Source organism: Amphritea pacifica, assembly GCF_016924145.1.
Classification (GTDB): Bacteria; Pseudomonadota; Gammaproteobacteria; order Pseudomonadales; family Balneatricaceae; genus Amphritea; species Amphritea pacifica.
The window spans coordinates 1-57671 of sequence record NZ_JAFFZO010000030.1; the positions used below are offsets into that span (position 1 = coordinate 1).

Below are 57671 nucleotides of genomic sequence, written 5' to 3' on the forward strand. Positions count from 1 at the left end.
GAACATATAAGTTAATGGCATTGATAACGGAGACGCCTTCCAATGCCATCAGACGCTCACAATCAGGGTGTAGTTTTACTGCTTGAGCCAAACACTCATCGTAGGCTTTAATACGATTAATCGTTAGAAGACAGGCTTGCCAGGTGGCATGAAGCGCATCTCTAAAGGGCATACTAAAGCCATTGTCGGCATCTTCTAATGTACGTTGAACGGCACCGCTCAAGCCGCCTCTACCTTTGGCAGACGATCCGTGAATATTAAATTCAGCAAGGAGTGCGCGAACCTGATTCTGTAGGGCAACTTTCTGTTTAACGGCTAATTCACGCATTCTTAATAGAGATTGGAGCTCTTGTTGAGCGACGGACTTGCCGCTGATAAATTGAACATCCACGAGCTGACTGGCCTGAACGATTGCCAGTGCATCATTGGCATCAGTCTTCTGCGTTTGGCGGATATTCGAAACGAGCTTGGCAGAAATGAGCTTAGCTTCGTGTCCATGCTTCTCAGCAGTCTGTTTCCAATAATTAGAGGTTGCACAGGCCTCAAAGACAACGGTCATGGGTTTTGACTTGGCTAACCATTCTTCAAACTGGCTAGGTGTCATCTCTTTATTTGAGAGCACGGTATTGCGTTTAACAACGCAAATCTGAATGACCTTTTTTGCCAAATCAACGCCAGCAATGCTAATGTTCATATTACGGACTCCAGTTGGTTGTGTGAGAACTGTCAGCGTACCTCGCATCCTGTTCAGGGGCGAGGGGAGTCCAATTATCTAGAACGCGCTTCGCGCTTGCTAGACGTCACTTCGTGACTTGCTAGTGGCGAGGAAAAGCGTTGCTCGTGGCTCGAAAAAGCAAAGAAAGAACGGCGATAAATATTCCTGTAATCCTTTGATTTAAATGAGTTTTAAGGCTAAATATAGACAGATTAAAGGGCTTTGACCCCTTTAATCTGGGTATAGCCCAACCTAATGTCTCTCAAATTGAAAAGCGCCCTGATACACTGGTCAGCACACTGGCGTCCTACGTTGAAGCCCTGGGCGGAACGCTCGAAATCCATGCGAAATTTCCAGATGGGCAAGATGTCGAGATCACCCAGTTCAAACAAGCTTAAAAGCCGTAGCTCGCCGCTCGAACGTCACAAAAAGCGTGACTTGCTCGAAAGAGAAGAGGCTGATTTATTCACTAAGCTATTTAAGCGATAAAAAATAAATCTGTCCCCTTTTCTGCTCAGGTAGTGCGATGCTACCTAGGGTTTTCACGTGATTACGACCCCCTTCAGGCCATATGGTAATTTCATGATTTCGTTTATCTCGCTCCTCTACAGCCCTTGCACGGCAGATGCTATTTAAATGCTGACGGAGATAAGTGCAAGAGACTCGACCCAGAGAATCTACAGTCCCTCTGCCATGCATGCCACAACACCAAGACAGCTGAAGAACGCAGAAAGCAACTGAAAAGTAGGATTTAACTTACTAAAGTGATAATTTGATCAATGAGTGTTTTTTAACGGCAGGGAGAAGCGATTGAACACTGAAATTGTTATTTGGAGCTTTTTGATTCTAGCTCTTGTCCTGTTTGTCCTTTTCTGGATTGTTAAAGCTCTATCTACCGTTAGCATTGTCTTTGTTGCATTCATGCTGTCATTGCCAACGATCATTATGCTGATTGTTTTCGTAGTTTTTCCACCAACACTACTTCTTTTTCTAATTGGTTGGTTAGCACTGATCTATGAGGGGTACAGCACAGCTAAGAGAAAAAATCGAAAGTGGAAACTCTTTGAAACTGAAGAAGAGATGATCAAAAGACAGCGGAAAGAATTGGGTTACGACGTCGATGACGATTGATCAACAGCTATTAATCAGGCGATCACCAAGGAATAGGTTTTGAAAGTAATTAAGAAAGTTTTAATTTTGATAATAGCACTAGCCCGGATTTTTCATGAAGTTTTTGGGCGAGCGTTTGTATTGGGTTCTGGACGTGTAACGCGCCGCATAATCTTGGATAAGTAGTCGTATAGTTTTGGACAGCATTTAATCTGCATATCTCACATAAAACCAGACACTAATTAAAGTGAGGTGCAATGCTATTGCAACCGCATTGCAAGGGCTTAGAACAGCCCTTGCTGCCATCTTTCAGTTAGCATCTAGTTTCAGCTTTCTTCTGCTTAAAAATAAATCCGTCCCTTTTGTCCCTTTTCTATACTGTCACCGGTTTAATTAATATGTTAGAGAGCCAAGCGAAGCTTGGTGCGTCTTGCGAGGTGGAAGTCCTTGCCCGGCAAAGCCTAACCAGCAGCCGGTATCGAGTGTTGCGCCGGAGGCGGAGCGGGGGGATCGTGAACTCTTTCCTATCGCCCATAGATGGTCGATGACCCCGCGAACAAATCAGGTGAAGCGTACACAGAGAACTGTATAGGCCATAGGGAATGACCGCATTTCTGAAGCGCTGGAATCGCCCCGAAAATAAATTCCCGATTGGCGAGATGTGTAACATTATATACCCCCAATAAAGAGGACAGATTTATTTTCCGGTGGAATTACCACCGTACCAAAGGCTATATCGGAGGGCTGTATAATCGCCGCGAGGGCGCGCCTCCTACAGTATTGTTCTCTATCGCAGTTACCCATAACCCAAAAAGCCCAGCATCACTGCCGGGCTTTTTGCTTTTCGGTAATTTTCTAGCCACTTTTATAGCTACTCGCCGTAGTCTTCGGCTATGTGCTTGTCCTTCAACTTCACATAATTCCCCGCGGTATAGGTAAAGAACTCCATCTCTTTTTCCGTGAGCGCCCTAACCTCTTTGACCGGGCGGCCGACGTACAGATGGCCGCTTTTCAGGGTTTTCCCCGGAGGCACCAGACTGCCGGCACCGATGATGACATCGTTTTCTACCACCGCACCATCCATCACCATTGCGCCCATACCGACGAGTATACGGCTGCCGAGGGTGCAGCCGTGCAGCATCGCCTGGTGGCCGATGGTGACGTCATCGCCGATGGTTAGCGGGAAGCCGTCGGGGTTGAAGGGGCCTGCATGGGTGATATGCAATACCGAGCCATCCTGAACGCTGGTGCGGTTGCCGATGCGGATACGGTGCATATCGCCGCGGATCACCGTTAATGGCCACACCGAGACATCATCGCCCAGTTCCACATCGCCGATGACCACGGCGGTGGGGTCGATAAAGGTTGCGTTGCCCAGTTTTGGTGTGATGCCCTGATAGCTGCGGATGGTCATATCGTTTCCTGGTCTGATACTTTGTTGAAGAGTCTATAATAAACTCTGTCAAGCGATTGAAAACAGTACGGGGTTACCCCATTTAGTAAATAGTATCGTTATTTATATCCCGGTTCAGGAGTTTTCATGTCTAATCCATTGCTACAAGACCATCTGCTGCCCCCCTTTTCTGAAATTAAACCTGAACAGGTCGAACCAGCCATTGACCAGTTGCTGGCCGAGTGTCGCGCTGTGGTTGAGAAAGTGCTGGATGGCAATGAGACGCCTGACTGGGATAATCTGGTGGTGCCACTGGAGCAGAGCCACGACCGTCTGGCGAAGGCCTGGTCGCCGGTTTCCCATATGAACTCGGTGGTTAACAGTGATGCGATGCGTGACGCTTATAACGCTTGTCTGCCGAAACTGTCGCAGTTCTGGACCGAGATGGGCCAGCATCAGGGGCTGTTTGAGGCTTATGAAAAACTCGCCAACAGCGAGGTATACAATGGCCTTGATGAGACTCAGCGCAAGGTTATCGATAATACCCTGCGGGATTTCCGCCTGTCGGGTATCGCCCTGGCTGATGCAGATAAAAAGCGCTATGGCGAACTGCAGCAGAAGCTTTCAGAGCTGACCACGAAGTTTTCTGAAAATGTGATGGATGCCACCGATGGCTGGAGCAAGCTGATCACCGATGAAGCGGAACTGGCCGGATTGCCTCAGAGCGCGTTGGCTGCAGCTAAGCAGCTGGCCCATGCGAAAGGTGAAGAGGGCTGGCTGGTGACGCTGGACTTCCCTTCCTATTTTGCGGTGATCACCTATGCGGATAACCGCGAGTTGCGCCGTGAGCTTTATGAGGCGTTTGCCACCCGGGCTTCCGATCAGGGACCGCACGCCGGTCAGTGGGACAACAGCGCCATCATGACTGAGATCCTGACGTTGCGGGCTGAACTGGCACAGCTGCTGGGTTTTGAAAACTATGCTGCTTACAGTCTGGCGACCAAGATGGCAGAAACCCCTGAACAGGTGGTGAGCTTCCTTAATGATCTGGCGGGCATGAGCCGCCCCCAGGCAGAGAAAGAGTATCAGGAGCTGCAGGACTTTGCGCTGGAAGAGTTCAGTGAGCCGGAGCTGCAGTCCTGGGATATCTCCTATTACAGTGAGAAGCTGAAGCAGGCCCGTTATGCGATCTCGCAGGAGGAGCTGCGCCCCTACTTTCCGATGACTAAAGTCCTTGATGGGATGTTCAAAATCACCGGCAAACTGTTTTCGATTGAGATCGAAGAGGTTGCTGAGTTTGATCGCTGGCATAAGGATGCCCGGCTGTTCAATGTCAGCCGGGATGGTGAACTGATCGCCCGCTTCTTCCTCGACCCCTATGCCCGGGCGAAAAAACGCGGCGGTGCCTGGATGGACGACTGTCGGGTGCGGCGTATAAATAATGGCGTGTTGCAGCTGCCGGTTGCCTATCTGGTGTGTAACTTTAACCCGCCACTTGGCGATAAGCCGGCGCTGCTGACCCATAACGAAGTGACGACACTGTTCCACGAGTTTGGTCATGGTCTGCATCATATGCTGACGAAGATTGAGTATGCAGATGTCAGCGGTATCAACGGGGTCGCCTGGGATGCGGTGGAGTTGCCCAGCCAGTTCCTGGAAAACTGGTGTTATGAAGCGGACGCGCTGGCGCTGATCTCGGGCCATTACGAAACTGGCGAAACCCTGCCTCTGGAACTGCTGGAAAAGATGCAGGCGGCAAAAAACTTCCAGTCCGGCATGATGATGGTGCGCCAGTTGGAATTGTCGCTGTTCGATTTTCAGTTGCACCGGGAATATAAACCCGGCAGCACCAATGTTCAGGCGGTGCTGGACCGGATTCGCAAAGAGGTGGCGGTGATCAAGCCGCCAGCGTTTAATCGCTTTCAGCACAGCTTCAGCCATATTTTTGCCGGCGGCTATGCGGCAGGGTATTACAGCTATAAGTGGGCTGAGGTGCTCTCTGCCGATGCCTTCTCTCGCTTTGAAGAGGAGGGCGTATTCAATACCGACACCGGCCGCTCCTTCCGTGAGAATATTCTCGAGATGGGCGGTTCCAAAGAGCCGATGGAGTTGTTTGTTGCTTTCCGGGGGCGTGAGCCCAGCGTTGAAGCGCTGCTGCGTCATTCCGGTATTACTGCCTAGGCCAACAGGCACATTTCTGGGGTATAATTCTGCAGGCACTGAGGCTCTGGTCTCTTTGCCTGTTTTTAACGTCAACGGTTGAAAAAGTTATGACAATTGTTAAGCGGTTTATCGCCGGAGCAGTGTGCCCCCGCTGTGGCGAGATGGATACCCTGAAAATGTACCGGGATGAGAGTCGGGAGTACCGCGAATGTGTGCGCTGCGATTTCAGTGATTCGATGGCGCTGGACGGTTCTGATCAGCCGGAAGGCGAGCTGGATACCCGGGTTAACCGGGGTGGCAAAGTGGAACTTGAACCGGCGCAACCACTGAACTTTGTGGCTAATCCCGGCTCGACAAAACATTAACCCCACCTCATCTGAGGAATCTCTATGTGTCATCGCTGTGCCTGGGCAACGGCTACCGGGCTTGAACAACAGTACCATGATGAGGTCTGGGGTGTGCCCCAGACCAATGATCAGCAACTGTTTGAATATCTGATTCTGGAAGGCGCCCAGGCGGGCCTGAGCTGGCGCACAATACTGCAAAAGCGTGACGGCTATAGCCGTCTGTATGAGGGCTTTGATCCGGCGACGGTTGCCGCTTTTACCCCTGAGAAAATTGAGCAGATGCTGCAGGATCCCGGCATTGTCCGTAATCGCCTGAAAGTGAATGCCTCCGTCAAAGCTGCCAATATCTTCCTTGATCTGGCGGCGCAGCATGGCAGTTTTGCCAACTATATCTGGCAGTTTGTTGAGGGTAGGCCGATACAGAATGGCTGGCAAAGCCTCCGTGAGGTTCCGGCTGAAACGGTTGAGTCACAGGCGATGAGTAAAGCGCTGAAAAAAGCGGGAATGACCTTTGTTGGCCCGACTATCTGTTATGCCTTTATGCAGGCTACCGGTATGGTGAATGATCATGAGGTGGACTGTCTTCGTTATCAGCCCTGCCGCGAGCTGGGTGAGTCTTTCGTGCTTTAATCCCGGTTGCGACTCTGATAACCAGCCCGATAAGTGACCCGATAGATCAGCCCTGCCCGGTCATCGGAGATCAGCAGGCTGCCGTCCCGGTCGGTGACAATATCCACCGGCCTGCCCCAGGCGCTCTTCCCCTGAAGCCATCCCTCAATGAAGACTTTGTAAGTGACGGGCGTCGTTGAGGTGTCCACCCGTATCACCCGATAGCCCACTTTGCTGGAACGGTTCCAGGAGCCGTGCTCGGCGATAAACAGACTGTTGTTATTGCTGTCTGGAAACTGTTGTCCGGTATAGAACGTCAGTCCCAGCGGGGCAACATGCGCTCCCAGCTTGAGCATGGGTGGCTGGAAGTCGCTGAACGGCTGACCCTGATAAAGTTCCGGGTCGGCAATATTCCCGGCATGTACAAAGGGATAGCCAAAGTGCTGGCCCGGCTGTGTCAGCCGGTTAAGTTCATCATCGGGACGATCATCCCCCAGATTATCCCGACCATTATCGGTAAACCAGAGTTCACCGGTCAGTGGGTGCCAGGTAAAGCCAACAGAGTTGCGTACACCCTGGGCCACCACTGCTTGTTGACCCGTTTGCAGATTGAGTTTCATGATTGAGGCAAAGCGGGGATCTTCACTGAGGCAGATATTGCAGGGGGCGCCGAGATTAAAGTAGAGATCGCCGTCGGGACCGAATTTAAGGTATTTCCAACCGTGGTGAGAGATATTGGGCAACTGGTCGGTGATCAGCTGAACCTGGGCAGCTTGTGTTCTGACACTATCGGCGCTGGCAACTTTGAGAATACGGTCCACTGCCGCGATATAGAGATCGCCATCACGCCAGGCGATGCCAGTGGGCATATTCAGCCCTTGTAACAGCACATCCCGTTGTTCATAGATACCATCGCGGTTTTCATCCTTGAGGCGGTATACCCTGCCCTCCCGACGGCTGCCGACAAACAGGGTGCCCGGCTCACCCAGTGTCATCTGCCGTGCGTTCGCTGCTTCAGCGACTATGGTTATGTGGTAGCCCTTCGGGAGTCTCAGCGATGCCAGAGATGGCTCTGCCAGGGTGGTTTGTGGCAGACTCAGTAGTGCTGCAAGTATCAGGTTTATCCGTTTCATAACAGGCTTCGGTCGTGAGTAGTGTTGATATTCATGCCAGCGTAACCGGAATCGGTTAAACTCTGTCAAACATAGCTGATGATCTGCTGGTCTGCACCTGCCTGCGTCTGCCTGGAGCTATCTTAAGCGATCCGATCTCTTTCATGACGACACGCCGCTTTTTACGACGAATACGCTTATTACGATAAATATTATGCTGCAACGGATACAGAACATCCCGCTGGGATTACGCTTTATGCTGCTCTCATCGATGGGCTTTGCGCTGATGGGGGCCACGGTTAAAACAGTCAGTCAGTATGGTATTCCACTGATGGAGATCGTCATCGCCCGGGCGCTGGTGTCCCTGATCATCAGTTATGCTGACGTCAGGCGTAAACGGATTCCGGTCTGGGGGCACAATAAGTTGCTGCTCAGTGCCCGGGGTATTGTCGGCGCGGCTGCGCTGGTCTGTGTCTACTACTCCGTCACCACTCTGCCGCTGGCTGAGGCGACTATTCTGCAGTATATGCATCCGGTCTTTACCGCACTGCTGGCCTTTTTGTTGCTGGGTGAGCGGGTCCAGTTTTCCACCATGGTCTGTATCGTGCTGAGTATTACCGGGCTGGTGGTGATGGTGAAACCGGATCTTTTCTTTGCTGCCGAGATCGATTTGCCGCTGTTTAGCATTATGATGGCGTTGCTGGGGGCGTTTGGCAGTGCAGTTGCCTATGTGATTGTCAGACGGCTGAGTCAGACCGAAGACAGTTCGGTGATCATTCTCTATTTTCCGCTGATCGCGCTGCCAGCCGCTATCCTGTTGTCGGGTGGTGAACTGGTGGCTCCGGATGGTTATGCCCTGATGTTGCTGATTCTGGTGGGGGTCTTTACGCAAGTCGGTCAGGTGGGGTTAACCAAGGCGATGCAGCATGAGGCGGCCAGTAAAGCGACCGCCTTTTCCTATATCCAGGTGGTTTTTTCGATTCTGCTGGGCTGGTTTATCTTCAGCGAACTCCCCTCACTCTGGACCCTCATCGGTGGTGGACTGATTGTCTCCGGCGCATTGGTGAATGTGCTCTGGAAACGCTGAGTCAGGCGACCTTGCGGAAAGGCAGGCTGTACAGCAGCAGGAACTGAAGCAGCGCAGCAACCACCACCGAGGGGCCGGCGGGAGTATCAAACTGCATCGAAGCAAATAGTCCGAGAAGTACCGCGATAACCCCCAGAAAGCTGGCAATCACCGCCATCTGCTCTGGCGAGTTTGCCAGCCGGCGGGCGCTGGCGGCGGGAATGATGAGCAACGAAGTGATCAGCAGAATACCGACCACTTTCATGGCGATAGCGATCACCACGCCAATCAGCAGCATTAGTGCCAGTCGTATCCGGGCCACCGGTACGCCCTCTACCTGTGCCAGTTCCTCATTGATGGTGACGGCCAGCAGTGGATTCCAGAGTTTCCAGATCAGTAGCATGACGATGCCTCCGCCGCCGTAGATCCAGAACAGATCGGCGGGCGTGATCGCCAGCAGATCACCAAACAGGTACTCCATCAGGTCGACCCTGACGTCATCCAGCAGGGCAACGGCTACCAGACCCAGCGACAGGCTGCTGTGGGCCATAATTCCGAGCAGGGTATCGGTGGCCACCAGACGCTGTCGTTGCAGGCTGACCAGGATCAGCGCGAGGATGACGCAGCAGCTCACCACCGCCAGGTTGAAATTGATATCGAACAGCACGCCGACGGCTATCCCCAGCAACGCTGAATGGGCCAGGGTGTCACCAAAATATGCCATCCTCCGCCAGACGACAAAGGAGCCCAGTGGACCGGCCACCAGTGCTACGCCGATACCACCGAGCAGGGCCAGTAGCAGAAATTCAGGCATCAGTGGTGTCCTCCGCACGCGGTGTGGTCGCTTTCCTGTTTGTCAGGCAGTGGCAGGATATCGCCATGATTATCATGGCGGTGGTTGTGGTGATGGCTATACAGCGCAAGATCTTCTGCGCCGGGTATGCCAAACAGTTCAATATAGGATGGGTCTGTACTGACCTGCTCGGGATGGCCGGAGCAACAGATATGATGATTCAGACAGATCACCTGATCGGTGGCCGCCATCACCAGATGCAGATCGTGAGAGATCATCAGTACCGCGCAGTTGTATTTATCCCGGATGCTGGCGATCAGTTTATACAGCTCGGTCTGACCATTGATATCCACCCCCTGGGCCGGTTCATCCAGTACCAGCAGCTCAGGCTTTCGCAGCAGGGCGCGTGCCAGCAGAACCCGCTGCATCTCCCCACCCGATAAGCTGTGGACCGATTGCTTCAGCAGGTTTTCGGCGCGCACCGACTGGAGCGCCTGGTGCCGGTCTGCTGTACTGGCAAAGGCTGCAGTTTTCAGAAACCGTTCCACTGTCAGGGGAAAGGTGGTATCGATGTGCAGCTTTTGCGGCATATAGCCGATACGCAGTGTGGCTGACCGTTGAATAACCCCTTCAGTGGGTGTCAGAAGCCCCAGAACCGCTTTCACCAGGGTGGTTTTGCCAGCCCCGTTGGGACCGATCAGAGTGGTAATTTCACCCTGCTTCAGGGCCATGGAGATATTGTCAATAACGGTGTTGTTACCAAAGCTGACGCTCAGACCGGATATCTCGACCAGGTTTGCCGGGTTCATAGCTGCTCCTGACAGTTGGGGCAGCGCCCCAGAATTTCGATACTTTCCTGATCCACCGAGAATCCGGCATCGCTGGCGACGCTTTGTATGCTGTCGTGCAGCTCGCTGGACTCCAGTTCAGCGGTAGTGCCACAACTCTGACAGATGAGGAAATAGCCTGAGTGGTTATGGTCCGGGTGGCTGCAACCGATAAAGGCATTCAGGGTGGCCAGCCGGTGTACCAGCCCCTGCTCCTGCAGGAAGTCCAGTGCCCGGTAGACGGTTGGTGGTGCCGAGTTAAATCCTGCTTTGGCAATGGCGGGCAGCAGATCATACGCGCCCAGCGGTTTATGACTTTGCCAGATAAGTTTAAGCACCAGCTCGCGGATTTTGGTGAGCCGCTGACCGTTGGTCTGACACAGTGTTTGTGCTTGCTGCAAGGCCGTTTTAATGCAGCGGCTGTGGTCATGATCGGGCTGGTGGGCGATATTGCTGACGGATTCAGGAGCCATAATAAAACCGGTTGATATATTAATTGTTATATTATAACTTTACGGCACTTCAATTAACAGTGGCTTCCTTCGATGTTTTCCAGAATACCCGCAACATTTGTTCTTTTTTTGCTCAGTTTCTGTGCCATGAGCCTGCAGACCGCTAATGCCGGGCAGGTCCGGGTACTGGCCAGTATCAAGCCAATTCAACTGATTGCACAGGATATGCTTGGCGGTCTGGCGCAGATCGGTGTGCTGCTGCCGCCGGGCAGTTCGCCCCATCATTACTCCCTTAAACCCTCTTCGATTGCGCAGATGCACGATGCGGATCTGTTTATCTGGGGCGGGCCGGAGCTTGAGTTGTTTCTGACGAAGACGGTGAGTCAGCTGGAGCACCCTGCCCTGGCGCTGCTTGAAGGGGGAGAGGCGCACCATCACGCAGAGGCGCAAACCGCTGACACTGAAGCGGACACTCACCATGATCATGACCATGGCGGCAGCGATCCCCATTTCTGGATGGCGCCTGAGCGGGCGCTGGCGGCTGCTGATCTGATTAAAGACCGGCTGGTGGACCGCTATCCGGAGAATGCGGCGCTTTATGAGCAGGCCTATAATGACTTTGCTGCCCGGCTTGCAGTGACCGATCAACAGTTACAGCAACAGTTGAAAGCGGTGGGTGATACCGGTTTTTATGTGTTTCACGATGCTTTTGGCAGCTTCGTTACCCATTATCAGTTGAATCAGTTGGGCTATTTTACCGTTGATCCGGGACGCAAGCCGGGTGCCCGGCGGCTGAGTGAAATACGCACAGCGCTGGAAACTAACCAGGCCCGCTGTGTGTTTGTTGAGCCTCAGTTCAAAGCCCCGGTTGTGGACAGTCTGATTCGTGGTCTGGATATCCGGGTTGGACGGCTTGATCCCCTTGCAGTTGCCATCGATGTGGGCCCTGACGGATACAGCAATTATCTGCAATCACTGGCCGAGAGTTTCACTAATTGTCTCTCCGGTGAATAAAAACGAAAAAAAGTAGTGGCGGACACTTCACAAATGAAAAGGTCGTCTTTATAATGCGCTCCTCTTTCGGAGCAGATGTGGTGGAATTGGTAGACACGCTAGCTTCAGGTGCTAGTGCCTTCACGGGCGTGGGAGTTCGAGTCTCCCCATCTGCACCAATCGCTAATGGCGGTTGAGCTTCGAAAGAAAACGCTATTTTCATAGCAGGGGGACGCTCCTAAACGTAAAAGTTGATACGCAGATGTGGTGGAATTGGTAGACACGCTAGCTTCAGGTGCTAGTGCCTTCACGGGCGTGGGAGTTCGAGTCTCCCCATCTGCACCAACTTTATTTTCTCCGGTTTTATCGCTGTCCTGTTTCCCCTGAATGATTCATATTTCTTACAATCCAGACTTCAGCTCTCTGTTATAAGCATTTTTATGCGGTTTTTGTCTCGTGATGTCGCTCGCGTGTGTTTTAGGTATCGACTTTAAGCTCACTAAGTGGCATCGCAGGGTGTCCGGCTGTGTATCCGGCTGTGTATCCCGGTCATCGGTGTAACTGGGAGGGCTGTAACCGGCAAGGAAAAACTCAGGGCAAAAAAAAGGCCACTAAAAAGTGGCCCAAGGAGTCTCGTTTAGACCTATACGGTCCCGAATGAACGAGTGCTGTTAAAACTTTTACGCTGGCGTTTCTTGGTCAGATTTTTCAGCCAGTGGCCCAGCGCTGTCAGCTGCTGAGCAAAATATTCGTTACGTGCCAGTTGACCCTGTCTTACATAGTAAGCGGTATCAACCATACCAAACTCATCAACTTTAATACCATGCTCATTTGTGTTCATGCTATGCACCAAAATAATTCATTAAACTGTCATATCGTTAAATGAATCAACCGGACTGGATTTAAGGAGCTTTTCCGGAGCTTTTCAGATTAAGCTATTATCTACAGTGCGTTGCGGTTGGATCATTGTTTCGTTGATGGTTATACTAAGGTCGCACTGCTTATAAAACAAACGACAGATTTTCAGCTTAAGTGTGAAATAAATTCACTTATTGAGGTGTGTATCAGACGCTTACCCCCTTTGAACGCTCTGCGCAGTTTCGAATCGGCTGCCCGACTGGGCAGCTTCAACAAAGCAGCAGAGGAACTGTATGTCACTCCGTCTGCGGTGAGTCATCAGATTAAATCCCTTGAAGAGTATCTGGGGCTTAAACTTTTTCATCGTGAAAAAAGACAGGTGCAGATCACCGTGGCCGGGGAAAAATATCTGGTCGCGGTGGGGCACGCCCTGGATGAGCTGGATGCGGCCACCCGTCGTCTGATCTCTGCGCCCAATACCAGCTCGTTAACCTTTGAAGCCCCGCCCGCCTTCCTGAGCCGCTGGTTAATGCCAAGGATTAAAGATTTTCAGGCACTCTATCCCGATGTGGAACTGCGACTGAGTACCGGGTCGGTGAACCGCATCGACTTCGATCATTCCGATCTGGATATGGCGGTCTATTTCGGCGATCCGCCGGACGATGATGATATTGAGGTACGGCTGGTGCACCGTTCGGTGGTGGTGCCGGTGTGTAGTCCGCGCAAGCTGGAAGAGCATCATATAGAAACACTGGCGGACCTGAGAAAGCAGACGCTGATTCATGTCACCAGCCGTCGTAATGAGTGGCAGCGTTTACTGCAAAAGGCCGGAATTTCAATGACCGGTGAGGAAAAGGGACTGTCATTTTCCAGCACTCAGCTGGCCCTGGGGGCCGCGCTGGAGGGGCTGGGGATCGCCCTGTCGGACAAGTCACTGATCAGTCGGGAGTTGCAGTATGGGCAACTGGTGGTTCCGGTGGAAGCGGAGCTGCTGACGGGGAAGGCGTTCTATCTGGTTTATCCGAAAGATCGTCAACTGACGTATGGCATGCGAATCTTTCGTGAGTGGTTGTTGCAGGTGATGGGGCTGCCTGATCAGGAAGAACCAGCCTCTGGCTGATCTGAAAACGGACTGTGCACCGTCGGCGCTGCCGTTAAAGCAGCGCTGTCAGATGGTTATCCCAGGCAGCTGTAAACCCCAGCGGCAGTCTCTCTGTGGTGCCGTGCTCGAGATTGTAGCGAACACAGCGGCCAGTGCCGGCGCTGATAATAAACTCGGCAGGGCTGTCTGTTGCTGCCAGGCCGCACCCGTCGCGACTGCGGATCGAGGAGATGAACTGGTTTTTCTGCAGGTCCCAGAATGTGATCAGCCCCCCGCGGGGGGCGGATACCGCAGCGAAGCGGCCGCTGTGATCGCAGCGGGCACTACCGCAGTAGTCTTTCATCGCCAGATTAACCGGATCCGGAGCGCGCAGCAGCTGAAGTGCTTCGCCGGGCCGGTGAACCCCCACCAGTGGCAGGTTGTGTCCGGGGGCCCCCTGATACTGCAACGCAATAACGGTGGTGCCCTGGTGGTTGGTATCAATATGGCGGATGCTTAACTGATGCTGTGCAGCAGGCAGTTGCTGCTGCTCCAGGCGGTTGCCGCTGCGCAGATCCAGACGTACCAGGGAGGGCTGCATGCTATCCAGATTAAGTTTCTCCCTGCCGTGGTCCGGGTGGGTAAGAATACCGCCATTGGCCACGGTGAGCACTGCGCTGCCGGGTTGCTGAACCAGTTCGTGGGGCCCGATCCCATAGCTGGGGTAGTCCGCAATGATGGCGTAGTCTTGCGCCATGGCCCGGATAACCACTCTGCCCTGCCCGCTGTTGATCTCATTTTCGGTGGTGATCAGCCAGCGCCCGTCATCCGAGAAGATGCCATGACCAAAAAAGTGTCGTCCACGGTCCGCGATAATGCGTTTAACCAGTCGCTGCTGCTGGTAATCGACAATATCGATAAAAGTGCCGGGACGTCGTGCGATGCAGGCCAGTAGCGGCAGCTGCGGGTGTACCTCGGTATGGTGTGCCCGCGCCGGTAGTATATGATCCAGCATCAGCTCTCCCTGCTGGCCGATCAGGTACAGGTGGTAGTGTCCGTCTCTGCCTTTGGCGGCGGCGGCAAACATCGCTGTCGCGTTTGCCGTGGCCGCTTCAGCCAGAGCCAGGCGCGGCAGTAATATCGCGCTACCCAGCAACTGACAGAAGCGGCGGCGGTTAATCTCCATCACGGCTGTTAAACCCCAGTTGAATATCCAGTGTTATCATTTCAGCGCTGAGCTCACGGTCAAGCAGTTGCAGAGAGTCACTGAGCTGCAGCAGCTGGCTGACCGTATCGGGTTGATTCAGGCTGATGACGAGTGGGGCCTGCACTGCCCTGAGTTGCCGCTCAAGCGTGGTGAACAGCGTGCTGATATTGTCTGCCTGAGCCGCTCTGCCCTGCTCCCTTAACAGCGTGTCGACACTGTGGCTGGTGCCGGAATAGAGCTCACTGAGACTGGCTATATTGAGCTGTATATTGCGCAGGGAGCGCTGGCTGCGCCAGGATTCCAGGCGATGGGGCCGAACCTGTTCACCGCCGTTCAGTGGGCGGAGAATTTTCTGGTCACGGATCGCTTCAAGGGGCTCAATCAGTGACTTCATCATATCCACTGCGGCCTCCTGGTGGTTTTCATAGTAGCTCTCTTCACTGCCCGCTGTGGCTATTGAATGACGATAGTCATCGCGCCATTCGGCCAGTGTGGCGTGGCTGTTTTCGGCAATATAAGCCGCGATAGTCTGCGTTAGCTGGCACCGGTAGCTATGGTTTTCAAAGTCCGCCAGGGTGCCGCTGAACAGCAGACGCTCCAGTGCCGGCAATCCTTTGACCCCGATACTGGCTTTGTAGAGATAATCGATCGACAGGGTTTGCGGATCCTGTTGTTGCAACAGCAGGCTGAGCTGTTTACCGATGAGGTTTTTCCGGTCAGGCCAGAACTGCATGCTGAAGTTGCGCATCAGGGTTTCAATCGGGCCGAACTGGATATGTTGCACCGCCTGCCAGGCATCCATGGTCTGCTGAAAATCCTTTTGTACCTGGTCAAACCCGTCCTGATCTGGTTGCTGGCACAGGGCTGCTGTGCTGGCTGACAGCTGGGTAGTGCTGTTCTGCAATGCCTGGTAGCGGGGGAGTATGTGTTCCTCTACCAGACTGTGATTAAGGGTTTTCCACTGCTGCTGCGACGGCGCTGCATGAACGATGCCGACCGCCGTGAACAGCAGGGATATACCCAGCAGCAGCGGCCACAGAGGGCTAGGTGCTGACTTCATAGTGACTCCAGAAATGTTAGTAAGGCGGCCCGCTCAGCGGTTGGCAGATTGATAACATGGTCACGGGAGGCCTGTGCTTCGCCGCCATGCCACAAAACCGCTTCAAGCAGGTTCCGGGCTCTGCCGTCGTGGAGGAAGTAGGTGTGTCCGTTGACGGTCTGGGTCAGCCCTATTCCCCACAGTGGCGGGGTTCGCCATTCACTGCCGCTGGCCAGGAATTCCGGCCGGTTATCGGCCAGCCCCTCGCCCATATCGTGCAGCAGCAGATCGCTGTAGGGCCAGATCAGCTGCGCTGACTGCTCCGGCATATCGGCGCGGCTAGCGGTTGTGAAACTGGGCTGGTGACAGGCGGCACAGCCACTCTGGTGAAATACCGCTTTGCCTTTTAACACCTGCGGTCTGGCAGCATCGGGGCGGGCGGGAGGCGCCAGATTGCGACTGTAAAACTCGACCAGTTTCACCATCTCTTCAGAGGCTTCAGCATTATCCTGTTGCGGGGTGTTACCATTGGGCTGTTTCAGGCAGTCCAACTGCTGTGCGGTACAATCGCCGGACGCTGAGGGAGCAAAGGGGGTTGAGATCCCCATGTCGCCATTGAACGCGCCCACTGCCTGCTGGATCAGGGTCGGGTTACCTGCTTTCCAGCCAAACCGGCCCAGCTCCTGCTGTTGGGTGAAGCTGTTCCAGACCCGGTTAGGGCGCCCGGAGATGCCATCATTATCACGGTCCTCCGGATCCGACAGTGCTTCGATAGCGGTTGCGGGTAAGGCTTCCAGCAGGCCCAGCCCGATCATCGGCGGGGCGATACGGGGAGAGAGCAGCGTCTGGGGGTGCAGTGGACCGTAGCTGAGTTCGGTAATACTGTAGTCCGGCTTGCGCAGCTGTACCTGAGAGCCATCGGCCAGGGTGACGGTGGTTTCGCGATAGCTGATCACCATCCGCCCTTCTCCGGCCAGCCCGTTAATCGCCAGATCCTGCAACTGACCGCCGTAAGTGGGTTCAGGAATGACACCCACTTTGCCGCTCTCAAGCAGTTGTCGCTGAGCATCGTTCTGGGGGGGAATACTCAGGCGCAGGAACATTGATACGGCGTTATCCTCAGGCCAGTTGGCTTCCGGAGGGTGGCCCCGGCCATCTTTCAGATGGCAACGCTGACAGGCCCGGGCATTGTACAGCGGCCCGAGACCATCGCTGGCGGTGGTCGAAGAGGGGGCCGGTACCCATATCTTCTTGAAGATGCCGTTACCCAGCTTAAAATTCAGCTCGTTCTCGAAGCTCATATTGGCCGAGCTTTGGGAGAACGCATCGGTATTGCGCTGCTTATGGTGCGTGGTACTGCCACCGGGGAGCGCTTCTCCCGGCTGAGGCTGGCTATAGTCCTGTGCCGCGGATGCCGCTGTCGTCATGAGGACTGCCGCCACTAAGAGGGGCAGTGAAAAATCTCTGCAGATCATCGTTTACTCCAGAACCTGTGCCGGGTTATCCAGGCTATCCGAGCCTTCCAGCTGAACCTGGTCCAGCTTCAGCTGACCGATAATCTCTTCGATGGCACGGGTCTCTTCGGTGAGGGCATCAACAAAATTCTGTACCAGTTGGTTTCCTGCGGTGTTGCCCACGCCGATCAACACATCGAAGGTCTCGCCCTGAACGGCGCGATCCACCATCGCCTGAGCGGCCTCTTCGGTGGCCTGTAGCTTAGCCTGCATATTTGCATCGGCGGCGGCTGCCTGAGCGGCAACATAGGCAGATAAACCGGGGCCTTCAACCGTTGAACCGTCGATCCGGGTATAGCTGCCCTGATACACATTACGGATCCCTTTGGCATCGTAATAATGGGACCAGTGGGTGTTGTCAGAGAAGCAGTCATGCTCCTCTTCCGGGTCGTGCAGCATCAGCCCCAGCTTGGTCCGCTCGCCTGCCAGCTCGCCATAGGCCAGGCTGCCCATGCCGGTCAGAATGGTGGCAATAGCGGCGTTATCATCCTTCTTCAGCAGTTGTTGCCGGGCAGTCCCCCGGGCTTTCCAGTTATCCACCATCTCCTGCAGATCGGCTATCAACAGCTGAGTCGCCGCCTGCAGGTAGTCCCGGCGCCGCTCACAGTGTCCGCCGGTGCAGTGTTCCAGACTGTAATCGGATGCCGGACGGTTGCCTGCGCCCGGGTTGGTTCCGTTCAGATCCTGACCCCAAAGAAGAAACTCTATCGCGTGGTATCCGGTGGCGACATTGGCTTCTATGCCATCGATCTCATGCAGCGTGTTTGCCAGCAGTTCAGGAGTGATGTCAGTGGCATCGATCTGTGTGCCACCGACCCGCAGGGATGTGTTGGCAATCACATTGGCGCGGTATTGGGTATTTTCGTCTGAAGCGTCGCCATAATAAGTGCTGTCAACATAGTCGATCAGGCCCTCATCCAGTGGCCATGAATTAACCCGTCCCTCCCAGTCATCAACGATAGGGTTGCCAAAACGGTAGGCTTCTGATTGCTGGTAGGGAACCCGGGCTGCTTTCCAGGCAGCGCGAGCCTGTGCGAGGGTAGTTGCGTCCGGATGTTGCAGCAGCGCATCGATACTGGCCTGCAGATTTCTCGCTCCAGTGAGGGCATCTTCATAGGTTGCCAGGGCGATATCGGCATAGGTGGTAATGACCTGTGAGGTTGTCGGCGCTGCGGCGAATGTTGTGGAGCAGCTAAAGGTGGCGGCCAGAACGGCTGCAGAAACAATGGATTTGACGCGCATAGAGAGGCTCCTGGAAGTAGAATTCAGGAGATGGTAATACAAACAAGAATGATTCGCAATAAGGTTTGTGCTAATGCACTTAACGCGGGAGCCGGTTCTGGCCGGCTCCCGTTGCTGTGCTAAGCGAAGTAACGTTCCAGGTCGTCTGCGCCACCGATGCGCTGACCATCGATAAACACCTGCGGCGTAGTGCCCTGACCACTGATTGCGGCGAGTGAGCTGTAGCTCAGACCGTGACTGCCCAGTTCCACCTCTTCGTAGCTGAAACCCCGCTCCTGTAACAGTTTCTTCGCCCGGATACAGTGTGGGCAGCCTGGTTTGGTCAGTATGCTGACCCGTTTGGGCTGTTCAGCGGTTGGGTTGATGTAGTTCAGCATGGTATCGGCATCGGAGACCTGGAACGGATCGCCCGGCAGATCCGGCTCGATAAACTGCTTTTCGATCACGCCATCCACCACCAGCATAGAGTAGCGCCAGCTGCGTTTGCCAAAGCCGATATCATCTTTATCGACCAGCATCTCCATACCCGCCGCGAACTCACCATTGCCGTCCGGGATAAACGTAATATTTTCAGCCGCCTGATCGCCCTGCCAGGCGTTCATGACAAAGGTATCGTTAACCGAGATGCAGATGATGCTGTCAACTCCCTCCTTCGCAAAAACCGGGGCCAGCTCGTTATAACGGGGCAGATGGGTGGTTGAGCAGATGGGTGTAAAGGCTCCCGGCAGAGCAAAAACAACCACTTTCTTACCGGCGAACAGTTCACTGGTGGTGACATCCACCCACTGATTATTTTGCTGAGTGTGAAACGTGACCTGAGGAACTTTCTGACCTTCTCTGTTAGTAAGCATTCTGTGTATTCCTGAAAAGTAGTAGTGATTCGATAGAGAGATAATGTCAAAATACATAAGGTTAATAAAATTAATTAATTTTAATGTATTGATAGCTATTCGCTAATTGAAGCGTTTGTCTTTTTTCACTCATCTGAGCATTCTGCTGTTTTTGGTCATAGTGATTGATCGAGATGCTGGTTTAAGATCGGTGCATAAATTAAAGTGAGCCTTGCTTAGCGCAAGCTGTGATATCCACCTTTCCGGAATAGGTTAATGAGCAACTTCCGTCCTTTTATGCAGGCTGTTTACAGCAACTTTCTGGGGCACTCCCCCAGTTGGTATAAGCAGCTAATACTGGCTTTTCTGATTGCTAACCCTCTGATTGATCTGTTGTTAGGCCCGGTCGTCAGCGGCTGGTTGCTGATCTTTGAGTTTATCTTTACCCTGGCGATGGCGCTGAAATGTTATCCGCTGCAACCGGGCGGGCTGCTGGCGATGGAAGCGGTGATTATCCATCTGTCAGAGCCCAGCCATGTGTATGATGAGATTGCCGCTAATCTGCCGGTGATTCTGCTACTGATGTTCATGGTGGCCGGGATCTACTTCATGAAAGGGATGCTGCTGTTTGTGTTCACCAAGCTCTTGCTGAATGTACGTAATAAGACCGCACTGTCGCTGCTGTTTACGCTGATGGGGGCGGTGCTGTCAGCGTTTCTGGATGCCTTGACGGTGACCGCGGTGCTGATCAGCTCGGCGGTCGGGTTTTATGCGATCTATCACCGGGTGGTGTCCGGTAGCCATCCGGATATGGATCACGATCACTCCAACGATGATAACCTGCATGAGGACCATCGCATGGAGCTGGATGAGTTCCGTGCTTTTCTGCGTAGTCTGCTGATGCATGGCGCGGTAGGAACTGCGCTGGGGGGGGTGAGTACTCTGGTCGGTGAACCACAGAACCTGCTGATCGGTGAAAAGATGGGCTGGCACTTTATTGAATTTTTCATCAATGTCGCTCCGGTCTCAATGCCGGTTCTGATCTGTGGCCTGTTAACCACGGTGGTGCTGGAGAAGACCGGCTGGTTTGGTTATGGCGCACGGATTCCGCAGCCGGTCTTTGAAATTCTCAGGGAGTTCGATGAGCAGGAGCAGGTCAGTTGGGGATTTAAGGAAAAATCTGAGCTGTATATTCAGTTTGCCGTGGCGCTGTTTCTGATTCTGGCGCTGGCCTTTCACCTGGCGGAGGTCGGCGTGATCGGTCTCACGGTGATTATTCTGCTGACCAGTCTCAACGGTGTCACTGAGGAGCATCGCATTGGCCGGGCATTTGAAGAAGCGTTGCCGTTTACCGCGCTGCTGGTGGTGTTTTTTACCATCGTCTCGGTGATTCATGATCAGCACCTGTTTACGCCGGTGATTGAGGCGGTGCTGGCGCAGGATCTTCGCAGTCAGCCGGTGATGTTCTTTATCGCTAACGGGCTGTTATCGGCCATCAGTGATAATGTGTTTGTCGCCACGGTGTATATCAACGAGGTGGCCAGTGCTTTTGAAGCCGGGCGCATCAGTCGCGAGCACTTTGATACCCTGGCGATCGCTATCAATACCGGTACTAACCTGCCGAGTGTCGCTACCCCCAACGGTCAGGCGGCGTTTCTGTTTCTGCTGACCTCAGCGATTGCGCCGTTGATCCGCTTGTCTTATATGCGCATGGTGATCATGGCGCTGCCCTACACTATTGTGCTGAGTGGGACCGGTTTGTTGTCGGTGTGGTATCTGATCTGAACAGCATGTGCCAAAGTCGTTGTAGTGCCGATGACTGTTCTGTGGCTGCTATCGGTTCTTTCGTCGATGCCGTTGTAAGCGCCTTGCGCTGTTGACGGCGAAGCTCCCTGAGTTCCCAGGCCAGATTGGCTTTGGTGGCAAAATCGCTCTGCTCTCGGCTGTTAAGCTGTGTTCGTCTGAGGGTGGTACTGCTAAGCTTTTTGTGGCTGGTTTTGGGCGAGCTGCACATGGGGCTATCCTCCGATATTGATAGCCCCAGTATTGAACAGCGAGCTGAAATAAACCTGAAAACCCTGCTCTTTGCGGTTTTGCCTGAGGCCGCCTGGTTATTTAGCCGATGAAGGCTTAAACAGGCGCAGCCGGTTAGCATTACTGACCACGGTGACCGATGAAAACGCCATCGCAGCACCGGCAATCACCGGGCTGAGTAACAGGCCGGTAAAGGGGAACAGAATACCTGCCGCCACCGGAATCCCCAGTGTGTTGTAGATAAAGGCTCCAAACAGGTTCTGACGGATATTGCTCAGGGTCGCCCGTGACAGTTCAATCGCATCGGCGACTGAGTGCAGGCTGTTGCGGATCAGTACCATATCAGCGCTTTCAATTGCCACATCGGTACCGTTACCAATAGCGAAACCAACATCGGCCCGGGCCAGTGCCGGTGCGTCGTTGATGCCGTCACCGCACATGGCAACGTGATCGCCCCGCTGCTGTAGCTTCTCAATCTCTTTCGCTTTATCTTCGGGCATCACTCCGGCAATAAAGTTATCCACAGCCACCTGCTGAGCCACTGCCGCGGCGGTATGAGGGTTATCGCCGGTGATCATCACGACGGTTATGCCCATCTGTTTCAGTCGGCTGATAGCCGCGATAGAGTCCTTGCGGATCGGGTCAGCAATGGCGATTAAACCGGCTACCTGGCCATCAAAGGCAATATACACCGGGGTTTTCGCCTGCTCTGCCAGCGTCTGCGCCTGGTTTTCGAAGGTGGAGAAGTCGATATTCTGCTCCTCCATCCAGGCGCTGTTCCCCAGCGTGACGGCGATGCCCTCAACCAGGCCTGAGGCCCCTCGTCCACTATGAGCCTGAAAGTTTGTCACCGGACTAAGACTGATGTTTTGCGCCTGAGCATGACGGACAATGGCTTCTGCCAGCGGGTGTTCTGAGACCGCTTCCAGTGATGCCGCTAACTGCAGCAGTTGCGGATGGGAGCCGGACAGGTCGGTTACCTGGGGTGAGCCTTCGGTAATGGTGCCGGTTTTATCCAGTACCAGAGTCTCCAGTTGAGAGGCGCTTTGCAGTGCCTGGCCGTTGCGGATCAGAATACCGTATTCTGCGGCTTTACCCACCCCCACCATCACTGACATCGGTGTTGCCAGGCCGAGCGCGCAGGGACAGGCGATAATCAGCACGGTCATGGCGGTGACCAGCATATACGCCAGTTGAGGTTCAGGGCCGACCAGATACCAGATCAGTGCGGTTACAATACTGCAGAGGATGACTACCGGCACAAAAACCGCCGCGACCGTGTCAGCCATCCGGGAGATCTCCGGTTTACTCGCCTGGGCCTGCTTCACCATCTCGATGATCCGGCTGAGGGCGGTTTCGCTACCGACTTTTTCGGCTTTAACCATCAGGGTGCCGGACTTGTTCAGGGTGCCGGCGCTGACACTGTCGCCGACCGCTTTGCTCACCGGTAGTGGTTCGCCGCTGAGCATCGACTCGTCGATCAGGCTGCTGCCCTCCTCGACAATCGCGTCTACCGGAATCTGTTCGCCGGGGCGAATGCGCAGAAGGTCACCGCTTTGCACCAGTTCCAGAGGCAGTTCCACCTCCTTCTCATTGCGTATTACACGCGCGGTTTTAGGCTGCAGGTTGAGTAGTCGCTCGACCGCTTCAGAGGTTTTGCCCCGGGCGCGGATCTCCATCGCCAGGCCGAAGTTCACCAGACCGATAATCATCGCGCTGGCTTCAAAATAGAGATGGCGCGACCCCTCCGGTAACATCTCTGGAAACAGAACCACGGCGGTGGAGAACAGCCATGCCGCTCCGGTTCCCAGTGCGATCAGGCTATCCATGTTGGCCGAACCATGTTTCAGCGCGTTCCACGCGCCGCTGAAAAAGTGCCGTCCCGGGAACAGCAAAATCCCCAGAGTTAACAGACCGACCACGCCCCAGATAACCTGATCCTGAGATGTGCGGATGCTCATATCGCCCATCATCATGCCTGCGATCATTAGCGGGATGCCCACACCCAGTGCCAGCAGTGTATTGCGGATATGCTGTTTGTACTGTGCTGCCTGCTGGGCTTTCTGGCGTGCGCGATCTTCCGCCTCATTGCTGGCCAGACGCCCCCGGTAGCCGATCTCTGACAGGGCGGAGATCAGATGATCGCTGCTGATGTTGCCCTCGACGTTGAGGCGTCTCTGGGGGAAATCCACGGAGGCCTGTTCTACATCCGGCAGTGCGCTGATCCCTTTTTCAATCTTTTTGACGCAACCGGCGCAGGTCACGTTTTCTAATAACAGTGTGGTAGTCATGACTCATCTCGCATAACGGTTCTTTCTATTTACAGGTTAGAGCTTCCAGTCGCTGTAAGGTCAACTGCTGGTGGACAAGAAAGTTGCTTTTTTTTTGCCAACAGGCGAATCTGTAGCGGGTAAAGTTAAATGTAGATGAGAATCTGGTTGTTGTGATGTTGTATCGAGCCCTGTTAATCCTGCTGCTGAGTGTGATGGCTGTGAATCCGGCGATCTCCGCTGGAGTGCCTGTTGTTGCCGCGCATTCGCAGATGGGCTGTCATGGTGATAACTGTGATATGCACAGCGCTGATATGACAGACTCTGCGCTGAACAGTGCCGACTGTTGCGATGCAGAGATGCCCGATTGCTGTTTGCAGCTGGCAGCGCTGTTTATAATGCCGACCGGTTTTCAATCTATTTCATCCTCCCGAGTCCAGCCTGGCTGGTCACTCCGCGGTTACCTTTCCGCTATCCCTCCTCCGCTCTACCACCCTCCCCGGCCAATGCGCCAGTCTGTTTGATACGCTCATGGAATAATCGCTGTTTGTTAAAGATTGCCGGAGTTGATTATGAATATTTCTCAGGCCGCAGCCGCCACTGGACTGACCAGTAAAACGATTCGCTTTTATGAGCAGCAAGGTGTTATTCCCCCGGCTGCACGCTCTGCGAATGGTTACCGGATCTACAGTGCAGAGCAACTGGAAAGCCTGCGTTTTATTAAGCGGGCCCGGGATCTGGGATTCTCGCTCGATGAGAGCCGGGAGTTACTGCAGTTATCTCAGGATCCCTCCCGTACCAGTGCCAGTGTCAAACAGAAAGCAGAATTGCAGATACAGCGGATCGATCAGCAGATTGAGTCGTTGCAGCAGATGCGGGCAATACTGGAAAGTGCCGCCCGTGAGTGCCGCGGTGACGATGGTGCTGAATGCCCGATCCTTGACCAGTTAAATGGCGTGACTGTCGATAACGAGAGTCCGGAGTAATAAAAGATGAAAAAACTGATACTGATGGTGGCAGTCCTGTCTGGCCTGTCACTGAATGGCTATGCCGGCGATCCGGTGTGGCTGCAGGGTAAAACCGATCAGCAATATGAGATCACCGTGTACCGCAATGCCTCCTGTGGTTGCTGTAAGGGCTGGATCAGCCACCTCAAAGATCACAACTTCAGCGTTAAAGATGTGGTGGTGAATGATGTGAATTCGCATAAGCAGCGTCTGGGTGTCCCCGCTAAAGCTGCCTCCTGTCATACTGCTGAAGTGAATGGCAAGGTAATTGAGGGGCACGTGCCTGCGCAGGATATAAAACGTTTGCTGGCCAGCGAAAACGATATTCAGCTGCTGGCGGTGCCTGGTATGCCTTCCGGTGGCCCGGGCATGGATACTGAGGGTGCGCGCAGGGATGCTTTCACTGTTTATTCAATGGATAGCCAGAACCGGGTTGGCAGTTTCAGTCACTATGCAGATTATTAAGATGAAAAACCTGTTAGCGATTATCTGTGGCGGCATGTTGTTGAGCGGTTGCAGTGAGTCTGAGCCCACCGTTGAGGGACGCTGGTATACCCAGACACAGGTGAACACTGGTCAGCAGTTGTTTCTGGATAACTGTGCTGAGTGTCATGGTGCTATGGCTCAGGGAACCACTAACTGGAATAAGCCCGAGCCTGATGGTTCATATCCACCTCCCCCATTGAATGGCAGAGCCCATGCCTGGCACCACCCGCTTAAGGGGCTGAAACGCTCGGTTAAGGTCGGCGGCGTTCCGATGGGTGGCAAGATGCCGGGCTTTGGCGATAAGCTCTCTGACGCGGATATCGAAGCGGTAATCAGCTATTTTCAGAGTAAATGGCCCGCACCGATCTACCAGGCCTGGCTTGATCGTGGCGGTTTAAAGTAAGAGAGTGGTCATCTCCTGTAAAAGGCGCCCATCACGGGTGCTTTTTATTTTCTGATAAAAACAGGGCTCTGATCTGGCGGAAATGGTTATTTGAGCTACCTTCTTAAAACTTAAAACATTTTACTCAATCTGGCGCTCCGGGCAGGTGGGAATCTGCCATTGCCCTGGGTGCCGGGGTTAAAGTTACTGTTGCGTGACCTGTTCAGAATACGTACAGTAGCGAACCTTGCCGAAAAGCCGGCATGATTAGCGACCGGTGAGTGGGGTGGATAGATGACGGAAAAAGTATATCTGAACGCACAGGAACTGCTTGAAGATTCATTCAGGCTGGCTCTGGACGTGTTTAAAAGTGGTTTTCGCCCAGACTTTATTGTGGGTGTCTGGCGGGGAGGCACGCCGGTGGGTATCGCGGTGCAGGAACTGCTGGATAACCTTGGTGTTCAGACCGACCATATCGCTATCCGTACTTCGTCCTATACGGGTATTGGTACCCGGGACAAAGAGGTGCGGGTGCATGGACTGGATTACCTGATCCGTAACGTCAACCACTCCGATTCCCTGCTGATTGTCGATGATGTGTTTGACACCGGGCTGAGTATCAAAGCGGTGATCGATACATTGAAAGATAAAGCGCGGCTGAATACGCCGCATGATATCCGGATTGCTACCCCCTGGTTCAAACCCGTGAATAACAGAACCGATCTTGAGCCGGATTATTTCCTGCATAAGTCGGATAACTGGCTGGTTTTCCCCCATGAACTCAAGGGATTGGACCGGGAAGAGATGCTGGCCAATAAGCCGGGTCTGAAACAGATTTTTGAGGAATACGGAATCTGACACACTGATGTGATATCAGCGTATCCTGTTCCCATAAAATGAACCCTGTGCGGAGATATCAGAGCAAAGATTTTTCTTTGCTTAAAATATCTACAAATGCCAATGAATGCGGTATAATGCCGCGCATTTTACGCCCCTAACATTCGAGTGAAGAAATGTCTGACTTATCACACTACCGTAATATCGGTATTTTCGCCCACGTAGACGCGGGTAAAACTACCACGACCGAACGTATCCTGAAGCTGACAGGTAAAATCCATAAGACAGGTGAGGTTCACGATGGTGAGTCCACTACCGACTTCATGGAGCAGGAAGCTGAGCGGGGTATTACTATCCAGTCAGCGGCGATCACCACGTTCTGGAAAGATCACCGTTTCAACATCATCGATACTCCCGGACACGTTGACTTCACCGTTGAAGTATATCGTTCTCTGAAAGTTCTGGATGGCGGCATCGGCGTATTCTGTGGTTCTGGTGGTGTTGAGCCACAATCAGAAACTAACTGGCGTTATGCCGATGAGTCGGGCGTTTCCCGTATCATCTTCGTAAACAAGCTTGACCGTATGGGTGCTGACTTTAACCGTGTAGTTAACCAGGTTGAAAATGTACTGGCTGCTAAGCCATTGGTTATGGTTCTTCCAATTGGCCGCGAAGAAGACTTCGTGGGTGTTGTTGATCTGCTGACTCGCAAGGCTTACGTTTGGGATGATACTGGTCTGCCTGAGAACTACAGCATCCAGGATATCCCTGCCGACATGGTAGAAGATGTTGAGATGTACCGTGAGCAACTGATCGAAACCGCTGTTGAGATGGATGACGATCTGATGATGGCTTACATGGACGGCGAAGAGCCTGCTATGGAAGATATCAAGCGTTGTATCCGTACCGGTACCCGCGAACTGGCATTCTTCCCAACTTACTGTGGTTCAGCATTCAAAAACAAAGGTATTCAGCTGGTGCTGGATGCGGTTGTTGATTACCTGCCAAGCCCAACCGATGTTATCCCTCAGGATCTGACTGATGAGCTGGGTGAGCCAACCGGTGAAGTGGCAACGGTTTCCGTTGATGAGCCTTTCCGCGCCCTGGCATTCAAAATCATGGATGACCGTTTCGGCGCCCTGACCTTTATTCGGATCTACTCTGGTAAACTGAAGAAAGGCGACACCATCCTGAACTCGTTCACCGGCAAAACTGAACGTATCGGTCGTATGTGTGAGATGGAAGCTGACCAGCGTAAAGAACTTGATTCTGCGCAGGCCGGTGACATTATCGCTATCGTGGGTATGAAGAACGTACAGACTGGTCACACTCTGTGCGATCCTAAGCACGAATGTACTCTTGAAGCGATGGTCTTCCCTGAGCCGGTAATCTCCATTGCAGTAACACCTAAAGATAAAGGTGGTGCTGAGAAGATGGGTATCGCGATCGGTAAGATGGTTGCTGAAGACCCTACCTTCATCGTTGAAACCGACGAAGATTCTGGCGAAACCATCCTGAAAGGTATGGGTGAGCTGCACCTGGATATCAAAGTCGATATCCTCAAGCGTACTTACGGTGTTGAACTGATTGTAGGTCAGCCTCAGGTTGCTTACCGCGAGACGATCACTCAGGCAATCGAAGACAGCTACACGCATAAGAAACAGTCTGGTGGTTCAGGTCAGTACGGTAAGATCGATTACCGCATCAAGCCGGGTGAGCAGAACAGTGGTTTCACCTTCTCCTCTACCGTTGTGGGTGGTAACGTACCTAAGGAATTCTTCCCGGCTATCGAGAAGGGCTTCAAGAGCATGATGGAAACCGGTCCGCTGGCAGGCTTCCCTGTGCTGGACGTTGAAATTGAACTGTTTGACGGTGGTTACCACGCGGTTGACTCCTCTGCGATTGCCTTTGAGATCGCGGCGAAAGGTGCGTTCCGTCAGTCCATGCCTAAAGCGGGTCCACAGCTGCTGGAGCCTATCATGAAGGTTGACGTGTTCACCCCTGAAGATCACGTAGGTGATGTTATCGGTGACCTTAACCGTCGTCGTGGCATGATCTCTGGTCAGGAAGCTGCGGGTTCAGGCGTTCGTGTTAAAGCTGACGTGCCTCTGTCTGAGATGTTCGGTTATATCGGACACCTGCGGACTATGACCTCTGGTCGTGGTCAGTTCTCTATGGAGTTTGCTCACTACGCGCCATGTCCGGCTAACGTATCTGAGAAAGTTATCGCTGAAGAGAAAGAGCGTAAAGCTAACAAGTAATTGTCGCTTTAGCGCTGACTAAAAAAGCCCGCATTCGCGGGCTTTTTTGTGTCTGGCCGCAGGGCAAAAGCGAATATCGGCAGCTACAGATCCAGTACCAGACAATCAGACAGTGCCCGGGAACAGCAGGGGGTGAACTGATTGTTCAGCTGCTTTTCCGCGTCGCTCAGATACATATCCCGGTGATCCGGAGTGCCCTCTATAACCGGGATCAGACAGGTGCCACAGACACCCTGTTCGCAGGAACAGGGTATCTCAAAGCCCTGTTCTTCCAGTGCTTCCAGCACTGTCTGATCAGCACCGATATCGATCAGCTGCCCACTGCTGGCAATCCTGATCTGAAAGGTCGCATTGTCATCATTCGCCGCACTCAGATCCTGAGAAAACAGCTCAAAGTGGATATTGTCGGTATGCCAGCCGGAGGCTCTGGCGCTGTCAGCGATAAAGTTGATAAAGCCCTGGGGACCACAGATATAGAGGTGTTTGCCTCTGGCTGCCTCTTTCAGGACCGATTGCGGGTCAAAACTGTCGGTCGGGCCATCATCGAAGCAGAAACTTACGCTCTGACTGAATGGTCCCTCCATAAGACTGTGGGCAAACGCCGCATGCTCAATGCTTTTCGCAAAATAGTGCAGTGAAAACTTAGCCTGACGCTGCTGCAGTGCGTGGGCCATCGACAGAATCGGGGTGATACCGATGCCACCGGCAAACAGCAGTGTTTCATCTTCATCAGGGGACAGCGGAAACAGGTTTCTGGGAGGGCTGATCTGCATCAGATCGCCTTCGCTAAGTTGCTGATGAACCGCTTTTGAACCGCCCCGGCCATGCGCTTCGAGCAGGACGGCAATCTCATAGCGCTGCTGGCTGTCGGGGTTGTTCAACAGAGAATACTGGCGGATCAGCGGTTTGCCAGTGCCAGCGTTAATGTGCAGATCGATATGCGAGCCAGGTGTAAACCGGGGCAGCGACTGGTTGTCAGCAGGTTGCAGCACGATATGTACAATATTATGGGCAACGTAGCGTTTTTCGGTGATACGAACGCTGATCAGATCGTTATTCATAATCGCCTCATATAAATAGTGAGTCACGCCATGCCGGCGTGACACTTGTTATTATTTTGGGTCTTCAGACGTGCTGTAAACTGACATAACAACAGCGAGGCTGTACGCCTGTTTACACGGATCTGAGATCAGATGTTTTCAGCTTCAATCAGCTGGCTCAGCCTGCGCCGTGCCCGGACCGCGCCAGCATCGCATGACAGCAATACCGGGTTCAGCGACCAGAGGTCATGGGTGGCCATCTCCTGCTGCTGGGCTTCGATCACCGGCTTATCTTCGGTGGTGAACGCTTCGCGCATACCGGCCATCTTGGCCTCGTTGTATTCGGCATCGTCCATCTTGTAGTTGCGGGTGGACGCGAAGAAGTAGTGGGTAGTGGTTGCGGTTTCCGGCGTCATGATATGGAAGTCGAACAGCATAATGCCATCGTTGAGGTAATCATCACTGTCCTGCACGGTACCCAGGGTCAGGGTCAGATTGGAGGGTTCGGTCCAGCTGACGGCCAGAAACATATCGGCTTTATCGTCCGGGCGCTGCATATGGGGTGCGATCAGCGGAATCACCGGGTCGGCCTCCCAGTCCCAGCGGACATGCAGGGGTTTACCATCGCGGTTTTCAGTGATTTCCGGAATCAGCGGACTCAGTTTGCCACCGGTGTTGATGAACGGCCCGTGCAGATGATCGATATGGCTCAGATCCATAATGTTGTCGGTCAGCAGCTCATAATTGCATTGGTTATACATATACATGTGGCCCACGGAACTTGCCGGGTTCTCAGACAGCCTGGAACAGTCGAGAATCATATCTTGGTCGGCTTTTTCCGCATCACCCATCCAGATCCAGATAAAGCCATCGCGCTCCTCGGTGATGTAGCGCTGTACTTTACAGGCTTTTGGAATTTTGCCGTTGCCATGGGGGTTTTTAACGCACTCCCCCTCGCTGTCAAACTGCAGACCGTGGTACAGGCAGGTGACGTTATCGCCATTGCGCGAGCCCAGACTGAGGGGGGCAAAACGGTGTGGGCAGCGATCGTGCAGCGCAATCGGTTTGCCGCTTTTGCTGCGATAGATCAGAATCGACTCGTCGAGGATTTTACGGGTGAAATAGGCTTGCTCTTCGACTTCGGATGAAAGGGCCGCAACATACCAGGCGTTGCGCAGAAATGTATGCTTATCAGCAGACTGTAAATTGTTCATTTTATTATCCTTATTAGCAAAACGATAAATCGTACTTTACCTTCAGGGTTTAGCAGCTTCTGTGCCAGTCACTGTTTATTTAACTAGTATTTTGATTTTAAAGGATATTTTATTCAGATTGTTAACCTGCCCCAGGCTGATAAAGGGTGGAGTAATTCTGTTGACTTCTTTATATGTTGAAATGGAGTGTCTGCATTTCTTTATTTGAAGAACTCGCGTGAGGCTGTACTCTATAGTGATATTCCGGACAGCAATGGATTAGCTGGTGACGAAAAGAGCTGCATCCGGATGAATAAACACAGCACAATAACAAGAATAATGAATATGAAAGCGATTACTCAAAAACCAGACTATTCCATCCTCCATAGTGCTATTCAGAATAACGCTGAAAATGGTGAAATCAGGCTGCTTGATCAGCGCATGCTGCTATTGCATGGTTTCTCTCTGGCGATATTGCGGCGTGAGATCATCGATAGGATGGGCAGCGATAAAGCCCGTGAAATGTTTTCCCGGCTGGGTTATCAACAGGGGGTTGAAGACTGTCGTCACCTGAAAGAAACAGGTATCGACAGCATCGACGATCTGCTCTCCATCGCCCCGCTGCTGCGTGAAAAAGAGGGGTTTGTGTATAACCTGGCGATTGAGCGGATGCAGTATGATGATAAGACCGGGGAGTTCTGGGGTGATTACCTGTGGGAGAACTCCTGGGAAGCAGAAGCCCATCTGGATCAGTGTGGTGTCAGTGGCTCGCCCGCCTGCTGGATGATGACCGGTTACGCCTGCGGCTTTACCACCGCGGTAATGGGGCGTCCGGTGTTATGGCGCGAGGTTGAGTGCCGGGCGATGGGACATGAGCACTGCCGGGTCGTGGCGATGCCCTTAGAGGAGGGTGACGACCTCTACCAGCATCTCAGCTTTATGAAGATCGAGGAGTTTATCTCCACCCCCAAGTCCGGGCGAATCGATCTCGATCAGTTGGGCAGTGATGGGGTTAAAGGCTCGTCAGTCGATCTGCCCGATCTGGTAGGCACATCCCCCGCCTTTAACCGGGCCGCAACCCTGCTGAAAAAAGTCGCCGCAACCGATTCAACGGTGTTGTTTACCGGCGAGAGCGGTGTCGGTAAGGAGCGTTTTTCCCAGGCGCTGCACTCCATCAGTCAGCGGGCGGATAAACCCTTTATCTCTATCAACTGTGCGGCAATCCCCTCCGAACTGGTGGAAGCGGAACTGTTTGGTGTAGAAAAGGGCGCCTTTACCGGGGCAACGGCCTCCCGGCCGGGCAAGTTTGAACGGGCCGACGGTGGTACTCTGTTTCTTGACGAGGTCAGCAGTCTGCCGTTTCACGCCCAGGGTAAGTTGCTGCGGGTGCTACAGGAACGGGAGATTGAGCGGGTGGGTGGTGTTGATGTCAGATCGATCGATATCCGTTTAGTGGCCGCCGCTAATGTGAACCTCAAAGAGGAGGTGAAACAGGGACGCTTCCGTGAGGATCTGTTTTACCGGCTGAATGTCTTTCCGATAGAGATTCCGCCACTGCGTAAGCGTAAGGATGATATTCCGCTGCTGTTGAACCTGTTTATCCATAAGTTTTCGGCCGCGACCGGGAAAACAGTCAGTGGCATTACTAAAACCGCTGTGGATGCCCTGATGCGCTACTCCTGGCCGGGAAATATCCGTGAGCTGGTGAATATCTGTGAGCGGGCGGTGATTCTGGCGGATGATCAGGGTAGTCTCGATCTGGAGCATCTGTTTACCAGTGAAGAGATTATGGAGGCGCAACTACGCGATACATCAACCGGTGAGACGAGCGATGCGGCAGGGGCGATGGATACCCGCAACGCGGTTGAGTGCATCCTTGACCATGCGGCCTCCTTTGAGGAGGTTGAGAGTATGATGCTGGATCAGGCGCTGCATCGTAGCGCTGGCAATATTTCTGCTGCCGCACGTCTGCTCAGTCTTAACCGGGGACAGTTCGAATACCGGCTGAAGAAATACAGTTAAAGCCGCAGTTCGACATCATCCTCGCCGATCAGGCCGCATTCATGGCTGCTGATCACCACCAGGCGGTTATGCCATTGCTGGCGTAACCGTTGCAGAATCCGCACGCTGCGCTCGGCATCGATGCCCGCAGTGGGTTCATCCAGTAGCAGTATCCGGCGATCCTGCAGTATTAAGCGCGCTAGCCCCAGCCGCTTCATCTCTCCTCCGGAAGGCTGGTGTGAACCTTTACCCAGCCAGCTGTCCAGTTGCCTGGGCAGTTGACTGGCCCACTGATCCAGCTCTACGGTTTTCAGCACCTGCCATAACTCTGCATCGCTATAGTGCTGATGCAGACAGAGATTAAAACGCAGACTGCCCTGCAACAAACTGATCTGTTGCGGCATCATGCCGATCTGTTTGATCCCCGCGCCGGAGCAGGTGATCTGTCCCTGTTGCGGCTGCAACTGACCCGCTAACAGTTGCATCAGAGTGGTTTTACCCCGACCGCTTGGGTTGGTTAGCCAGTACCAGTAGGGCCCCTGAAGCCGGGTGTTGAGATGATCGATGGTCGCTTGCTGACGGTTGGGATAACGGTAGCTGAGATGATCAATGTCGATGCGGATCGCCGGATTCCCGGGCTCGATGAATTGCCGCTGATCGGGTTGTGGGTGTACCGGACTCAACTGACCGATTCGCTCAAGCGCCCTATACCCCAGCGCAAAGGCCGCCAGAGCGCTGCTGCCGGTGGTTAATACCTCCTGCAGCCCCAGTGTCAGCAGTAGCAGCATCAACAGCAGGGTGCCTTCCAGTCGTCCGCTGGCGAACCCCTCAATTCCCTGCCATAACACCAGCAGTATCATCGACGCCTGCACCAGTTGATTCAGCGCCTGGACCCGCTGACGGGCATTACTGGCCTGCTGTTCGGTCTGATCTGCAATGGCGGCACTCTGACACAGCTTGTCGCTTTGCGGCGTTAACCGGTCAAACAGGATCAGAGTGCGCAGATTGCTGAACAGGGAATGGGCATCGCTCCACTGCTGGCTGCGCTGCTGATGCAGAGTGTTCTGGGGTTGTAATACCTGGCGCAGATAGAGCGTCGGCAACACGGCGACCGAGATCAGGAGTGGCAGCAGCAACCACAGGCCCAGCTCAGGCAGGAACAGCATAACTGTGGCCAGATAGAGCAGGGCGCTGAGCAGCATCACCAGCCCCGGAACCAGCGCTGAGAGATAGAGCGACTCGGCATGGCGGATATCATCCAGCAGCCGGCTGCTGGCCTCATGGCTGTTCAGTGGTTGCTCCTGCCAGTTATGTTTTGCCAGGGTCGCGAACATCTCGCTGCGCAGGTGTGAGATGACCCGGAAGGTGGCTTCATGGGTGGTCAGCCGCTCGCCGTAGCGTCCGAAGGTGCGGGCGATGGACAGTCCTCTGACAATCGCACCGGGGGCAAAATAGTTAAACCCGTGGGCCGCCGCCAGTGACAGACCAGCCAGCGCCGTGGCGCTGATAAACCAGCCGGACACCGCCAGCAGTGCGATACCGGCCAGCGCGGTGATCGTGGCCAGAAGCAGCCCCAGAGTCGCCATCCCCCGTTGCTGCCAGAGCAGTTGAAAATAGCGTTTTAGCAGTTCAGGCATGGGAGACCTCCGCTGACGTCAGGGGTTGCAGAGCGATAACCTGATCAAACTGATCGGCGCTATCCCGATGGCTGCTGAGCAGGACGATACCGCCCGTAGCACAGAACCGTTTAAGACTGGCCATAAACTGCTGGGCGGTCTGCTGATCGAGGTTGGCGGTGGGTTCGTCAAGCAGCAGCAGGGCGGGCTGATGCAGAAACACCCGTGCCAGTGCGATCCGCTGGGCCTGACCACCGGAAAGAAACCCGCCGGAGTCGCTGATGCGGTAATCCAGCTGCCCGGGCAGCTCCGCTACCAGAGTGTCGGCACTGGCCTGTTGCAGCGCAGTGAAAAGCTCTGCATCGGTGAACTCGCGCCCCAGACAGAGGTTGTTGCGCACCGTGTCAAACAGCAGCTCTGGTTGCTGAGTCATATAGCCGATGCGTTGCTGCCAGCGACGATTATTATAAACAGCGATGCTGACTCCATTGAGGAGCAGCGTTCCGCTGAGGGCGGGCTGTAGCCCGGCAAGAGTGTCCAGCAGGGTGCTTTTGCCGGCTCCCGAAGGGCCTTTTAGCAGAATCCTTTGACCCGGCAAAAGGGTAAAGTTATGGGGAGGGGCGATCGCTGTACTGCCATAGCCGGTCTGCAGCTGTTGTAGTGAAATCTGCCTGACCGGCGCGTTGTCTGGCTGCGACTGATCGTCATTGGTGACAGCGCAGGGCGGCGGTAGCTGTATCAGTCTGAGCAGATGGGTGGCAACACTGCTGGTATCGGCCCGGGCGTGATAGAGCGCTCCCAGGCGCCTTAGCGGCAGGTAAAACTCCGGTGCCAGCATGAGCAGGAAAACGCCGTGAGACAGGCTGAACTGCTCCTGCCACATACCGATCTGATATTTGTCCAGATAGAGCAGGCCCAGGTACACCGCCACCAGGGCGATACTGATCGCGCTGAAAAATTCCAGCAGCGTGCCGGACAGGAACGCCAGTCGCAGCACCTGCATGGTGGAGTGACGGAACTGCTCTGACTGGCGGAACAGATGCTGTTGTTCGGCGTCGCAGCTATCTGCCAGTTGCAGCGCACAGATCCCTTTAATCCGGTCTGACAGCAGATTGCCCAGTCGCGTCAGTTCGGTCAGGTTGCGTTGACTGGCGGCGGCTGCCTTGTGTCCGACGATGATCATAAACAGCGGTACCAGCGGTGCTGTCAGCGCCAGCAGCAGGGGCACCAGCCAGCCGCTCCAGAGGCAGGCGATGATGATCATCAGGGGGGCCAGCATGGCCAGTCGCTGCTGCGGCAGAAACTCCGCAAAGTAGTCGCGGGTGCTGTCGATCTCTCCGCTCAGCAGATTGCTCAGCTCGGCGTGGCTGAACGGTTGCTCCAGACTGAGTTGCAGGGTGGCGCAATGCTCCAGCACGATGGCCCGCAGACGGTTGCGCACCCGGACACTGGCACTATCTGCCAGACGGGTTTGCCACAGCGGCAACAACGCCCGCACTGTCAGCAGGGCCGCCAGCAGTAGCCAGCTCCCGCTGTGTTGCCAGAGTACTGGCGTGGTTAACGCCTCGGTATAAACAGCACTGTTGATCAGCAGGGCGATCAGGCCGGTAACCGCGATGGTGGTCGCGGTTTGTAACGCCCCTGTCAGGGTGAGCCAGAGATTCTCACGACGACTTATTTTGCCCGCCTGCCGCAGCAGTTGCTGGCCGTTGGCACAGCGTTGCAGTGTGGAAATATTGATCTGGCTCATCAATGACGGCCTCTGTTGGTAAGGAGCTGGTAATGTGTCATGTCGCTTGCCATTATTGGCACAATTGAGCCATAACTGACGAAACAGAGTCTGACTGATGACTAAAATAAGCTGGTTGAGAACCATGCGCAACGTTCTCGATAGCTATAATAATCCCGCAGTGTTGATTGACGCTGAGTATAACGTTGTTGCCACCAATAACAGCTACGACTTCCGTTTTGGCGGGCTGAACGGGCGCAGCTCGGCGAAATGCTTTTTTCTCTCCCATGGCTATCAGCAACCCTGCGATCTGGAAGGGGAAACCTGCCCTATGCAGGAAGCCCGTGACAGCGGACAGCGGGCCAGCGTGCTGCATATTCATAATACGCCACAGGGCAAAGAGCATGTGGGTATCGATACCATCCCGATCACTGATGATGAGGAACGGGCCTATTTTATCGAGGTGATGAAACCGATTCGTGAAGTCAGTGCCGTGCCGATTGCCAACAAGATGATTGGCCGCAGCCGGGCGTTCAATGAGCTGGTGGATCTGATTCAGCGGGTCGGTAAAACAGATACCAATGTCTTGCTGATGGGGCCTTCCGGGGCAGGTAAAGAGCTGGCTGCTCAGGCGCTTCACTCCACCAGTCCGCGGGCCAGTAAGCCCTTCGTAACGGTAGAATGTTCTGGTCTTACCGATAGTTTGTTCGAAAGCGAGCTGTTTGGTCATATCAAAGGCGCGTTTACCGGAGCGATCAGCTCCCGTACCGGGCTGGTGCAGTCGGCCCATGGCGGCACTCTGTTTCTCGATGAAGTAGGGGATGTGCCGTTGCATCTGCAGGTAAAACTGCTGCGGTTGATAGAAACCAAAACCTTCCGTCCGGTGGGTGACAGTAAGTCGATCGCGGCGGATTTCCGGCTGGTCTGCGCGACCCATAAAGATCTGCTGGCGATGGTTGAGCGGGGAGAGTTCAGGGATGATCTTTATCACCGTATCAGTACCTTCCCTATCCGCCTGCCATCGCTGGCAGAACGGCGCCAGGATCTGCCCCTGCTGGTGGAGAGTATTCTGCTGCGCATTGAGGATAAAGCGCCGCTGAAACTGACCGATGAAGCGCTGCAATTGCTGGCTCAACAGCCGTTTAAAGGCAATATCCGGGAGTTGAAAAATATACTCGAGCGGGCAGTTGTGTTGCGTCATGATGATCTGATCGGCACGGATGTTATTAAACGAAGCCTGAATCTGATCCCGGTGGCTGAACTGTCCGGCCAAAAAGCGGATGGTCTGGTGCAGATGGCGGAGCAGAGGCTGAGTCTGGATCAGGTTGAGCAGCGTTATCTTCAGGTGCTGTTGCAGAACTGTGTGGACAAGGGCCAGGTTGCGGAGATTGCCGGTTGCAGTCTGCGCACTCTGTACCGCAAGCTGGAGCCGTGATTCAGGGCTCCAGCATCCAGCAATACGGCGGTTTTATTCCGCGTCTTCCATCTGGTTTTCCAGCCACATGGCATTGATAATGCCGAAGCTGCAGGCCAGAAGAACGCCGAGTATCCAGGCGAAATACCACATATTTTTCTCCTTGCTTAAGGTCTAGTGACTTAAGCGATTAATAGTTAGAGACACTGTTCTGTTCGATAAAGTCCGGCTCGATACGGCGCCACATCTTCACGTAACACCAGAGGGTGTACAGCAGGATGATCGGCACGAAAAACACCGCAACCCAGAGCATGATCTCCAGCGTCAGTTTGCTGGAGGTGGCATCCCAGAGAGTCAGGCTGCTGGCCATGTCGGTGGACGATGGCATTACAAACGGGAACAGTGTCACCCCTGCCAGCAGGATGATACAGCTGATCCCCAGGCTGCTGGTTAAGAACGCCAGCGCATAACGGCCGCTCCAGGCGAGCAGGCTGGTTAGCAGGGGCAGCAGGACAGCGGCTAACGGCAGCGACCAGAGCAGAGGATAGTGGGCGAAATTGCCAAACCAGTCCGCACTCTGAACCACTGTTTTGCTTAGCGGGTTAGAGCTGGCATCGGTCAGCACAGCCGTACTGATGCTATAGCCCGGGATGCTGCTGTAGAGCCACAGCCCCGCGACCACCAACAGAATGCTGAGCAACAGGCCGCTAACGCCTGCGGTGCTGCGGCTGCGCTGCTGAATTTCACCGCCCGCCCGCATCTGTAACCAGACCGCACCATGCAGTACCAGCATCAGCACACTCACCAGACCGCAAACAATGGCGAAGGGGTTCAGCAGTGCCCAGAACGACCCGGTATAGGTTGAGCGGGTCAGTTCATCAAAGCTGAACGGTACGCCGAGGAACAGGTTGCCGAACGCTACACCAAACACCAGCGCGGGGACAAATGAGCCCAGACTCAGGCCTATATCCCAGTTATTTCGCCAGCGGCTCCCCGGCATTTTACTGCGGTATTCAAAGCCAAGGGGGCGGAAAAACAGCGCAAAAAGAACCAGCAGCATCGCCCAGTAGAAGCCTGAGAACGCGGTGGCATAGACCAGCGGCCAGGCGGCGAAAATAGCCCCTCCTGCGGTGATCAGCCAGACCTGATTACCATCCCAGTGAGGCCCGATGGTATTAATCATCACCCGACGTTCAGTATCGGTTTTTCCCAGCAGGGGAAGGAGCATTGCGACGCCCAGATCAAAGCCGTCGGTGATGGCAAATCCGATCAGTAGTACACCTATCAGTAACCACCAGATCAGGCGCAGAGTTTCATAATCAAACATGCTGAGTTTCTCCTAGTGATTCGTAGTAATAGCGACCAGTTTCCAGAGCGCTGGGCCCTTTGCGTACATATTTGACCATCAGAAATATTTCGATACAGAGGAAGGTTGTGTACAGCGCGGCAAAACCGGCAATACTCATCCACAGATCGGTTGCGCTCAGGGTCGAGGTGGCAACATAGGTGGGTAAAATCTCACCAATCGCCCAGGGCTGACGGCCGAATTCTGCAATAAACCAGCCGGTTTCCACGGCAATCCACGGCAGAGGCAGGCAGAGTACCGCCAGTTTCAGTAACCATCGGGTCGTGTATTCACGCCGGCGGGCAGTGTAATAGAATGCCGCAGCAAAGGTGAATAACATGATTACGCCGGTCGCCACCATAATCCGGAAGGTCCAGAACATGGGGGCAACTCTGGGGATGGTATCCAGAGCGGCCGCTTTGATCTGTGCTTCAGAAGCATCGGTGACATTCGGGGTAAAGCGTTTCAGCAGTAATCCATAACCCAGATCTTTGCTGACAGCACTGAACGCTTCGCGGTTGGCTGGCGTATCCTCTCCGTTGCGCAATTTTTCCAGAAGACCATAGGCCTGCATACCGGTGCGGATACGCGTCTCGTTGGCGGTGACGTGATCCTTAATGCCGGTGATCTCCTCGTCCACTGAACGGGTGGCGATCAGCCCCAGCAACCAGGGAATACGCACGGCATAATCGGTAGTCTGTTGTTGCTGATCGGGCAGGCCTACCAGGGTGAAGGGCGCCGGAGCAGGATGGGTATCCCATTCCGCTTCTATGGCGGCCAGCTTGACCTTCTGCACCTCGCCAATTTCATAACCACTTTCATCACCCAGCAAAATGACGGAAAGGATCGATGCCAGGCCGAACGCTGAAGCGATAGCAAAAGAACGACGGGCAAAGCCGACATCCCGGTTGCGCAGCAGATAGAAAGCGCTGATAGAGAGCACAAACATGGCACCGGTGACATAGCCGGCGGAAACGGTGTGGACAAACTTAACCTGAGCCACCGGGTTGAAGATGACATCGGCGAAGCTGTCCATCTCCATGCGCATCGTTTCAAAGTTAAAGTAAGCACCCACCGGGTTCTGCATCCAGCCATTAGCGATCAGTATCCACAGGGCGGAGAAGTTCGATCCGACAGCGACCAGCCAGGTCACGGCCAGATGTTGAACTTTGGAGAGCCGGTCCCAGCCGAAGAAAAACAGGCCGATAAAGGTTGATTCGAGAAAGAATGCCATCAGCCCTTCAATCGCCAGTGGAGCGCCGAAAATGTCGCCGACATAGTGAGAGTAGTACGCCCAGTTAGTGCCGAACTGAAACTCCATGGTGAGTCCGGTGGTGACTCCCAGTGCAAAGTTGATACCGAACAACTTGCCCCAGAAGCGGGTCATATCCTTATATACCTGTTTACCGGTCATCACGTAAACTGACTCCATAATAGCCAGCATAAATGTAAGCCCGAGTGTTAATGGCACAAACAGGAAGTGGTACATCGCGGTCAGGGCAAATTGCCACCGCGATAGTTCGACAACAGTTTCAGAAACCATAGTTACAATACCTTAGGTTGGTCCGGCTGCCAGGCCGAAACGAAAAAGAGTGCGCAGAGCACAGAGTCAGGATGATTCAAATGAGTAATACATTTCTTTAGGCATATGCTGTACCAGATCTGTTAAAACTTTATTACTCTTTTCTTTTCAATGCTTTATGTTTATGTAACGGATTATATAAAGAGGTGTTCGTATAGAAATGTCAATTATGACGCAAAATTTGTCAGATTATGATGTGACATAGTGTCGCGCCATGGCTCTGGACAATAATGGCATTCCGTTGTCGCCGGCACCGCTTGCAAAGGCGCCTTTTGGGAGGCGGCTGATAGCCGTGAGAGCCCGAACGACTTGATCTTTCTACTCCGCTGCGCTTATGTCAAGGCTCGTGACATTTGTGGTCGGAGACTGAAAAGAGGGGGGCGTATCTATGATAGTTTAGTGCCGTAGAGATCAGGCCTGAACGAGAGAGGCCTGCTGCTCCATTAAGCAGGTCAGTTGCTCCAGTGGTACTGGTGGGCTAAACAGGAACCCCTGTACCTGATCGCAGTTATGCTGTCGCACAAAAGCCAACTGCTCCCTGGTTTCAACCCCCTCCGCAACAACCTTGAGGTTGAGGTTGTGGGCCATATCGATAATGGTTTTGACGATCACCTCATCATCGCGATCACTGCCGATATCACGGATAAATGAGCGGTCGATTTTCAGGGTATTCAGTGGCAACCGTTTTAGCCGGCTGAGAGAGGAATAGGCGATGCCAAAATCATCAATGGAGATCTCCACCCCCAGACTGCGGATCTGATTGAGCTGTTCAAGCAGTAGTTCATTCTCCGTGGCCATAAAGGTTTCGGTGATCTCCAGCTCCAGTGACGCCCCTGGAAAACCGGTTTCAGTGAGAATTTCAGCGATCCGCTTATACAGATCCCGGCGAATAAAGTGCGCCGGAGAGAAGTTGACTGAGAGCTGGATATGCTCGCCAAACTGCTGACGTAGCTGCAGAATATCGGCACAGGCTTTTTTAATAACCCACTGATCAACCAGACCAATCAGCCCCTGATCCTCGGCGAGGGGGATAAATTCATCGGGAGGGATGGCTCCCTCATCGGCATCAAACCAGCGAATCAGTGCTTCCAGGCCAACAACGACGTTGCGCCGGATGCACCATTTAGGCTGATAATAGACTTCGAAACGTTGCTCTTCGATTGCCTGTCTGAGTTTTTGTGCCAGATGAATGCGGCGTTCGGAGCGGATGTTCATCTGTTTGGCAAAAAAGCTGAACTGGTTTCTGCCGGCCGCTTTAGAGTAATACATCGCCGTATCAGCGTGTTTGATAATGGTTGTTGCATCAGCCCCGTCGGCGGGGTAGATGCTGATCCCGAGACTGGTGGTTACCTGCAGATTGAAGCCATCAATATCAACCGGTGTCTGGATAGTTCTGATCAGTTTGGTGGCGATGTCAGCCGCTCTGTTCTGTGAGGTGTTGATGGTCAGTACCGCAAACTCGTCGCCGCCAAGCCGTGCCAGCGTATCACTGCTTCTCAGGCAGTGTTGCAGGCGCGCTGACAGTTCCACCAACAGCCGGTCACCCATCTCATGTCCCAGGGTGTCATTGATATCCTTAAACCGGTCGAGGTCGAGGAACATGACCGCCAGCTGTTCGTTGCTTCGTTGTGCATAATGGATGGCGGTGTTCAGGTTGTTATCGAAGGTTGCCCGGTTGGGCAGACCGGTCAGGCTGTCGTGAAACGCCTGATGCTCCAGTTGTTGGGTCAGTAGCAGTAACTCAGCGGTGCGGTCTTTAACCTTTTCTTCCAGATGTTGTCGCGCCTGTTCCAGTTGATTGTCGCGCGCCTGGATCTGTTCGATCATCAGGTTAAAGTCGGTTGCCAGACTGCCTATCTCATCTTCAGAGCGATTGCGCACCCGCAACTGATAGTTGCGGGTGCGGGTGATTTTGCGGACCGTCATGGCCAGCTCAGTGATCGGCCGGGTGATGATTCGCTGGGCAACGCTTGAGAGCAGCAGTGCCACGATCAGTGACAGCAGAAAGACGATAAAGGCGATCCCTATCTGATCTGTCTGACGGGTGGTCAGACTACCGAGATCGGAGAGCAGCAGGGTGTAGCCTATGGCGTCATGATCCATCATTACCGGACGTAAAACATAGAGAGTGTCATCAATCTCCCCTTCGCTGCCCGTTGGCAGGGCGGGGACTGGAAAGTTTCCTGGGGCGTATTTTGCAAACAGCTTCTTGTCTGCGTCGTAGAGCACTGCCAGGACAATATCCGGAACATTATCCAGTGATTCAAGGGTGACTCTGGCTGATTCCGCATCACCAAAGGTGAGTGCGGCAATGGAGTTGGTACTGATGATATCGGCCTGGGAACGCAGGTTCTCGGTCGCCTGAAGTCTGGAGTCATACCAGTCATGCAGGGCGAAACCTGCGGTGGCCAGTGTCAGTACGGTACTGCTGATCAGCAGTAACATCGACATCAGCTTGCGCTGTAGCGGGAGGCGTTTAAAGATGGACATCTGTTTCACCTCCTGATCCGGGCCAGTTTGAGCAGTTCAGAACTGATGGTCAGTCCGCTGCGGCTAACTTCGGGAAGGTAGACATCCAGCCCTATGCGCGTGCCCTGCCGGATCAGGTTGATAGCTGCCCGGGAGCCGGATGTCGCACCAGAGTCGCTTTCTGTCAGATCAGCCACGGTCAGAACCGGCAATGGGCCATGGTGAGCCTGATCTTCAGCGAAGCGCCTGATCTGGCTGAGTGGGATGAATAGCATGGCACAGTGGTCAGCTTCGGTTAATGAGTGTATCAGTTTATCATTGACTGTTCGCTGTTGTACGGTTTTCCCTGTGATGGTTTGCACGGCCGGTCTCAGCGAGTTTTCACGGTAATAGCAGATGGTCATGTGATCCGGGTTATTCGCGATAGCGTTGTCTGGCCAGCGGACAAATTTGGCGATATTGAACAGAATAGCGGTTTTAACCTGTCGCAGCTTGTCCTCATGGGGCTCCGCCTGGAGGTGGAGTGGCAAGAGGCAGGCGAGCAGCAACAGCAACACCGGCAGACGCTGTGAGACGCTGGATAATTTCAGGGTTACCGCATTAATCATCACAGATCATGATTCCATTCTAGCCGCAACCAGAGCTCCCTCTCACTTCGCTCATTGTTGTACTGCTTGCCGAAGTCTGCGGCAGGGTCCATCACCCGCTTATCAAACAGGTTATCGATACCAAATGAATAATTCAGCGCCTGAGTCAGTTTTCCTGAGCCAAACAGGTTGACGGTGGCAAATGAATCAGCGCTATCATCATAGCTGTTGGTATCGGTCCGGCGACTGCTATAGATCAGGCCGGCTCCTAACAGATGGTCATCACTGATCTGGTAATCGGTTTGCAGGCTGCCGGTCCAGGCTGCCAGGTAGGGCAGTGATGCGCCATCGGAGTCGGTTTCAAGATAACTGACCCCCAACCGGGTGTTCAGTTTTTGCATTGGCCTCAGGGTTAATAGCAGCTCAGCACCGCGCATTCGATAGACAGTATTGCTGTTGGTGAAATACTCATCAGCATCATCGGGGGTAGGCGTTTCCTGAATAAAATCATCAATCTGGCTGCTGAACAGATTGATATTCAGGCTGGCTTCATCCCACTGGTACAGATACCCCAGCTCGGACATCACTATCCGCTCGGCATCAACCTGAGGAGACTGAAAGCTGGTGCCCTCAAGCACTTTCAGGTATTCCCTGAATCCCGGGGTGCGAATGGCGGTGCCATGTTGCAGTTTCCAGGTTTGCTGGGTGTCGGGTGTGTATACCAGTGCTTCCCGGTGGTTGAAGTAACCGCCAAATTGTTCAAAGTAGTCAAACCGACCACCAATAGTGAGGCTCAGGTCCGGACGAATCTGCCAGATGTCCTGAGCAAATGCCGCATAGTCATTGTTGGTTATGCCGGGTTCGGAGAGCAGGTTTCCGGTTTCAGGCGGGCTCAGAAAACCGCTGGAGAAATGGTAACTACGACGATAGTCACTCCGTTTCGCTTGCTCATAGTTCCAACTGAGGCCGCCTGCCAGGGTGTGCAGCTGAAACTGTTTTAGCAGGGTTAACGAGGCGCCTGCCATAATGCCGTTCTGGTATTCCTCATAGCCTGGCAACTGAGTGGTCTGCTCCAGCTCATATTCCCGGGTATTATCTTTCTGATAATAGAACGTGGTTTCCAACTGCCCTTCATCGATAGAGCCCTGCTCATAATGTGCAGACAGACTGAGGTAATCACTGTCGACATAGGCATCCTGAGTGGAGGGGATGAAGAGAAAAGGGGTTTCACTGCGGTTGTAATCCAGTTGCAGCGTAAGCCGGGGCAACGGCTGCGCTTTAATATGGATATTGCTGTAGTCTTCATCCAGCGGTTGCAGTGAATCATCACCTATAAAGCTCTTCCTATCAGAACGGAAGGGTGCGTCCTGATCAAGATGGCTGGCAAACAGCTGCAGATTGTCACTGTTGTAGAGAGCAGTGCCTTTGGCCCGTTGGTTGCTGCCTGCTTCCAGTCCCAATTCCAGTTGTTCGGTGTTGCTGAAGCTGCGGGTGGTCACCGATATGATGCCCGCAAAGGCATTGGCGCCGTAGAGGCTGGATGCCGGACCGAGAATGACTTCAACGGTTTCAAGGTATTCCAGCGGCAGGTTATCTCCGAGGTTGAAGTGGTTGTAATAGAGCTGGCGTACCCGTACTCCGTCAACCATCAGCACCATTTTGTCGTTATAGCGGTCCAGTACGCCCCGGGCCCAGATGGCACGATGCCGTTTGCGGTACTGATTAAGCTGCAGGCCCGGCACAAACTGTAACAGATCGTCCAGTCGTCTCACGCCATAGCGCTTAAAATCATCGCGGTTGAAGGTGTAGACCGTGCCGGGGGCTTTATTCACCTGCGTAGGCACAAGCGAAGCTGCGGTAAACACGTCCATCGCCACCAGCTCTTTCAGGGACAGGTCACTGAAGCCCTGTTGGTCAGCACGCGCGTATGCGGAGGTAAAGAAGACTGAGTAAATAAGCAGTGGGATAACACTGTTTTTCGACATGCACTTTTCCGGAACAGGGAGCCAGCTTTCGATCGGTGGCAATATTATTATTTTAGCGTAGCGGGCTTTAGCGAAGCTCCCTTTCTCTGGCCTGATACGCGCTCACCATGATACAGAAAACCGTTCAGTGGGGAAGCGTGTAGCTACTAATCCCCATATCAATATTATTTTTGAAACCATATTTCAATGGCTAATTAGGCGTATCTGAACGCTTTGATATTGTACGGAAGAGGGATAGGAGGATTAAAAAGTATTGATATGAGTCAATAAAATTAAATAAATATGTCATTTAAGTATCACTATGTAGGAGGGTTCTTTATGGGCTGGAATAGATATATATCTATATATTTCAATATATTATTTGTATTTTGAGGGGTTGGGTGTTGCTTAAAAAGAGATACATAATAAAATATTAGAAGTTTATTTATGTATCATTAATGGTATTGTTGCGTCGTTCTTAAAACAAAAACAACCATCTCTGAGGTTTTTGCTATGCACGATAAAATTGCCAATACCATGGAATTTCCACCCGAAACTCCCCAGCCAAATATCTATCCACTGAGCTGGGAAACCAAGACCTCAAAGGCTGAGGAGATCTGGGATGCATCGCTGCGCGAAGCGTGGAATCCAAAGGATCTGCCCTGGGATACTTTCGATGTCTCGAGCTACTCCTGGGAAGAGCGTGAAGCGATCGCCTATTGGTGGACGCTGCTATCGGTATTCGATGCCTCTGCACCACCGGTATTTGCTGAAGCGTTTATCAAAACCTATGAAGATCATGAAGAAGACGCAATTCGTCGCTGTTTTTTCTCAGTTACCCGTGATGAGCAGAATCACGAGCAGATGTGTGGCATGGCGATTACGAAGTTGCTGGAAGCTAACAGCCCGCTGGAATATGAACCAAAAACCGATATGGGTCGTCGTCTGAAGCGCAATGCTGCCTGGTTGTACTATAACGGCGGCCGTTACTGGGGCGGATATAAAAAAGCGGTGCCTAAATACAGTCTGGCGGTTCTGTTCAGCTCCTTCCTGATGGGGGAGATCGCCGCGGCCACTATCTTTAAACAGATGTCTGAAAGCTGTGAAGAGATGGTGTTCCAGGAAGCGTTTAAAAACATCGGCCGTGATGAAGGGCGCCACATGGCGATCTGCCTGTCGTTGATGGAGCGTGACTATCCTAAACTGTCGGCGGAAGAGAAGAGTGTTATCACCAAGCAGATCCGGGCTGGCTATCTGTTCCTGTCTGCGGTGTTGTTTGAACCGCCCGCTGAGTTCTGGGATCTGCCGGAGGACTTTATCGCCAATCAGCGGGAAGCGGAAGCGATCGCCCGTGAAGCGGGCTTTGGTGTGCCCTCTTACGAGGCGAAGAAGGATAACTGGCGTACCGCCATGCTCAACCTGAAAACGGTTCTGGATAAATATGACACGCCGTTCCCGGCAATTCCGGAAGTGGATATTACCGGTGAAGAGGTGACTCAGGCGGACCTGGACTCTGCGGACATTATTCCGATCTTCTGATTCTGCTTTCAGTCATCATTAACCGCCGCCCTGTTGAGCGGCGATTATGTGTCTGACTGGTCATTTAATGTTGCTGTTACAGGATTGGGATATCCCCCGATCCGGAGGTGAGTATGACGTCGATACGTTTATCCCCATCGGGTAGAGAGGTAGAGGCAAAGCCCGGTGAAACGGTATTGGAAACCCTCGAAAATGCCGGCTACGCCCTGCCAAATAACTGCCGTGCCGGCGCCTGTGGCGAGTGTAAGGTTAAGGTGCTCGAAGGTGAGTTCGATCAGGGAATGGTGATGGATATGGCGCTGTCACAGGCGGAACGTGCCGAAGGCTATGGTCTGATGTGCATGTGCAAACCGCTCAGTGATACCCTGGAGATCGACTGGGGGACCGATGATGCGATGCCAAAACTGTTTCCGCCCCGGGAGAATGTGCGTTGCGTAGTGGTGGACCGGATTGAACGGACCCCACGAATCGCGGAGATCCGGCTGCGTCCGGTTGGCGATCCATTGCGCTTCTGGCCGGGGCAGTATGTCAGCCTGACCGATACCGCCCGCAGTGTGACGCCCCGCTCCTACTCGATCGCTAACGCCCCCAGACCGGATGGCGAAATCGTTTTACAGATTACCCGCGTGCCTGAGGGTAAAACCAGTAACTGGGTTCATGATGAGATTCATCCGGGCTCAATGGTGAATATCTCAGGGCCTTACGGCACCTTTATCGGTGATCCGGGAACCGATGGTCCGGTGCTCTGTCTGGCTGCCGGAACCGGCCTGGCGCCTATTCTGAGTCTGGCCGATGCGGCCCTGCGTCGCGGTTTTAAACAACCGGTGCATCTGATGTTTTCGGCTCGAACCGAAGCGGAGATCTATTGCCGTGGTCTGATGTCGCTGTGGAATGCCCGTCATCGTCGCTTTAAGTTCATCCCCACCCTCACCCGGGAGGTAAAAGAGGGGATTCAGAGTGGTCGTATCCCGGATATCATCGCTGATCTCTATCCCGATCTGTCGAAACATGCGATCTATATCGCCGGCAGTCCCGGGTTTGTGGATAACTGTATTGCGGCGGTCACCGCCAGTGGAGCACAGCGCGATAATATCCACACCGAAGGTTTCTTTGATCAGGCCCAGCCAGAAACCCCTGCGTCAGACCGGTTAGTCTGACGCGCAGACCTGTCTCCAACGCCGGACCTGTTCGCAGCGGGCCGGCTTTTTTGTATTCGCCAGAAAAATGCCTGAGATCTTCGCTTTTCAGTGCATAACCGCTATTCCCTTTGTACTCTTAGTTAATGGTTATTAACGCAGATGTTGCAACGATGGATAGAAACAACGGCGAAATCGCATTTGCCACCACCGGCCTGACCAAGGTGTACGGTGAAGGCGCAGTCGCAGTGCATGCCTTAAGGGGAGTTGATCTGCAGATTCCCCAGGGGGAGCTGGTGGTGTTGCTCGGCGCATCCGGCAGTGGTAAATCAACACTCCTGAATATCCTGGGGGGACTGGATCAGCCGACCGACGGCGAGGTGTACTTCTTTGAGCAGAACCTCCGACAGATGGATGATGGCGCTCTGACCCTCTATCGCCGGGACCATATCGGCTTTGTGTTCCAGTTCTATAATCTGATGCCCAGCCTGACGGCGCGGGAAAATGTTGAACTGGTGACCGAGATTGCCGATAACCCGCTGACGGCGGAGCAGGCGCTGGCGCTGGTGGGGCTGAGTGAGCGGGCCGATCATTTTCCGGCACAGCTGTCTGGTGGCGAACAGCAGCGGGTCGCTATCGCCCGGGCGGTAGCGAAACAGCCCCGGGTATTGTTCTGTGATGAACCCACCGGCGCGCTGGACAGCACCAGTGGCCGACAGGTGATGGAGGTGCTGCAGCAGATAAACCAGAGCCTGGGCGCGACAGTGGTGATTATCACCCATGCGGCGACGATTGCAGGCATGGCGGACCGGGTGATTCATTTTGCCGATGGTCAGATCAGAGAGGTGGTGTTGAATAGTGAAAAGTCGCTGGCGCAGGATCTGGTCTGGTGAGGGCTGCCTGATGGCTGGATGGGCAGACCTGTCGCCGCTTGATCGTAAACTGCTGCGGGATTTGTGGCGGATGAAAGGTCAGGCCGTTGCGATCGCCCTGGTGATTGCGCTGGGGGTGTTGATGCTGGTGATGATGAACGGCCTGGTCCGCTCACTGGAGGATACCCGCACCGCCTATTATGAACGTCACCGGCTGGCGCAGGTATTTGCGCCGCTACAGCGGGCGCCGCAATCCCTGTTATCCCGGGTTGCTGAGATCGAGGGCGTCGCGGTGGCGGTGGGCCGGGTAACCGGCAGTGCGCTGATCAACCTGCCCGGTCAGCGGCTGCCGCTGAGTGCTCAGGCGGTATCGTTGCCGGATCAGGGTGACGCGCGGCTGAATGATATCTATCTCACCGCCGGACGGCGGCCGGACCCCAGCCATAAAGATGAAATTATCCTGCTACAGGATTTTGCTAAAGCCCATAGCCTGAGCCCCGGAGACCCACTGTCGGCCACCATGCACGGTGCCCGCCGCACCTTCCGTATTGTTGGTCTGGCACAGGCCCCGGAGTTTCTCTATTCCGCTGCGCCTGGTGAATTTGTCCCTGATGATGCCCGCTTTGCGGTGATCTGGATGAGTCAGTCAGCTCTGGCGGCGGTTTATGATATGCAGGGAGCCTTTAACCAGTTGCTGCTGGGAACCACCAAACACAGCTCCCTGCCAATGATCCTCGATCGGGTCGATCTGCTATTGCAACCTTACGGTGGGCGGGGAGCGTATGGCCTGGCGGACCATGTCTCTAACCGTTTTATCGCGGAGGAGATCAGCGGTCTGAGGGTGTCCAGTCGTACCGTGCCGCCGATATTTCTGGCGGTGGCGGCCTTTCTTCTCAACATCGTTATCTCCCGGATGATTCACGCAGAGCGCAGCCAGATCGGTCTGCTGAAAGCTTTCGGCTACCGGGATATTGAGATCACCCTGCACTACCTTAAATTTGTCATTGTGATCGCCGTCAGCGGCGCCCTGCTGGGCTGTTTTCTGGGGGTGATGTCGGGGCGCAGCCTGGCACAGGTGTATCAGAGCTATTACAAATTTCCATTTTTGCTGTTTCAGGTCGATCCAATGACCTTTGTGATCGGCATTCTGGTGAGTATTCTGGCGGCAGCCGCCGGAGGAATGCTGGTGCTAAGGTCGGTGTTTCGCCTCAGCCCTGCGGTGGCGATGCAACCCCCCACACCGGCTGATTACAGCCGTTCGCTGGCGCTGGCCGCATTTATGAAACGCTGGCTGGATCAGCCCGGACGGATGGTTGCCCGGCGGTTGCTGCGTCAGCCCGGGAGGGCCGCAGGCGGCGTTATCGGTATCGCTGCAGGGATGTCTCTGGCGGTGGCGATGCTGAATGTGATGAGCGCGTTTGATCAGACCCTGACGTTTAGCTTTAATCTGATCGACCGCAGTGATCTGTCGGTGAGTTTCATTGAACCGTTATCTGACAACGTCGTGTTTGAGTTGCAGAGCATTGACGGGGTTATCGAAGTTGAGGCGCAGCGCACCGTGGTGGTGAAGTTTAGCAATGGCCAGCACAGCTATCGTGGTGTGATCACCGGGCTGCCGGAGAACAGCCGGCTGAACCGGGCTCTGGACAAACGCCAGCAGGCGATTCCGATGCGAACCCGGGGCGTGGTGCTGGGCAGCGCTCTGGCGGATATTCTCAGAGTAAAAACGGGCGATGTTCTCGATATCGATGTGCGGGAGGGGCGTCAGCCTCAGTTGCAGATACCGGTGACCGGAGTGGCGGATACGCTGATCGGTTCACCCGCCTATATGGCGCTGGATAGCCTCAACCGGGTTCTGGGTGAGCCCCGTCGGGTCTCCGGTGCTTATCTGCGTATCGATAGCGCCAGGCAGGATGCTATCTACCGTCGCATCAAGGCGATGCCGGGGATTGCCGGGGTCAGCCTGAAGCAGGACGCCCGCGAGGCGTTTCAGCGGCTGATCGATAGCAGTGCTGGTGCAGTGCGCTATCTGATGGCGGCGATAGCCGCTGTGATCACTTTTGGGATAGTCTATAACAGTGCCCGCATCGCATTTGCCGAACGGGCACGGGATCTTGCCAGTCTTCGGGTGATCGGCTTTACCCGGAGGGAAGCGGCGTTTGTTCTACTGGCAGAGCTGGGTATTATTACTCTGCTGGCGCTGCCGCTCGGTGGGCTGCTTGGCTATTTTCTGGTGTTTGCCATATCCGAGGGCTTCAGTACCGATCTCTATCGGGTTTCAGCGGTCTTCGTACCCCAGAGCTATGGCATCGCAGCGCTGGCGGTGATTATTGCGGCGCTGCTGTCTGGCTGGCTGGTGAAACGGGATATCGACCGGATCGATCTGGTCTCGGCATTAAAAGTAAGGGAGTAACGGGTTTATGGGGTCAAAGCGGTCGGGTCACTGGGTTTTGCTGGGAAGCGTTGTGGTGGTGCTGTTGCTGCTGGTCTGGGCGTTTATGCCAAGGCCCCTGCAGGTGGATATTGGCACGGTACAGCGCGGAGCCATGTGGGAAACTATTGACGATGAAGGCAAAACCCGGGTGCGTGATGCCTATGTGGTCTCGACCCCTGTGACCGGCCGGTTACTGCGTATCGAGGTGGAGCCGGGCGATCGGGTCATCCAGGATAAAACCGTTGTTGCCCGCATGTTGCCCGCCAATCCGGTGGCACTGGATAGTCGTAGTCGGGAGCAGGCGCGCGCCGCGGTGGTCTCTGCCGAAGCCGCCGTGCGACTGGCGCAGGCTGAACTGAATAAAGCGCTGGCCGATACCGAGCGGACCGATACTGAACTGAAACGGATCACCATCCTGCAGCAGCGGGGCGCGATCAGTGATGCTGCGCTGGATAACGCTAAACAGGCGTGGCGCTCGGCCAGTGCTCAGCTGGATATGGCGAAGGCCTCAATCTCAATGCGGCAGGCTAATCTGGCCAGTGCCCGGGCACAGCTGATCACCTTTGTGCCGGGGCAGAGCGATAACCACGATGCGCAGTCCGGGGTGATCAATATCGTCGCGCCCCATTCCGGTAGTATTCTGCGGGTCTTGCAGGAGAGCGAAACCACGCTGCCTGCCGGTCAGGCAGTGCTGGAGATCGGCGATATCAATGAGGAGTTGGAGGTGGTGGTTGAACTGCTTTCCAGCGATGCGGTCAGGGTCAAACCTGGCAACCGGGTGATGATCGAAAACTGGGGCGGACCGCTGGCGCTCGAGGGGCGCGTCGAAAAAGTGGAACCCTGGGGCTTTACCAAATACTCAGCCCTGGGGGTTGAAGAGCAGCGGGTGAAAACCACCATCCGTTTTGTCAGTGACAAATCCCAGCGGGCCAGTCTAGGTCATGGTTTCAGGGTGGAGGCGCGGATCGTCGTCTGGGAAGATGCTGACGCACTGATCGTGCCTTCCAGTGCGTTGATTCGCAGTGGCCGTCGCTGGGCGGTTTATCGGGTTGAATCCGGTAAAGCGCTCCTGAATACCGTTGAGGTGGGGCATAACAACGGCATCAGTGCGGAAGTGTCTGGGGGGCTGGAAGCGGGTGATCAGGTGGTGCTCTATCCGCCAGCCGAGCTGAGTGATGGTGGCCGGGTAAAGCGCCGGTTGTGAATCTGACATTCGCCTCATCAGGGTGTAGAATGATGCAATGTTATGCACCTTGATGAACAGGTCTTGTATGAAAACGGTACGAACAACAGTGTCTCTCCCTTCCGATCAGCAGGAAAAGCTTCAGGCGCTGGCTGAGGCAAACGGGCTTTCGGTTGCCTGGATGGTTCGCCAGGCCGTAGGAGAGTTTCTCGATAGAGTTGCTGCTGAGGAGAGCTTTAATCCACTGAGTCGCTCCCCCGGAGAGCGTAAAGAGGGCGAGAAATAGCGATGTTTACTCCCCATCAGAGTGCTTATTTTGCCCACTGGCTCACCCAGAGCGGCCGGATAGAAAACCAGGTTTCCCGCACCATGGCATCTGCCCGGGTCGATATGAACCCCCATCAGGTAGAAGCCGCCTGTTTCGCATTAAAGTCCCCTCTCGCTAAAGGAGTTCTGCTGGCTGATGAAGTCGGTCTGGGTAAAACCATTGAAGCCAGCTTAGTGATTGCGCAAAAGTGGGCTGAAGGCAAAAAAAATATTCTGTTGGTGACGCCTGCTTCCCTGCGAAAACAATGGAGTCAGGAACTAACCGATAAGTTTGAACTGCCCTCAATTATTATCGACAGTAAGATCGCCAAAGAGCAGCGTCAGCTCGGACTGACAAACCCTTTTAATCAGATGGATCAAATAGTCATCTGTTCCTATCAGTACATTGCTTCGCAAAAGGATAAAGTGCGCTTAGTCGATTGGAATCTGGTGGTATTTGATGAAGCTCATAAGTTAAGAAATATTTATAAGAAACAGGGGAGTAAACAGGCGAAAGCGGTAGTCGAGGCGACCCGTCACGCAGAGTCACGGGTGTTACTGTCGGCAACCCCTCTGCAGAATAACCTGATGGAACTATATGGTCTGGCGCAGGTGATTGATGAACATTACTTTGGTGATGAAAAGTCTTTTCGCGCTCTCTATGCTTCCAGACAAAGAGATAAAAATGTTCTGGAGGATTTGAAAAAGCGCATTGATCCTCTTTGCCATCGTACGTTGCGAAAACAGGTACAGCAGGAGGGAGGCATCAACTTTACCAACCGCTATTCGCTGACCCAGGACTTTACCCCCACTGATTCGGAGTGGGAACTGTATAAAAAATTGTCTGACTATCTGCAAACTCCAGATATTCAGGCGATATCCCATAAAGCTAAACACCTGGTTAGTATTGGCATACGTAAAATCCTGGCATCCTCCTCCTTCGCCGTGGCAGATACGCTTAAGGGGATGATTGGACGTTTGCAGTCTCAACAACTGCTGACGGAAGAGTCCCTTGGTGATCTGGAGGAGGCTGATGACTGGCTGGATCAATTCGATGAGTCATCGTCAGCAGATATTTCACCAAAACAGGCGAAACTCGCGCAAGAGATCGCGCTGTTACAAGAGTGTCAGCAATTAGCGGCAGGCATCACCGACAATGCTAAAGGTAATGCCCTGTTGTTGGTGCTGACGAAAGCCCTGGATATGACCGAAAACCTGGGGGGGCAGCGTAAAGCCGTAGTATTTACCGAGTCCTGCCGTACTCAGCAGTATCTGAGTACACTACTCGAGAATAATGGTTATCGCGGACGAACGGTTTTACTAAACGGCACTAATAACGATCCGCAATCGCGACAGATCTATGACCACTGGTTGGAAAAGCACCGGGGGAGTGCCCGTATCAGTGGTTCGCGTATGGCCGATATGAAAGCCGCGCTGGTGGACTGTTTTCGCAGCGATGAGGCCGATATTCTCATCTCCACCGAAGCGGGTGGTGAGGGTATTAACCTTCAGTTTTGCTCCGTATTGATTAACTACGATCTGCCATGGAACCCGCAAAAAGTGGAGCAGCGTATCGGTCGGGTACACCGTTATGGGCAAAAAAATGATGTGGTTGTGGTGAACTTTGTTAACCGCAAAAACCCAGCCGATCAACGGGTGTTTCAACTGTTAAGTGAAAAACTGAAGTTGTTTGAAGGTGTGTTTGGCGCATCGGATGAGATACTCGGGGCTATTGAAAGCAATATCGATATTGAAAAACGGATTTATGACATCTATCAAAACTGTCGCTCAGATGCTGATATTGAATACCAGTTTGACCAGCTTCAGGCGGAGATGGAGGGGGTTCTCTCCGTTAAGGAGGAGGTTGCCCGACAAAACCTGTTGAGTCATTTTGATCGTGATGTGGTGGCGGCATTAAAAACCCGCCGAGATCAAAGTCAGGACTTCTTAAAGGATTACGAACAAGTATTGCTAGATCTGGCGCGGGCAGAGCTGCCAGTGGCAACCTTTGAACGTAACCACTTCTTCTATGACGACACACGATATGATCTCAGTTGGCTATTGGCTCAAGAAAATGATTCGGAGTTTTTTCGATTACAGGCCGCAGAGCACTACCTTGCCTGGGAACTGGTTCATAAGGCAAAAAGTCGTCAGTTAAATAATGCGCATCTTCAGTTCCGATACAATGAGTTGGATGGTGGTCATTATGCGGCCTTAAGGCCTCTGATAGGGCAAAGCGGCTTGCTTCAACTGGTCAAACTGACCTTTCGGTATGCGAAAACCCAGGAACATCACCTGTTAGTGCTGGCGATCACCGATGCTGGCGAGATTCTGCCGCAGGAGCATGCCGAACACCTGCTCTGTATTCCAGCCACGATTTTGCAGGAATCTATCGCGTTTGACGCATCTGTGTTGGCTGCCGTTTTATCGGCGGCTTTAGCCACAAAAGAGCAACAAACGCAGGCGCAGCTGGAAAACTACTTTGAACAGGAAAACAGCAAGTTAGAGCGATGGGCTGATGATCGGCGTAAAACGCTGTATAACACCGTTGAAGAGTTAGATGCGGAGATTAAAATACTGAAAAAAGAGGCTCGGCAGCTGGCCTCAGTGGCTGACAAGGTGAATGCCAAGAAAGCGTTGCGGACGTTGGAGCGTAAGCGTGATGACGCACTGAGTATCTATCACCAGGCCCGAAAGCAGATCGAGCAGGAAGAGGACGCATTGCTGGATGACATTAGCGCAAAGCTGGAACTGGAGCAGCAACTGGAAACGCTCTTCAGCATCCGCTGGACACTCACTGCATAATTGGCGGAGATCTACGTGAACCGAGAAAAACTAGCACAGGAATTGCTGTTTCATATTCGTTTAGGCGAAGACTCCAGTATTGAGTTTAAAGAGGTGAGGTTTGTGGGAAACCGCCCCACCAGCCCGAACAGAGACAGCATGGCCCATGAGATCGCCGCATTTGCCAATGGTCAGGGTGGGCGGATGCTACTGGGCGTTGAGGATAAGACCCGGGCGGTCGTTGGTATTGCCGATGAATGTGTCTCGACGACTGAAGAGTGGGTGGTCAATATTAGCCAGAACTCTATTCAGCCACCGGTGAAACTGGATACCCGCTTACTGCAACTGCCCGACCGCGAAGGGAATCTTAAAACGGTTATCTATATCGAGATCCCCCGCAGTATCATGGTGCATTCCAGCAGTGGTCGATATTATCAGCGGGTTGGTTCTACTAAGCAGGAGATGAAGCCGGAGGTTTTGGCGCGTCTGTTTCAGCAACGCAGTCAGTCCCGACTGATTCGGTTCGATGAGACGTTAGTGCCGGGGACCGCGCTGGCTGATATCGATAAAAGCTTGTTACAGCGGTTTCTCCGGGCGGATACACCGGTGAGCGATCAGCTGCGAAAACTGCATCTGAGCGGCCATGAAAATGGCGAGCAGGGGCTGTCCGTGAGTGGTGTTCTGCTGTTAACCAACGATCCGACCCAGTGGCTAAGCAACGCTTATATCCAGTGTGTTTTTTATAGTGGCAAGCAGCGCGATGCCAATGATCAGCTTGATGCGGCTGACTTTACCGGCCCTCTGGACCAGCAGATTAGCGGCGCATTTGAGTTTGTTCGCAAAAATATGCGCATTGAAGCGATAAAAACCGTCGGGCGTCGCGATATTCCTCAGTATGATCTGGGGGCTGTGTTTGAAGCGATTGTTAATGCGGTGGCCCATCGCGATTACTCCATGACTGGCCGCCGTATTCGTCTGCATCTGTTTGCTGACCGTTTTGAGTTGTTTAGCCCCGGCGCGCTGCCCAACAGTCTTACCCTGGACGGTCTGATGGAGAACACAGTTACCCGTAACGAGAATATTGTTAACCTGCTCAGTCGTTACTACAGCGCCCGCGAAGAGGCGGGGCGACAAGCATTGATTGAGCGACGGGGAGAAGGTGTACCGAAAATTATTAAAGCTAGTGAAGCCCTGAGCGGCAAACGGCCGGAATACGCTTTGATCGATGACAATGAATTATTGCTAACCGTCTATGCCGCCAGTAAAGAGGAGCTTTCCGGTTGAACATCAAGAAAAAACTATCAACGGTTGCTCACACCACCCTGGTACAGCTGGTTGACGACCTCTACGGTCGCTATGGCGATATCGATGACCTGATTGAAACCCATCTTCAGCGTGCCTTAGGGCGCGGAGCGACCGCTGGCGTTGATAATCAGGGAAGCAGCGGCGTCCTGCGTAACGCTATAGAGAGAGAGCTTTCTCAACTCAAACAGCTGGAATTTGTCGATTACCAGCAAACGTCTAATCTCTATTGTCAGCTACAAAGCTTACTCTTAGATATCGACGCCCTGGCCGAGGAAGATCTGCAGGCAGGCCTTGGGTATACCGAAACCTTTATCAACACCCATGTGAATGTGCTGAATAGCTGTGATGACTCCGATGGTGATATCGGCTGTGTTTATAGGGAGGCTGTCGATCAGTGGCTGGAGATGGCTGCAGAGCTGCGAGAAACCGCTCCAAAGGCGAAAAACTGGCTGGAGGCGGTGCTGAACTTTTTTGATAGCAACGATTACGGTTGTCTTGATGATGTTATCAGTCACAGTCATATCTTGCTGACTGAAGAGGAACT

General features: G+C 53.7%; 49 protein-coding genes and 2 tRNA genes (1 of these 51 running past the window's edge). 28 read left to right on the forward strand and 23 right to left on the reverse strand.

Annotated elements, in window-relative coordinates; all coding sequences use genetic code 11:
- A partial coding sequence (locus JW499_RS16430; protein WP_205211605.1) for an IS110 family RNA-guided transposase occupies window positions 1–694 on the reverse strand: 694 nt, incomplete at its 3' end.
- Window positions 695–1329: 635 nt separating this feature from the next.
- Here JW499_RS16430 and JW499_RS23055 point away from each other — a divergent pair.
- Entirely contained in the window at window positions 1330–1470 is a 141-nt protein-coding gene (locus JW499_RS23055; RefSeq protein WP_205211606.1) for an HNH endonuclease, read from the forward strand.
- A gap of 55 nt (window positions 1471–1525) precedes the next feature.
- Entirely contained in the window at window positions 1526–1846 is a 321-nt protein-coding gene (locus tag JW499_RS16440) for a hypothetical protein (RefSeq protein ID WP_205211607.1), read from the forward strand.
- An 850-nt stretch (window positions 1847–2696) separates the two neighbouring features.
- Here the strand turns inward: JW499_RS16440 and JW499_RS16445 are convergent.
- Complete coding sequence (locus JW499_RS16445; protein WP_205211608.1) at window positions 2697–3239, reverse strand: gamma carbonic anhydrase family protein; 543 nt, start codon at window positions 3237–3239, stop codon at window positions 2697–2699.
- Between the two features lie 126 nt (window positions 3240–3365).
- Here JW499_RS16445 and prlC point away from each other — a divergent pair, with 126 nt between their 5' ends.
- The 3 genes from prlC (at window position 3366) to JW499_RS16460 (ending at window position 6358) form a co-directional block, all read left to right on the forward strand.
- Window positions 3366–5399 (forward strand): oligopeptidase A, encoded by a 2034-nt coding sequence (gene prlC, locus JW499_RS16450; protein WP_205211609.1) that lies wholly within the window; start codon window positions 3366–3368, stop codon window positions 5397–5399.
- Window positions 5400–5488: 89 nt separating this feature from the next.
- Window positions 5489–5746: a YheV family putative zinc ribbon protein gene (locus JW499_RS16455; protein ID WP_091354323.1), complete on the forward strand. Its 258-nt coding sequence runs from the start codon at window positions 5489–5491 to the stop codon at window positions 5744–5746.
- Between the two features lie 24 nt (window positions 5747–5770).
- Window positions 5771–6358, forward strand: coding sequence for a DNA-3-methyladenine glycosylase I (locus tag JW499_RS16460; protein ID WP_205211610.1), 588 nt, complete (start codon window positions 5771–5773; stop codon window positions 6356–6358).
- Here the strand turns inward: JW499_RS16460 and JW499_RS16465 are convergent.
- Window positions 6355–7470, reverse strand: a complete 1116-nt coding sequence (locus tag JW499_RS16465; protein ID WP_205211611.1) for a PQQ-dependent sugar dehydrogenase — start codon at window positions 7468–7470, stop codon at window positions 6355–6357. The two genes, JW499_RS16460 and JW499_RS16465, sit on opposite strands and share 4 nt — an antisense overlap.
- Before the next feature lie 193 nt (window positions 7471–7663).
- Here JW499_RS16465 and JW499_RS16470 point away from each other — a divergent pair, with 193 nt between their 5' ends.
- A complete protein-coding gene (locus tag JW499_RS16470; RefSeq protein WP_205211612.1) occupies window positions 7664–8536 on the forward strand; it encodes a DMT family transporter in 873 nt (290 codons plus the stop codon).
- Window position 8537: 1 nt separating this feature from the next.
- Here JW499_RS16470 and znuB read toward each other — a convergent pair whose 3' ends face one another.
- Genes znuB through JW499_RS16485 form a run of 3 tightly spaced genes read right to left on the reverse strand, consistent with a single transcriptional unit; the run spans window position 8538 to window position 10608 of the window.
- Window positions 8538–9329, reverse strand: coding sequence for a zinc ABC transporter permease subunit ZnuB (znuB, locus tag JW499_RS16475; RefSeq protein ID WP_205211613.1), 792 nt, complete (start codon window positions 9327–9329; stop codon window positions 8538–8540).
- Complete coding sequence (znuC, locus tag JW499_RS16480) at window positions 9329–10117, reverse strand: zinc ABC transporter ATP-binding protein ZnuC (protein ID WP_205211614.1); 789 nt, start codon at window positions 10115–10117, stop codon at window positions 9329–9331. The genes znuB and znuC overlap by 1 nt, the downstream gene beginning before the upstream one ends.
- Window positions 10114–10608, reverse strand: coding sequence for a Fur family transcriptional regulator (locus JW499_RS16485; protein WP_205211615.1), 495 nt, complete (start codon window positions 10606–10608; stop codon window positions 10114–10116). The genes znuC and JW499_RS16485 overlap by 4 nt, the downstream gene beginning before the upstream one ends.
- 126 nt (window positions 10609–10734) lie before the next feature.
- On the opposite strand from JW499_RS16485, the gene znuA reads away from it, so the two are divergent.
- From znuA to JW499_RS16500, 3 genes are all read left to right on the forward strand, one after another.
- Window positions 10735–11601, forward strand: coding sequence for a zinc ABC transporter substrate-binding protein ZnuA (gene znuA / locus JW499_RS16490; RefSeq protein ID WP_205211616.1), 867 nt, complete (start codon window positions 10735–10737; stop codon window positions 11599–11601).
- 71 nt (window positions 11602–11672) lie between these two features.
- A tRNA-Leu gene (locus JW499_RS16495) sits at window positions 11673–11759 on the forward strand.
- A gap of 79 nt (window positions 11760–11838) precedes the next feature.
- Window positions 11839–11925: transfer RNA gene (locus JW499_RS16500), tRNA-Leu, on the forward strand.
- Window positions 11926–12223: 298 nt separating this feature from the next.
- Here the strand turns inward: JW499_RS16500 and JW499_RS16505 are convergent.
- Window positions 12224–12421 carry an RSP_7527 family protein gene (locus JW499_RS16505; RefSeq protein ID WP_205211617.1) on the reverse strand — a complete coding sequence of 66 codons (198 nt, stop codon included), beginning with the start codon at window positions 12419–12421 and terminating at the stop codon, window positions 12224–12226.
- A 216-nt stretch (window positions 12422–12637) separates the two neighbouring features.
- Here JW499_RS16505 and gcvA point away from each other — a divergent pair, with 216 nt between their 5' ends.
- Window positions 12638–13558: a transcriptional regulator GcvA gene (gene gcvA, locus JW499_RS16510; protein WP_332873952.1), complete on the forward strand. Its 921-nt coding sequence runs from the start codon at window positions 12638–12640 to the stop codon at window positions 13556–13558.
- Between the two features lie 34 nt (window positions 13559–13592).
- Here the strand turns inward: gcvA and JW499_RS16515 are convergent, their stop codons facing one another.
- The 5 genes from JW499_RS16515 to JW499_RS16535 form a co-directional block, all read right to left on the reverse strand.
- Entirely contained in the window at window positions 13593–14705 is a 1113-nt protein-coding gene (locus JW499_RS16515; protein WP_205211657.1) for a DUF1513 domain-containing protein, read from the reverse strand.
- Window positions 14695–15786, reverse strand: coding sequence for an imelysin family protein (locus JW499_RS16520; protein ID WP_205211619.1), 1092 nt, complete (start codon window positions 15784–15786; stop codon window positions 14695–14697). Before JW499_RS16520 ends, JW499_RS16515 begins: the two co-directional genes overlap by 11 nt.
- Complete coding sequence (locus JW499_RS16525) at window positions 15783–17240, reverse strand: di-heme oxidoreductase family protein (RefSeq protein ID WP_205211620.1); 1458 nt, start codon at window positions 17238–17240, stop codon at window positions 15783–15785. Before JW499_RS16525 ends, JW499_RS16520 begins: the two co-directional genes overlap by 4 nt.
- A gap of 3 nt (window positions 17241–17243) precedes the next feature.
- Window positions 17244–18521 (reverse strand): imelysin family protein, encoded by a 1278-nt coding sequence (locus JW499_RS16530; protein ID WP_205211621.1) that lies wholly within the window; start codon window positions 18519–18521, stop codon window positions 17244–17246.
- Window positions 18522–18640: 119 nt separating this feature from the next.
- Window positions 18641–19372: a glutathione peroxidase gene (locus tag JW499_RS16535; protein WP_205211622.1), complete on the reverse strand. Its 732-nt coding sequence runs from the start codon at window positions 19370–19372 to the stop codon at window positions 18641–18643.
- Between the two features lie 255 nt (window positions 19373–19627).
- On the opposite strand from JW499_RS16535, the gene nhaB reads away from it, so the two are divergent.
- Window positions 19628–21136, forward strand: coding sequence for a sodium/proton antiporter NhaB (nhaB, locus tag JW499_RS16540; RefSeq protein ID WP_205211623.1), 1509 nt, complete (start codon window positions 19628–19630; stop codon window positions 21134–21136).
- Between the two features lie 326 nt (window positions 21137–21462).
- Here the strand turns inward: nhaB and JW499_RS16545 are convergent, their stop codons facing one another.
- Window positions 21463–23676: a heavy metal translocating P-type ATPase gene (locus JW499_RS16545; RefSeq protein WP_205211624.1), complete on the reverse strand. Its 2214-nt coding sequence runs from the start codon at window positions 23674–23676 to the stop codon at window positions 21463–21465.
- 155 nt (window positions 23677–23831) lie between these two features.
- On the opposite strand from JW499_RS16545, the gene JW499_RS16550 reads away from it, so the two are divergent.
- From JW499_RS16550 to fusA, 6 genes are all read left to right on the forward strand, one after another.
- Complete coding sequence (locus JW499_RS16550; RefSeq protein ID WP_205211625.1) at window positions 23832–24179, forward strand: hypothetical protein; 348 nt, start codon at window positions 23832–23834, stop codon at window positions 24177–24179.
- 48 nt (window positions 24180–24227) lie between these two features.
- Entirely contained in the window at window positions 24228–24641 is a 414-nt protein-coding gene (cueR, locus tag JW499_RS16555; protein WP_205211626.1) for a Cu(I)-responsive transcriptional regulator, read from the forward strand.
- Between the two features lie 6 nt (window positions 24642–24647).
- The gene (locus JW499_RS16560) at window positions 24648–25127 is read left to right on the forward strand and encodes a DUF411 domain-containing protein (RefSeq protein WP_205211627.1); all 480 of its coding nucleotides are present in this window, start codon (window positions 24648–24650) and stop codon (window positions 25125–25127) included.
- 1 nt (window position 25128) lies between these two features.
- Window positions 25129–25551, forward strand: a complete 423-nt coding sequence (locus JW499_RS16565; protein ID WP_232846473.1) for a c-type cytochrome — start codon at window positions 25129–25131, stop codon at window positions 25549–25551.
- A gap of 273 nt (window positions 25552–25824) precedes the next feature.
- The gene (locus tag JW499_RS16570; protein ID WP_205211629.1) at window positions 25825–26388 is read left to right on the forward strand and encodes a phosphoribosyltransferase; all 564 of its coding nucleotides are present in this window, start codon (window positions 25825–25827) and stop codon (window positions 26386–26388) included.
- Between the two features lie 155 nt (window positions 26389–26543).
- Complete coding sequence (fusA, locus tag JW499_RS16575) at window positions 26544–28628, forward strand: elongation factor G (protein WP_205211630.1); 2085 nt, start codon at window positions 26544–26546, stop codon at window positions 28626–28628.
- Window positions 28629–28711: 83 nt separating this feature from the next.
- Here the strand turns inward: fusA and JW499_RS16580 are convergent, their stop codons facing one another.
- Together JW499_RS16580 and JW499_RS16585 are read right to left on the reverse strand one after the other, a co-directional pair.
- Window positions 28712–29689: a PDR/VanB family oxidoreductase gene (locus JW499_RS16580; RefSeq protein WP_205211631.1), complete on the reverse strand. Its 978-nt coding sequence runs from the start codon at window positions 29687–29689 to the stop codon at window positions 28712–28714.
- A gap of 128 nt (window positions 29690–29817) precedes the next feature.
- Window positions 29818–30882 carry a Rieske 2Fe-2S domain-containing protein gene (locus tag JW499_RS16585; protein ID WP_205211632.1) on the reverse strand — a complete coding sequence of 355 codons (1065 nt, stop codon included), beginning with the start codon at window positions 30880–30882 and terminating at the stop codon, window positions 29818–29820.
- Window positions 30883–31206: 324 nt separating this feature from the next.
- On the opposite strand from JW499_RS16585, the gene JW499_RS16590 reads away from it, so the two are divergent.
- Window positions 31207–32883, forward strand: a complete 1677-nt coding sequence (locus JW499_RS16590; RefSeq protein WP_205211633.1) for a sigma 54-interacting transcriptional regulator — start codon at window positions 31207–31209, stop codon at window positions 32881–32883.
- Here JW499_RS16590 and JW499_RS16595 read toward each other — a convergent pair.
- Window positions 32880–34499: an amino acid ABC transporter ATP-binding/permease protein gene (locus JW499_RS16595; RefSeq protein ID WP_205211634.1), complete on the reverse strand. Its 1620-nt coding sequence runs from the start codon at window positions 34497–34499 to the stop codon at window positions 32880–32882. The two genes, JW499_RS16590 and JW499_RS16595, sit on opposite strands and share 4 nt — an antisense overlap.
- Window positions 34492–36228, reverse strand: a complete 1737-nt coding sequence (cydD, locus tag JW499_RS16600; protein ID WP_205211635.1) for a thiol reductant ABC exporter subunit CydD — start codon at window positions 36226–36228, stop codon at window positions 34492–34494. The genes JW499_RS16595 and cydD overlap by 8 nt, the downstream gene beginning before the upstream one ends.
- Before the next feature lie 97 nt (window positions 36229–36325).
- On the opposite strand from cydD, the gene JW499_RS16605 reads away from it, so the two are divergent.
- Window positions 36326–37642 carry a sigma-54 interaction domain-containing protein gene (locus tag JW499_RS16605; protein ID WP_205211636.1) on the forward strand — a complete coding sequence of 439 codons (1317 nt, stop codon included), beginning with the start codon at window positions 36326–36328 and terminating at the stop codon, window positions 37640–37642.
- Between the two features lie 33 nt (window positions 37643–37675).
- Here JW499_RS16605 and cydX read toward each other — a convergent pair whose 3' ends face one another.
- The 6 genes from cydX to JW499_RS16635 form a co-directional block, all read right to left on the reverse strand.
- A complete protein-coding gene (gene cydX, locus JW499_RS16610) occupies window positions 37676–37774 on the reverse strand; it encodes a cytochrome bd-I oxidase subunit CydX (RefSeq protein WP_205211637.1) in 99 nt (32 codons plus the stop codon).
- Window positions 37775–37811: 37 nt separating this feature from the next.
- A complete protein-coding gene (gene cydB / locus JW499_RS16615) occupies window positions 37812–38948 on the reverse strand; it encodes a cytochrome d ubiquinol oxidase subunit II (RefSeq protein WP_205211638.1) in 1137 nt (378 codons plus the stop codon).
- Entirely contained in the window at window positions 38941–40509 is a 1569-nt protein-coding gene (locus tag JW499_RS16620; RefSeq protein WP_205211639.1) for a cytochrome ubiquinol oxidase subunit I, read from the reverse strand. The genes cydB and JW499_RS16620 overlap by 8 nt, the downstream gene beginning before the upstream one ends.
- A gap of 450 nt (window positions 40510–40959) precedes the next feature.
- Complete coding sequence (locus JW499_RS16625; protein WP_205211640.1) at window positions 40960–43038, reverse strand: putative bifunctional diguanylate cyclase/phosphodiesterase; 2079 nt, start codon at window positions 43036–43038, stop codon at window positions 40960–40962.
- A 5-nt stretch (window positions 43039–43043) separates the two neighbouring features.
- Window positions 43044–43625 carry a YfiR family protein gene (locus JW499_RS16630; RefSeq protein WP_232846476.1) on the reverse strand — a complete coding sequence of 194 codons (582 nt, stop codon included), beginning with the start codon at window positions 43623–43625 and terminating at the stop codon, window positions 43044–43046.
- Window positions 43625–45589 (reverse strand): TonB-dependent receptor plug domain-containing protein, encoded by a 1965-nt coding sequence (locus tag JW499_RS16635; RefSeq protein WP_205211642.1) that lies wholly within the window; start codon window positions 45587–45589, stop codon window positions 43625–43627. The genes JW499_RS16630 and JW499_RS16635 overlap by 1 nt, the downstream gene beginning before the upstream one ends.
- 492 nt (window positions 45590–46081) lie before the next feature.
- On the opposite strand from JW499_RS16635, the gene JW499_RS16640 reads away from it, so the two are divergent.
- The 9 genes from JW499_RS16640 to JW499_RS16680 form a co-directional block, all read left to right on the forward strand.
- Window positions 46082–47107: a diiron oxygenase gene (locus tag JW499_RS16640; protein ID WP_205211643.1), complete on the forward strand. Its 1026-nt coding sequence runs from the start codon at window positions 46082–46084 to the stop codon at window positions 47105–47107.
- 113 nt (window positions 47108–47220) lie between these two features.
- Complete coding sequence (locus tag JW499_RS16645; protein WP_205211644.1) at window positions 47221–48264, forward strand: 2Fe-2S iron-sulfur cluster-binding protein; 1044 nt, start codon at window positions 47221–47223, stop codon at window positions 48262–48264.
- Window positions 48265–48416: 152 nt separating this feature from the next.
- Entirely contained in the window at window positions 48417–49136 is a 720-nt protein-coding gene (locus tag JW499_RS16650; RefSeq protein WP_232846474.1) for an ABC transporter ATP-binding protein, read from the forward strand.
- A gap of 10 nt (window positions 49137–49146) precedes the next feature.
- Complete coding sequence (locus JW499_RS16655) at window positions 49147–51528, forward strand: ABC transporter permease (protein WP_232846475.1); 2382 nt, start codon at window positions 49147–49149, stop codon at window positions 51526–51528.
- Window positions 51529–51535: 7 nt separating this feature from the next.
- Complete coding sequence (locus JW499_RS16660) at window positions 51536–52753, forward strand: efflux RND transporter periplasmic adaptor subunit (protein ID WP_205211646.1); 1218 nt, start codon at window positions 51536–51538, stop codon at window positions 52751–52753.
- Between the two features lie 67 nt (window positions 52754–52820).
- A complete protein-coding gene (locus tag JW499_RS16665) occupies window positions 52821–53018 on the forward strand; it encodes a CopG family ribbon-helix-helix protein (RefSeq protein ID WP_205211647.1) in 198 nt (65 codons plus the stop codon).
- Window positions 53019–53020: 2 nt separating this feature from the next.
- Complete coding sequence (locus tag JW499_RS16670; protein WP_205211648.1) at window positions 53021–55843, forward strand: SNF2-related protein; 2823 nt, start codon at window positions 53021–53023, stop codon at window positions 55841–55843.
- A 15-nt stretch (window positions 55844–55858) separates the two neighbouring features.
- Window positions 55859–57106, forward strand: coding sequence for an RNA-binding domain-containing protein (locus JW499_RS16675; protein WP_205211649.1), 1248 nt, complete (start codon window positions 55859–55861; stop codon window positions 57104–57106).
- Window positions 57103–57671 carry the start of a DUF6880 family protein gene (locus JW499_RS16680; protein ID WP_205211650.1) on the forward strand. 868 nt of this gene lie beyond the right edge of the window, so 569 of the gene's 1437 nt are visible here — the first part of the coding sequence; its start codon is at window positions 57103–57105; its stop codon lies off the right edge, out of view. The genes JW499_RS16675 and JW499_RS16680 overlap by 4 nt, the downstream gene beginning before the upstream one ends.

Excerpts from the sequence above, each read along its gene's own strand:
- JW499_RS16445 (WP_205211608.1), bottom strand. The coding sequence starts at position 3,239 with ATGACCATCCGCAGCTATCAGGGCATCACACCAAAACTGGGCAACGCA.
- prlC (WP_205211609.1), top strand. The coding sequence starts at position 3,366 with ATGTCTAATCCATTGCTACAAGACCATCTGCTGCCCCCCTTTTCTGAA.
- JW499_RS16455 (WP_091354323.1), top strand. The coding sequence starts at position 5,489 with ATGACAATTGTTAAGCGGTTTATCGCCGGAGCAGTGTGCCCCCGCTGT.
- JW499_RS16460 (WP_205211610.1), top strand. The coding sequence starts at position 5,771 with ATGTGTCATCGCTGTGCCTGGGCAACGGCTACCGGGCTTGAACAACAG.
- JW499_RS16465 (WP_205211611.1), bottom strand. The coding sequence starts at position 7,470 with ATGAAACGGATAAACCTGATACTTGCAGCACTACTGAGTCTGCCACAA.
- JW499_RS16470 (WP_205211612.1), top strand. The coding sequence starts at position 7,664 with ATGCTGCAACGGATACAGAACATCCCGCTGGGATTACGCTTTATGCTG.
- znuB (WP_205211613.1), bottom strand. The coding sequence starts at position 9,329 with ATGCCTGAATTTCTGCTACTGGCCCTGCTCGGTGGTATCGGCGTAGCA.
- znuC (WP_205211614.1), bottom strand. The coding sequence starts at position 10,117 with ATGAACCCGGCAAACCTGGTCGAGATATCCGGTCTGAGCGTCAGCTTT.
- JW499_RS16485 (WP_205211615.1), bottom strand. The coding sequence starts at position 10,608 with ATGGCTCCTGAATCCGTCAGCAATATCGCCCACCAGCCCGATCATGAC.
- znuA (WP_205211616.1), top strand. The coding sequence starts at position 10,735 with ATGAGCCTGCAGACCGCTAATGCCGGGCAGGTCCGGGTACTGGCCAGT.
- JW499_RS16505 (WP_205211617.1), bottom strand. The coding sequence starts at position 12,421 with ATGAACACAAATGAGCATGGTATTAAAGTTGATGAGTTTGGTATGGTT.
- JW499_RS16515 (WP_205211657.1), bottom strand. The coding sequence starts at position 14,705 with ATGGAGATTAACCGCCGCCGCTTCTGTCAGTTGCTGGGTAGCGCGATA.
- JW499_RS16520 (WP_205211619.1), bottom strand. The coding sequence starts at position 15,786 with ATGAAGTCAGCACCTAGCCCTCTGTGGCCGCTGCTGCTGGGTATATCC.
- JW499_RS16525 (WP_205211620.1), bottom strand. The coding sequence starts at position 17,240 with ATGATCTGCAGAGATTTTTCACTGCCCCTCTTAGTGGCGGCAGTCCTC.
- JW499_RS16530 (WP_205211621.1), bottom strand. The coding sequence starts at position 18,521 with ATGCGCGTCAAATCCATTGTTTCTGCAGCCGTTCTGGCCGCCACCTTT.
- JW499_RS16535 (WP_205211622.1), bottom strand. The coding sequence starts at position 19,372 with ATGCTTACTAACAGAGAAGGTCAGAAAGTTCCTCAGGTCACGTTTCAC.
- nhaB (WP_205211623.1), top strand. The coding sequence starts at position 19,628 with ATGAGCAACTTCCGTCCTTTTATGCAGGCTGTTTACAGCAACTTTCTG.
- JW499_RS16545 (WP_205211624.1), bottom strand. The coding sequence starts at position 23,676 with ATGACTACCACACTGTTATTAGAAAACGTGACCTGCGCCGGTTGCGTC.
- JW499_RS16550 (WP_205211625.1), top strand. The coding sequence starts at position 23,832 with ATGTTGTATCGAGCCCTGTTAATCCTGCTGCTGAGTGTGATGGCTGTG.
- cueR (WP_205211626.1), top strand. The coding sequence starts at position 24,228 with ATGAATATTTCTCAGGCCGCAGCCGCCACTGGACTGACCAGTAAAACG.
- JW499_RS16560 (WP_205211627.1), top strand. The coding sequence starts at position 24,648 with ATGAAAAAACTGATACTGATGGTGGCAGTCCTGTCTGGCCTGTCACTG.
- JW499_RS16565 (WP_232846473.1), top strand. The coding sequence starts at position 25,129 with ATGAAAAACCTGTTAGCGATTATCTGTGGCGGCATGTTGTTGAGCGGT.
- JW499_RS16570 (WP_205211629.1), top strand. The coding sequence starts at position 25,825 with ATGACGGAAAAAGTATATCTGAACGCACAGGAACTGCTTGAAGATTCA.
- fusA (WP_205211630.1), top strand. The coding sequence starts at position 26,544 with ATGTCTGACTTATCACACTACCGTAATATCGGTATTTTCGCCCACGTA.
- JW499_RS16580 (WP_205211631.1), bottom strand. The coding sequence starts at position 29,689 with ATGAATAACGATCTGATCAGCGTTCGTATCACCGAAAAACGCTACGTT.
- JW499_RS16585 (WP_205211632.1), bottom strand. The coding sequence starts at position 30,882 with ATGAACAATTTACAGTCTGCTGATAAGCATACATTTCTGCGCAACGCC.
- JW499_RS16590 (WP_205211633.1), top strand. The coding sequence starts at position 31,207 with ATGAAAGCGATTACTCAAAAACCAGACTATTCCATCCTCCATAGTGCT.
- JW499_RS16595 (WP_205211634.1), bottom strand. The coding sequence starts at position 34,499 with ATGCCTGAACTGCTAAAACGCTATTTTCAACTGCTCTGGCAGCAACGG.
- cydD (WP_205211635.1), bottom strand. The coding sequence starts at position 36,228 with ATGAGCCAGATCAATATTTCCACACTGCAACGCTGTGCCAACGGCCAG.
- JW499_RS16605 (WP_205211636.1), top strand. The coding sequence starts at position 36,326 with ATGACTAAAATAAGCTGGTTGAGAACCATGCGCAACGTTCTCGATAGC.
- cydX (WP_205211637.1), bottom strand. The coding sequence starts at position 37,774 with ATGTGGTATTTCGCCTGGATACTCGGCGTTCTTCTGGCCTGCAGCTTC.
- cydB (WP_205211638.1), bottom strand. The coding sequence starts at position 38,948 with ATGTTTGATTATGAAACTCTGCGCCTGATCTGGTGGTTACTGATAGGT.
- JW499_RS16620 (WP_205211639.1), bottom strand. The coding sequence starts at position 40,509 with ATGGTTTCTGAAACTGTTGTCGAACTATCGCGGTGGCAATTTGCCCTG.
- JW499_RS16625 (WP_205211640.1), bottom strand. The coding sequence starts at position 43,038 with ATGTCCATCTTTAAACGCCTCCCGCTACAGCGCAAGCTGATGTCGATG.
- JW499_RS16630 (WP_232846476.1), bottom strand. The coding sequence starts at position 43,625 with ATGATTAATGCGGTAACCCTGAAATTATCCAGCGTCTCACAGCGTCTG.
- JW499_RS16635 (WP_205211642.1), bottom strand. The coding sequence starts at position 45,589 with ATGTCGAAAAACAGTGTTATCCCACTGCTTATTTACTCAGTCTTCTTT.
- JW499_RS16640 (WP_205211643.1), top strand. The coding sequence starts at position 46,082 with ATGCACGATAAAATTGCCAATACCATGGAATTTCCACCCGAAACTCCC.
- JW499_RS16645 (WP_205211644.1), top strand. The coding sequence starts at position 47,221 with ATGACGTCGATACGTTTATCCCCATCGGGTAGAGAGGTAGAGGCAAAG.
- JW499_RS16650 (WP_232846474.1), top strand. The coding sequence starts at position 48,417 with ATGGATAGAAACAACGGCGAAATCGCATTTGCCACCACCGGCCTGACC.
- JW499_RS16655 (WP_232846475.1), top strand. The coding sequence starts at position 49,147 with ATGGCTGGATGGGCAGACCTGTCGCCGCTTGATCGTAAACTGCTGCGG.
- JW499_RS16660 (WP_205211646.1), top strand. The coding sequence starts at position 51,536 with ATGGGGTCAAAGCGGTCGGGTCACTGGGTTTTGCTGGGAAGCGTTGTG.
- JW499_RS16665 (WP_205211647.1), top strand. The coding sequence starts at position 52,821 with ATGAAAACGGTACGAACAACAGTGTCTCTCCCTTCCGATCAGCAGGAA.
- JW499_RS16670 (WP_205211648.1), top strand. The coding sequence starts at position 53,021 with ATGTTTACTCCCCATCAGAGTGCTTATTTTGCCCACTGGCTCACCCAG.